This is a genomic window from Streptomyces sp. NPDC020780, assembly GCF_044334475.1.
Classification (GTDB): domain Bacteria; phylum Actinomycetota; class Actinomycetes; order Streptomycetales; family Streptomycetaceae; genus Streptomyces.
Map to the genome: position 1 here is coordinate 57,672 of NZ_JBIRTB010000006.1, position 57,452 is coordinate 115,123.

General features: G+C 70.2%; 48 protein-coding genes, 1 tRNA gene, 1 pseudogene and 1 riboswitch (2 of these 51 cut by a window edge). Of the genes and pseudogenes, 28 read left to right on the forward strand and 22 right to left on the reverse strand.

Going from position 1 to position 57,452, the window contains the following annotated elements; translation table 11 throughout:
* Positions 1-958 carry the 3' portion of a DUF5926 family protein gene (locus tag ACH4VO_RS13095; protein ID WP_360994298.1) on the forward strand. It extends 8 nt beyond the left edge of the window, so 958 of the gene's 966 nt are visible here — the last part of the coding sequence; the start codon falls outside the window, past its left edge; it ends in the stop codon at positions 956-958.
* A 423-nt stretch (positions 959-1,381) separates the two neighbouring features.
* Here ACH4VO_RS13095 and ACH4VO_RS13100 read toward each other — a convergent pair whose 3' ends face one another.
* Positions 1,382-2,059 carry a bifunctional DNA primase/polymerase gene (locus ACH4VO_RS13100; RefSeq protein WP_360994301.1) on the reverse strand — a complete coding sequence of 226 codons (678 nt, stop codon included), beginning with the start codon at positions 2,057-2,059 and terminating at the stop codon, positions 1,382-1,384.
* Positions 2,060-2,702: 643 nt separating this feature from the next.
* Between ACH4VO_RS13100 and ACH4VO_RS13105 the strand changes: the two genes are divergently transcribed.
* Together ACH4VO_RS13105 and ACH4VO_RS13110 are read left to right on the forward strand one after the other, a co-directional pair.
* Positions 2,703-4,073 carry a PP2C family protein-serine/threonine phosphatase gene (locus ACH4VO_RS13105; protein WP_360994304.1) on the forward strand — a complete coding sequence of 457 codons (1,371 nt, stop codon included), beginning with the start codon at positions 2,703-2,705 and terminating at the stop codon, positions 4,071-4,073.
* A gap of 99 nt (positions 4,074-4,172) precedes the next feature.
* Entirely contained in the window at positions 4,173-5,648 is a 1,476-nt protein-coding gene (locus ACH4VO_RS13110; protein WP_360994307.1) for an aminopeptidase P family protein, read from the forward strand.
* 39 nt (positions 5,649-5,687) lie between these two features.
* Here the strand turns inward: ACH4VO_RS13110 and ACH4VO_RS13115 are convergent, their stop codons facing one another.
* Entirely contained in the window at positions 5,688-6,278 is a 591-nt protein-coding gene (locus ACH4VO_RS13115; protein WP_360994310.1) for an ATP-binding protein, read from the reverse strand.
* A 256-nt stretch (positions 6,279-6,534) separates the two neighbouring features.
* On the opposite strand from ACH4VO_RS13115, the gene ACH4VO_RS13120 reads away from it, so the two are divergent.
* The 9 genes from ACH4VO_RS13120 (at position 6,535) to ACH4VO_RS13160 (ending at position 16,507) form a co-directional block, all read left to right on the forward strand.
* Positions 6,535-7,365, forward strand: a complete 831-nt coding sequence (locus tag ACH4VO_RS13120) for a hypothetical protein (RefSeq protein ID WP_360994313.1) — start codon at positions 6,535-6,537, stop codon at positions 7,363-7,365.
* A gap of 101 nt (positions 7,366-7,466) precedes the next feature.
* Complete coding sequence (locus ACH4VO_RS13125; RefSeq protein ID WP_360994316.1) at positions 7,467-8,201, forward strand: YcnI family protein; 735 nt, start codon at positions 7,467-7,469, stop codon at positions 8,199-8,201.
* A 46-nt stretch (positions 8,202-8,247) separates the two neighbouring features.
* Complete coding sequence (locus tag ACH4VO_RS13130; RefSeq protein ID WP_360994319.1) at positions 8,248-8,901, forward strand: SCO family protein; 654 nt, start codon at positions 8,248-8,250, stop codon at positions 8,899-8,901.
* Positions 8,898-9,344: a copper chaperone PCu(A)C gene (locus ACH4VO_RS13135; protein ID WP_360994322.1), complete on the forward strand. Its 447-nt coding sequence runs from the start codon at positions 8,898-8,900 to the stop codon at positions 9,342-9,344. Before ACH4VO_RS13130 ends, ACH4VO_RS13135 begins: the two co-directional genes overlap by 4 nt.
* A 14-nt stretch (positions 9,345-9,358) precedes the next feature.
* Positions 9,359-11,332 (forward strand): copper resistance protein CopC, encoded by a 1,974-nt coding sequence (locus tag ACH4VO_RS13140; protein WP_360994324.1) that lies wholly within the window; start codon positions 9,359-9,361, stop codon positions 11,330-11,332.
* Positions 11,333-11,358: 26 nt separating this feature from the next.
* Positions 11,359-12,639, forward strand: coding sequence for an iron uptake transporter deferrochelatase/peroxidase subunit (gene efeB, locus ACH4VO_RS13145; RefSeq protein ID WP_360994326.1), 1,281 nt, complete (start codon positions 11,359-11,361; stop codon positions 12,637-12,639).
* Between the two features lie 40 nt (positions 12,640-12,679).
* A complete protein-coding gene (gene pheA, locus ACH4VO_RS13150) occupies positions 12,680-13,615 on the forward strand; it encodes a prephenate dehydratase (RefSeq protein ID WP_360994329.1) in 936 nt (311 codons plus the stop codon).
* Between the two features lie 802 nt (positions 13,616-14,417).
* Entirely contained in the window at positions 14,418-15,695 is a 1,278-nt protein-coding gene (serS, locus tag ACH4VO_RS13155; RefSeq protein ID WP_360994332.1) for a serine--tRNA ligase, read from the forward strand.
* A complete protein-coding gene (locus tag ACH4VO_RS13160) occupies positions 15,692-16,507 on the forward strand; it encodes an HAD family hydrolase (protein ID WP_360994335.1) in 816 nt (271 codons plus the stop codon). Before serS ends, ACH4VO_RS13160 begins: the two co-directional genes overlap by 4 nt.
* Before the next feature lie 199 nt (positions 16,508-16,706).
* Here the strand turns inward: ACH4VO_RS13160 and ACH4VO_RS13165 are convergent.
* The 6 genes from ACH4VO_RS13165 to ACH4VO_RS13190 form a co-directional block, all read right to left on the reverse strand.
* A tRNA-Ser gene (locus ACH4VO_RS13165) sits at positions 16,707-16,792 on the reverse strand.
* A 294-nt stretch (positions 16,793-17,086) separates the two neighbouring features.
* Positions 17,087-17,779: a hypothetical protein gene (locus ACH4VO_RS13170; protein WP_360994337.1), complete on the reverse strand. Its 693-nt coding sequence runs from the start codon at positions 17,777-17,779 to the stop codon at positions 17,087-17,089.
* A 280-nt stretch (positions 17,780-18,059) separates the two neighbouring features.
* Positions 18,060-18,779 carry an ABC transporter permease gene (locus tag ACH4VO_RS13175; RefSeq protein WP_360994340.1) on the reverse strand — a complete coding sequence of 240 codons (720 nt, stop codon included), beginning with the start codon at positions 18,777-18,779 and terminating at the stop codon, positions 18,060-18,062.
* A gap of 28 nt (positions 18,780-18,807) precedes the next feature.
* Positions 18,808-19,719, reverse strand: a complete 912-nt coding sequence (locus tag ACH4VO_RS13180; protein WP_360994342.1) for an ABC transporter ATP-binding protein — start codon at positions 19,717-19,719, stop codon at positions 18,808-18,810.
* Positions 19,716-20,624 (reverse strand): ABC transporter permease, encoded by a 909-nt coding sequence (locus tag ACH4VO_RS13185; protein WP_360994345.1) that lies wholly within the window; start codon positions 20,622-20,624, stop codon positions 19,716-19,718. The genes ACH4VO_RS13180 and ACH4VO_RS13185 overlap by 4 nt, the downstream gene beginning before the upstream one ends.
* Positions 20,614-21,627: an ABC transporter ATP-binding protein gene (locus tag ACH4VO_RS13190; protein ID WP_360994460.1), complete on the reverse strand. Its 1,014-nt coding sequence runs from the start codon at positions 21,625-21,627 to the stop codon at positions 20,614-20,616. Before ACH4VO_RS13190 ends, ACH4VO_RS13185 begins: the two co-directional genes overlap by 11 nt.
* A gap of 359 nt (positions 21,628-21,986) precedes the next feature.
* Here ACH4VO_RS13190 and ACH4VO_RS13195 point away from each other — a divergent pair, with 359 nt between their 5' ends.
* The 4 genes from ACH4VO_RS13195 (at position 21,987) to ACH4VO_RS13210 (ending at position 27,201) form a co-directional block, all read left to right on the forward strand.
* A complete protein-coding gene (locus ACH4VO_RS13195; protein WP_360994348.1) occupies positions 21,987-23,759 on the forward strand; it encodes an SDR family oxidoreductase in 1,773 nt (590 codons plus the stop codon).
* 409 nt (positions 23,760-24,168) lie between these two features.
* Positions 24,169-24,711, forward strand: a complete 543-nt coding sequence (locus tag ACH4VO_RS13200) for an RNA 2'-phosphotransferase (RefSeq protein ID WP_360994351.1) — start codon at positions 24,169-24,171, stop codon at positions 24,709-24,711.
* A gap of 360 nt (positions 24,712-25,071) precedes the next feature.
* A complete protein-coding gene (locus ACH4VO_RS13205; RefSeq protein WP_360994354.1) occupies positions 25,072-25,971 on the forward strand; it encodes an LLM class flavin-dependent oxidoreductase in 900 nt (299 codons plus the stop codon).
* 384 nt (positions 25,972-26,355) lie between these two features.
* Entirely contained in the window at positions 26,356-27,201 is an 846-nt protein-coding gene (locus ACH4VO_RS13210; RefSeq protein ID WP_360994356.1) for a Cof-type HAD-IIB family hydrolase, read from the forward strand.
* Between the two features lie 294 nt (positions 27,202-27,495).
* On the opposite strand, the gene ACH4VO_RS13215 is transcribed toward ACH4VO_RS13210, so the two are convergent.
* The 5 genes from ACH4VO_RS13215 to hisC form a co-directional block, all read right to left on the reverse strand.
* Positions 27,496-29,193 carry a GAF domain-containing protein gene (locus ACH4VO_RS13215; RefSeq protein ID WP_360994359.1) on the reverse strand — a complete coding sequence of 566 codons (1,698 nt, stop codon included), beginning with the start codon at positions 29,191-29,193 and terminating at the stop codon, positions 27,496-27,498.
* 51 nt (positions 29,194-29,244) lie between these two features.
* On the reverse strand, positions 29,245-32,829 hold the full coding sequence (gene cydD, locus ACH4VO_RS13220; RefSeq protein WP_360994362.1) for a thiol reductant ABC exporter subunit CydD: 3,585 nt from the start codon (positions 32,827-32,829) through the stop codon (positions 29,245-29,247).
* Between the two features lie 48 nt (positions 32,830-32,877).
* Positions 32,878-33,888, reverse strand: coding sequence for a cytochrome d ubiquinol oxidase subunit II (gene cydB / locus ACH4VO_RS13225; protein ID WP_360994365.1), 1,011 nt, complete (start codon positions 33,886-33,888; stop codon positions 32,878-32,880).
* An 18-nt stretch (positions 33,889-33,906) separates the two neighbouring features.
* A complete protein-coding gene (locus ACH4VO_RS13230; RefSeq protein ID WP_360994367.1) occupies positions 33,907-35,415 on the reverse strand; it encodes a cytochrome ubiquinol oxidase subunit I in 1,509 nt (502 codons plus the stop codon).
* Between the two features lie 409 nt (positions 35,416-35,824).
* A complete protein-coding gene (gene hisC / locus ACH4VO_RS13235) occupies positions 35,825-36,904 on the reverse strand; it encodes a histidinol-phosphate transaminase (protein WP_360994369.1) in 1,080 nt (359 codons plus the stop codon).
* A gap of 423 nt (positions 36,905-37,327) precedes the next feature.
* Between hisC and ACH4VO_RS13240 the strand changes: the two genes are divergently transcribed.
* The 3 genes from ACH4VO_RS13240 (at position 37,328) to ACH4VO_RS13250 (ending at position 40,678) form a co-directional block, all read left to right on the forward strand.
* A complete protein-coding gene (locus ACH4VO_RS13240; RefSeq protein WP_360994372.1) occupies positions 37,328-38,440 on the forward strand; it encodes a LacI family DNA-binding transcriptional regulator in 1,113 nt (370 codons plus the stop codon).
* 174 nt (positions 38,441-38,614) lie between these two features.
* Positions 38,615-39,673 carry a metallophosphoesterase gene (locus tag ACH4VO_RS13245; RefSeq protein WP_360994374.1) on the forward strand — a complete coding sequence of 353 codons (1,059 nt, stop codon included), beginning with the start codon at positions 38,615-38,617 and terminating at the stop codon, positions 39,671-39,673.
* A 183-nt stretch (positions 39,674-39,856) separates the two neighbouring features.
* Positions 39,857-40,678 (forward strand): hypothetical protein, encoded by an 822-nt coding sequence (locus ACH4VO_RS13250; RefSeq protein WP_360994376.1) that lies wholly within the window; start codon positions 39,857-39,859, stop codon positions 40,676-40,678.
* A gap of 209 nt (positions 40,679-40,887) precedes the next feature.
* Here ACH4VO_RS13250 and ACH4VO_RS13255 read toward each other — a convergent pair whose 3' ends face one another.
* Both ACH4VO_RS13255 and thiC read right to left on the reverse strand, forming a co-directional pair.
* Positions 40,888-41,244, reverse strand: a complete 357-nt coding sequence (locus ACH4VO_RS13255; protein ID WP_360994379.1) for a DUF805 domain-containing protein — start codon at positions 41,242-41,244, stop codon at positions 40,888-40,890.
* A 385-nt stretch (positions 41,245-41,629) separates the two neighbouring features.
* Positions 41,630-43,423: a phosphomethylpyrimidine synthase ThiC gene (thiC, locus tag ACH4VO_RS13260; protein WP_360994381.1), complete on the reverse strand. Its 1,794-nt coding sequence runs from the start codon at positions 43,421-43,423 to the stop codon at positions 41,630-41,632.
* A riboswitch (TPP riboswitch) is annotated at positions 43,416-43,549 on the reverse strand. It overlaps the preceding gene by 8 nt.
* A gap of 71 nt (positions 43,550-43,620) precedes the next feature.
* Here thiC and ACH4VO_RS13265 point away from each other — a divergent pair.
* On the forward strand, positions 43,621-44,976 hold the full coding sequence (locus tag ACH4VO_RS13265; RefSeq protein WP_360994383.1) for a YibE/F family protein: 1,356 nt from the start codon (positions 43,621-43,623) through the stop codon (positions 44,974-44,976).
* A gap of 72 nt (positions 44,977-45,048) precedes the next feature.
* Here ACH4VO_RS13265 and ACH4VO_RS13270 read toward each other — a convergent pair whose 3' ends face one another.
* From ACH4VO_RS13270 to ACH4VO_RS13285, 4 genes are all read right to left on the reverse strand, one after another.
* Positions 45,049-45,486, reverse strand: a complete 438-nt coding sequence (locus ACH4VO_RS13270) for an SsgA family sporulation/cell division regulator (RefSeq protein WP_069171588.1) — start codon at positions 45,484-45,486, stop codon at positions 45,049-45,051.
* A gap of 101 nt (positions 45,487-45,587) precedes the next feature.
* Complete coding sequence (locus ACH4VO_RS13275; RefSeq protein ID WP_360994386.1) at positions 45,588-46,358, reverse strand: helix-turn-helix domain-containing protein; 771 nt, start codon at positions 46,356-46,358, stop codon at positions 45,588-45,590.
* 318 nt (positions 46,359-46,676) lie between these two features.
* On the reverse strand, positions 46,677-46,886 hold the full coding sequence (locus tag ACH4VO_RS13280) for a DUF5326 family protein (protein ID WP_069172110.1): 210 nt from the start codon (positions 46,884-46,886) through the stop codon (positions 46,677-46,679).
* Between the two features lie 126 nt (positions 46,887-47,012).
* On the reverse strand, positions 47,013-47,330 hold the full coding sequence (locus ACH4VO_RS13285) for a cupin domain-containing protein (RefSeq protein ID WP_360994389.1): 318 nt from the start codon (positions 47,328-47,330) through the stop codon (positions 47,013-47,015).
* A gap of 76 nt (positions 47,331-47,406) precedes the next feature.
* Here ACH4VO_RS13285 and ACH4VO_RS13290 point away from each other — a divergent pair, with 76 nt between their 5' ends.
* From ACH4VO_RS13290 to ACH4VO_RS13305, 4 genes and pseudogenes are all read left to right on the forward strand, one after another.
* On the forward strand, positions 47,407-47,784 hold the full coding sequence (locus ACH4VO_RS13290) for a phage holin family protein (RefSeq protein ID WP_360994391.1): 378 nt from the start codon (positions 47,407-47,409) through the stop codon (positions 47,782-47,784).
* A 65-nt stretch (positions 47,785-47,849) separates the two neighbouring features.
* Positions 47,850-48,974 (forward strand): cystathionine gamma-lyase, encoded by a 1,125-nt coding sequence (locus tag ACH4VO_RS13295; RefSeq protein WP_360994393.1) that lies wholly within the window; start codon positions 47,850-47,852, stop codon positions 48,972-48,974.
* 294 nt (positions 48,975-49,268) lie between these two features.
* Positions 49,269-49,416: pseudogene (locus tag ACH4VO_RS13300) on the forward strand (LysR family transcriptional regulator); the annotation flags it as partial.
* A gap of 272 nt (positions 49,417-49,688) precedes the next feature.
* On the forward strand, positions 49,689-50,168 hold the full coding sequence (locus tag ACH4VO_RS13305) for an NUDIX hydrolase (RefSeq protein ID WP_360994396.1): 480 nt from the start codon (positions 49,689-49,691) through the stop codon (positions 50,166-50,168).
* A 264-nt stretch (positions 50,169-50,432) separates the two neighbouring features.
* Here ACH4VO_RS13305 and ACH4VO_RS13310 read toward each other — a convergent pair whose 3' ends face one another.
* A complete protein-coding gene (locus ACH4VO_RS13310) occupies positions 50,433-51,644 on the reverse strand; it encodes an MFS transporter (protein ID WP_360994399.1) in 1,212 nt (403 codons plus the stop codon).
* Between the two features lie 146 nt (positions 51,645-51,790).
* Between ACH4VO_RS13310 and ACH4VO_RS13315 the strand changes: the two genes are divergently transcribed.
* Genes ACH4VO_RS13315 through ACH4VO_RS13325 form a run of 3 tightly spaced genes read left to right on the forward strand, consistent with a single transcriptional unit; the run spans position 51,791 to position 53,937 of the window.
* Positions 51,791-52,249 (forward strand): MarR family transcriptional regulator, encoded by a 459-nt coding sequence (locus tag ACH4VO_RS13315; RefSeq protein ID WP_360994401.1) that lies wholly within the window; start codon positions 51,791-51,793, stop codon positions 52,247-52,249.
* Between the two features lie 27 nt (positions 52,250-52,276).
* Positions 52,277-52,729 carry a GNAT family N-acetyltransferase gene (locus tag ACH4VO_RS13320; RefSeq protein ID WP_360994404.1) on the forward strand — a complete coding sequence of 151 codons (453 nt, stop codon included), beginning with the start codon at positions 52,277-52,279 and terminating at the stop codon, positions 52,727-52,729.
* A 44-nt stretch (positions 52,730-52,773) separates the two neighbouring features.
* Positions 52,774-53,937 carry a winged helix DNA-binding domain-containing protein gene (locus tag ACH4VO_RS13325; RefSeq protein ID WP_360994407.1) on the forward strand — a complete coding sequence of 388 codons (1,164 nt, stop codon included), beginning with the start codon at positions 52,774-52,776 and terminating at the stop codon, positions 53,935-53,937.
* Between the two features lie 75 nt (positions 53,938-54,012).
* Here ACH4VO_RS13325 and ACH4VO_RS13330 read toward each other — a convergent pair whose 3' ends face one another.
* The gene (locus ACH4VO_RS13330) at positions 54,013-55,392 is read right to left on the reverse strand and encodes a serine hydrolase domain-containing protein (RefSeq protein ID WP_360994409.1); all 1,380 of its coding nucleotides are present in this window, start codon (positions 55,390-55,392) and stop codon (positions 54,013-54,015) included.
* Between the two features lie 1,178 nt (positions 55,393-56,570).
* On the opposite strand from ACH4VO_RS13330, the gene ACH4VO_RS13335 reads away from it, so the two are divergent.
* Positions 56,571-57,137: a dihydrofolate reductase family protein gene (locus ACH4VO_RS13335; RefSeq protein WP_360994411.1), complete on the forward strand. Its 567-nt coding sequence runs from the start codon at positions 56,571-56,573 to the stop codon at positions 57,135-57,137.
* Between the two features lie 111 nt (positions 57,138-57,248).
* Here ACH4VO_RS13335 and dnaB read toward each other — a convergent pair whose 3' ends face one another.
* A protein-coding gene (gene dnaB / locus ACH4VO_RS13340; RefSeq protein WP_360994414.1) for a replicative DNA helicase crosses the window boundary here: on the reverse strand, positions 57,249-57,452 show its end. 1,275 nt of this gene lie beyond the right edge of the window; the window shows 204 of its 1,479 coding nt (coding positions 1,276-1,479); its start codon lies off the right edge, out of view; the stop codon is at positions 57,249-57,251.

A 57,452-nucleotide genomic window follows, 5' to 3' on the forward strand; every position in this document is an offset into this window, starting at 1 on the left:
GAAGCGCCCTCAGTCCAAGGCCGGGAAGCCGCAGCTCAAGGACGGTGAGATTCCGGTCGTCGGGGCCCGCGAAACCTGCCCGTGCGGATCGGGCCGCCGCTACAAGGCCTGTCACGGGCGCGCCGCCGCCCATGCGGTGACCGAGCTGGTCCAGCGCCCGTTCGAGGGACTGGCCGGGGAGTGCGACTGGGTCGCGCTGCGCGAGCTCGTCCCCGCGGCCACGGTCGAACTGACCCTGAAGGGCGGCCTGCCCGAGGGCGTACCTTCGGTGTCGCTCGCGACCGTCCTGCCGATGGCCTGGCCCGCGCTGCGCCGTGACGACGGCTCCGTCCTGCTGGCCCTGCAGAACGACACCTCGTCCGGCGACCTCAGCCGCGACCTCGCGGACACCCTGCAGCGCGCGCTCGAGGCGGAGCCCGGCTCGCCGGTCGCCGCACGCCGAGTAGCCGGCGACGGCCCGCGCCTGCAGGACCTCCTCGACCCCGACGCCGCCTTCGAACCGGTCGTGCACTCGGGATTCGAGTTCTGGGTCCCGGATGCGGAGAACGCATCCACCGAGGTGTCCGCCTCCCTCGAGCGTGCCAACGCGGCGGCCATCCCGACCACGCTGCTCTCCGGTGTGGACGCCGCCTACTGGTGCGAGACCCCGGAGAAGAACCACCTCCGCTGGGTCATGCCGCACCCCGAGGAACAGCTTCTGGACGCCCTCGCCCGGCTGCACGCGGCAGGCACGTCCTCGCTCGGCGAGGGAACCCGTCTCGTCGGTTCGTTCCGGGCGCACGGACTCATGGTCCCGGTCTGGGACCTGCCGAGCGCGATGGGCGCCGAGGAGTGCGAGAAGCCGGCGGCGCAGTTCGCGGAGCGGCTCGCCGGGGCGCTCGCGTCGGACGCCCCGCTCTCGGGCGAGGAGCGTCGGGCACGGGGCGGGCTCACCAACCGCCAGGTGACGCTCAGCTGACAGTGACAAGAGCCGGGGCGGTCCCGTGACTCCTGTCACAACAGCCTGTACTCACCGGTAAATCGCTGCCCTGACAGGCGAGATCGAATTTGCTCAGGGCAGATCTCTTGTTACCGTTCTGGAAGCCCGGTCGCTGGTGCATCCCCCGTCGCCAGCGATCGGGCGTCCTCATTTCCGGGCATGAGCAGCCGGGCACGAGCAGCCGGGCACGGCCAGCTGGACATGAACGGCCGGCATGACCAGCCGAGCCCGGCCGGCTGGGCGCACGCCGGAGCACCGGCGGCTCGACGCCCCCGTCGCCCGGCCCTCCGGCGCTCTCCCTGACCGGCATCACGGATCCCGCCCTGTCCCCCGCGTTCCGTACGCGGGACGGCCCCGCGCGTCCAGCACGCGAGGCGGCCCCCGCAGGCGCCCCGCCGGCGCTCAGAACGCGAGCCGACTACCGCCGTCCGGAGCGCTGTTGCTCGCTTCCACCAGTGCGTCCAGGACCGTTCCCACATCCGGGAGCCACGGCGCCACGGTGTCGGACGACGGCGGTCGCACCCAGCGCACCTGCCCCGTACCGATCTCCGAAGGGGGCAGGACCAGGTAGCCGCCCTCGCCGTGGAACCGCAGCGAGCTGGGCACCCGGTCCTGGGCGTGCAGCAGTTCGCCGAGCCGCTCCAGTGTGTACGGAGCCACCAGCACCGACCACCGGGTGGGGGTGGCCACCACAGGACCGAGCCGCAGTCCCATGCCGTCGAGCGCGGTCAGCGCCCGGACACCCGCCACGGCCGGCAGGCTCAGTGCGCAGGGCGCCCTGCCACCGGTGGCCAGGACGACGGGGGCCGCGGGCCGGCTCGTCCACCACCAGCGCACCATGCGGACATCGGTGGTCGCCGCGAGGAGACCGGGGTCGAGGGGATGCGCGCCGGGTACGGCGCACTCGGGGTCGGGACAGGCACAGCCGCGGCCGCCGTGCACACCGGACGCCCCAAGCCCCGCTCCGGGGAGTACGGGCCATTTCCAGGCGGTGGCACAGGTGAGCGCCGCGTCGAGCTGGGCGGAACTCCGCTTGCGCCGGGGCCGGTGCCTGCGTCGCCTTCCGAGGATCTCGCGCATGAGCGCTCGTTCCTTTCCGTTGAACGCCGAGGTTCACATCACTCCACGCGACCGTCACTTCACGCGTGGGACTGTTCACTGTGCGTACGTGCTCATCGGGTCTGCGGTACGGACGTCAGTCGGTGCCGAGCGTGAGCCGAGCCGAACAGAGTGGAACCGAACTGATGGAGCTGAACCGAGTTGAATTGAGCCGTGCCCGGTCAGGACATCGCGCGGACGGCGTGCGCTTCGCGCGTGCCGCCCCTGGTGCGGACCCCGCCGCTCGCGGGTCGGGGTGCGGTCGTCACGGGTGGGGACGTCCGGGCACACTGTCGGGTTCCGGGGCGTTGGCAACCGCCCCTGGCCATCAACGATTACGTACCCAGCATGACCGGGATGACGCGCTCCCCGGCACTTCACCCCGGGAGCGCCCCTTGTCGGGCACGCCCAGTCGATCGCAAATAGGCGCGCGGGGGTGCATTTTCTGGCCAAGTTACCTGACTTGCGGACCGCCCGAATACCCCGAGGACAATGCTGGACATCCCCTTCCTTGTGCGTGTACATGTGGGTGCGTGTACCTGTGGACGCACTGATAGCGGCGCAGATCGACATGGGGGTTTGCGATGCTACTCACCGAAACGCACCGCTCGGAAAGCCGACTGCCATGAGCGCCCCACACCTGCCAAAAGTGGCTGGAATCGATCCCACGGTTCCTGTTTCAACGCACACTGCCGCTCCGCCGAAGGGCCTACCGCCCGCGCCCGCAGCCTTCCTCCAGGACCGGCTGGCGAGCTGGATCTCCGATCTCACGACGCTGCACGAACTCACCGAGCGGCTGGCCGGTACCAGCACCCTCGACAGCGCCCTGGACGAACTGCTCGGCGCCGGAGCCGCCCTGGTAGGAGCCCGCCGCGGCCTCCTCGTGCTCGAACCGGCGGACGGGGCCGTGCCGTCCCGGACCGTCGGACTCGGCCTCGCCCACGCGGAACTCGGACACATCGAGACGCTCCCCCGCGGCACCACCCCCTACGGCCGGTTCCTCGAAGGCCTTCCGGACACGGACGACCCGCTGGCCACCCCCGACATCCTCGGCGACACGAGCCTCGACCCCCGCTGCCGCGAGGTCGCCGCACGGCTCGGATACGCCGCCAGTTACACCGTCCCCCTGTTCACCGAGGCCACCGGGCGGCTCGGCGCCGCCGTATGGCTCTACGACGAGCCCGCCGAACCCCTGGAACGCCAGTGCCACGTGACCGGGCTGTACACCCGGTACGCCGCGGCACACCTGGCCCGTCTGGTGGAACTCGAGCACGCCAGGGCGGATGCCGCCGTCATCGCCGAGGAACTCCTCCCCAGCAGGCTGCCCCGCCTGCCCGGAGTGCGGCTGGCGGTACGCCACCGGGACTCGCCCCGGGGCGGTGGCGACTGGTACGACGCGCTGCCCCTGCCGGGCAACACCCTCGGCCTGGCCGTCGGCTCCGTCGGCGGATCCGGACCGGCCGCCCTGGCCTCCATGGGCCGGCTCCGCGCCGGTCTGCGGGCCTACGCCGTCATGGAGGGCGAGGACCCCGTCGCCGTACTCTCCGATCTCGAACTCCTGCTGCGGATGACCGAACCGGCGACCGCCGCCACGGCCCTCTACGCGTACTGCGAACCCGACCGGCGCACGGTCCTGCTCGCGGGAGCGGGGCACACCCCACCGCTGGTGACGGGGGACCGGCGGACCGCGTTCGTGGAGACCTCCCTCTCCGCGCCGCTCGGCATGCTCTCCTGCTGGGAGGCGCCGAGCGTCGAGTTCTCCCCCGGCCCGGGAGAAACGGTGCTGCTGTACACCGACGGGCTGCTGCGCCGCACCGCGGACTCCATGGACCGCGCGTTCGCACGGCTGCACGCGGCGGCGGCCGGTGTGCCGCAGGGGTTGCGGCAGGATCCGGGGGCCGTCGCGGACCACGTGCTGCGGACCGTCCTGCCGGACGGCCTCGACCGGGGCGGCGAGGGCGAGGACGTCGTCGTCCTGGCAGCACGCTTCGACTGACGGCCGCTCCCGGCAGGTAAGAGGTCTTCCGGCCCTGTGCCCCCTTCCGTACGCCCGTACGATGGACGGGGCCCAGTGTCGTATAAGGAGAGACAAATCGTGTCTGAGGAGCTCACCCCGGAGACCCCGGAAGCCGCAGAAGCAGAGCCGATCAAGCAGCGGAAGAACGGCCTGTACCCGGGCATTTCCGATGAGCTCGCCGAGAACATGAAGTCCGGCTGGGCCGACACCGAACTGCACGGTCTGGAGCCGATCCCTCAGGCCGCGTACACCGCCGCGCGCCGCGCCGCACTCTCCGCCCGCTTTCCCGGCGAGCGGCTCGTCGTTCCCGCGGGCAACCTGAAGACCCGCTCCAACGACACCGAGTACGCCTTCCGCGCCTCCACCGAGTACGCCTACCTCACCGGCGACCGCACCCAGGACAGCGTCCTGGTGCTCGAGCCGGCCGGATCCGGGGGCCGGGCCGGTCACGAGGCGACGCTCTACCTGCTGCCCCGCTCCGACCGCGAGAACGGCGAGTTCTGGCTCGACGGGCAGGGCGAGCTCTGGGTCGGCCGCCGCAACTCCCTGTCCGAGGCCGGCCAGTTGCTGGGCATCCCGGCGAAGGACGTCCGCGAGCTCCCGGCCGCGCTCGCCGAGGCCACGGGTCCGGTGCGCGTCGTCCGCGGTCACGACGCGGGGATCGAGAGCGCCCTGACCGACAAGGTCACGGCGGAGCGCGACGAGGAACTGCGCGTCTTCCTCTCCGAGGCCCGGCTGGTCAAGGACGCCTTCGAGGTGGCCGAGCTCCAGAAGGCCTGCGACGCCACGGCGCGCGGCTTCGAGGACGTCGTGAAGGTGCTCGACAAGGCCGAGGCGACGAGCGAGCGCTACATCGAGGGCACGTTCTTCCTCCGCGCCCGCGTCGAGGGCAACGACATCGGCTACGGATCGATCTGCGCCGCCGGCCCGCACGCCACCACCCTCCACTGGGTCCGCAACGACGGCGCCGTCCGTCCCGGCGAACTCCTGCTGCTCGACGCGGGCGTGGAGACGGACGAGCTCTACACCGCGGACGTGACCCGCACGCTGCCGATCAACGGCCACTTCAGCCCGCTGCAGCGCAAGATCTACGACGCGGTCTACGAGGCGCAGGAAGCCGGCATCGCGGCCGTCAAGCCCGGCGCCGCCTTCCGCGACTTCCACGACGCCGCACAGCGCGTCCTCGCCGAGAAGCTCGTCGAGTGGGGCCTGCTGGGCGACCTGTCCGTGGAGAAGGTCCTGGAGCTGGGACTCCAGCGCCGCTGGACCCTGCACGGCACCGGCCACATGCTCGGCATGGACGTCCACGACTGCGCGGCCGCCCGCACCGAGTCCTACGTCAACGGCATCCTGGAGCCGGGTGTCTGCCTCACGGTCGAGCCCGGACTGTACTTCCAGGCCGACGACCTGACCGTGCCGGAGGAGTACCGCGGTATCGGTGTCCGGATCGAGGACGACATCCTGGTCACCGAGGACGGCAACCGGAACCTCTCCGACGCGCTGCCGCGCCGGGCCGAGGACGTCGAGGCGTGGATGGCCGGGCTCAAGGGCTGACGCCACCGGCGCTGCCCGGCGCACCCGGGGGCGCGCTGCTCAGGACACCATGAGCAGCGCGCCCTCGCGCCACTTCAGGACCTTGTCGAAGCTGACGACCGCGCCGTGGCCCGGACGGTTCGCGAAGTGGACGTGATCGGCGAGCTCCTCGATCAGGCAGAGCCCCCGGCCGCTCTCGGCCATGGCAGGGGGGTGTTCCACCGGCCGGCCGGCGTACCCATGGAAGGACGGCGGGTGCTCCGCCGTCGGCTGCGGGTCCGGGGTAAGTCCCGCGGACGGATGTGCTGCGGTGCGAAGCGTGCGCCGGGCGGGGAAACCGGGTCCCGAGTCGGCGACTTCGATACGGCACTTCTCGCCGTCCAGATAGGCGGTGACCCGGTACTGCTCGCCACCGTGTCCGGGCTGCCCGTCCTCCCGGGGACCGGCGTCGTCGGTACCTGCGGCCCCGTTGCCGTCCCGGCGGCCGCCGTGTTCCACGGCGTTCGCGCAGGCTTCGCCGAGCGCGACCGACAGGTCGTAGGAGATGTCCGGGTCCACCCCCGCGGTCTCCATGGTGCCGATCAGAAAACGACGGGCGAGCGGAACGCTCGCAGCTTCGCGCCGCAAATGGAGTGACCACCACATGCTCATGCTCCAGCCTCCTGGCTGCGGCTCGACTACGGTTACGTATTGCCGCAGGGGGCGCACCGTAAGCACGAATCGTCCGTGACAGCGCTCATTCGGCGGATGCGAATGTTCCGTATACCGGTGTATGCCCGGTCCGCGTTCTCCCGCCGAGCCTCCGTGAACAGGTACAAGCCTCCACGATCGACCCGATGGGGATGGATACCGACCTTCCGGACCTGCCGTACGGAGACCCTGGGCACAGTGCGATGATGACCCCGCCATGTCTATGCCTGTCGCACGCGCCGGAGCCGGTCTGCGGCTCCTGAGGACCGCGGTGTTCACCGCGGTCTGTGTCGTGCTGGCCGCGGCAGGACACGGGCTGGCCGCAGGCGCGGCCGTACCCGGACGGACCCTGCTCGCCGCGTTCCTCGGAGTCTTCGTCGTCACGGCGGCGCTCGCCGGACGCGAACGGTCCCTCCCCGCGATCGCCGCCGCGCTGGCCACCGGGCAGCTCGCCCTGCACACCGTTTTCGGGCTGGGACGTCACGCACCGCACCCGGCGATGCCGTCCGCGGACGACTCGCTGATCAGGTTCGCCTCCGGGCTGGTGTGCGGCGAGGGGCCTTCGCAGATCAGTGCCGGGCAGGCCCACCGCATCGTCTCGGCCGCGGGCATCGACCCCGCGACCGTGGCGGGGGCGCACACGCACCTCACGACCGCGGTGACGCCGGACACAGCTTCCGCGGCCGACCCCGGCACGCTGGCCGCGCTGCTGTCCGGACTGATGCCGAGCCTGCCCATGTTCCTCGGGCACCTCATCGCAGCCCTCGCCACCGGCTGGCTGCTGCGCCGCGGCGAGATCGCGCTGTTCCGGCTGGTGCGGCTCTCGGTGCACGGCGCCCGGGAGCTCGCGGCCGGGGCCAGGCTCCGGGCACTGCGCGCCGCCATGGCCCTCGTACGCGCCCTGCGTGCCGGCCTTCCCGGGCTGCCCGCCACCGGGCCGCGCCGTCCCCGCAGCGCCGCCGATGTACCGGCGCCCGCCGCCGGGGAACTCCTCCAGCACATGGTGATCAGGCGGGGCCCACCGCCCGTATTCGTACGCGCAGCCTGACGCGGCCCCTCCGCCGGAAACCGGGACGAGGTGGCCGTGATGCCGTCGCGCACCCGCGCGCTGGACCACCTTCCCTCGTGCCCCGTGGAGTGACCCCTGCCATGAACGTTTCACGTATCGCCCTCGCGGGCGGCATCGCCGCTTCCACCGTCCTGCTGCTCTCCGGCCCGGCCTTCGCGCACGTCAGCGTGCAGCCGCAGGGCGAGGCCGCCAAGGGCGGTTACGCCACCGTCAACTTCAAGGTTCCCAACGAGCGTGACGACGCCTCGACGGTGAAGGTCGAGGTGAACTTCCCGTCCGACCACCCGCTGGCCTCCGTCAGCCCGCAGGCGGTGCCCGGCTGGAAGGTCGTCGTCACGAAGAGCAAGCTCGCCGAGCCCATCGATGTACACGGCAAGAAGATCGGCGAGGCCGTCTCCAAGGTCACCTGGACCGCTGACGGCAGCGGCATCCGGCCGGGCTACTTCCAGCAGTTCCCGCTCTCCGTCGGCCAGCTTCCCGAGGACGCCGACCAGTTGGTCTTCAAGACGCTGCAGACCTACAACACCAAGGAAGTCGTCCGATGGATCGAGGAGCCCACCGCCGGCGGTGAGGAGCCCGAGAGCCCCGCGCCCGTCCTGGCGCTGACCGCCGCGGCGGCCGACGCCCACGGCGGTGCCGCGGCCGACAAGGACGGCGAGGACGACCACGCGAAGGAGACGACGGCTTCCACCGAGGAGGCGTCCTCGTCGTCGGCCGACGACACCACCGCCCGGGTCCTGGGCATCGTCGGCATCGCCGTCGGGATCGCGGGGGTCGCCTTCGGCGTCCTCGCGGGCCGTCGCCGCTCCGCCTGACCGCACGACTCCACCACCCGCACCACAGACCAGGAACCAGCTCTCCATGCACAGCAAGAAGAAGGTGCTGGCCGCGGCGTTCGCCGCCGTGGCCGCACTGACCCTGTCCGCCTGCGGCAGCGACACCCCGAAGGACACGTCCGTCGCGGATGTCTCCGGCGGCACGCCGTCGAGGCCGGCGACCGTACTCGACCAGCCCTTCACCAAGCCCGATCTCGTCCTCACCGACACGCACGGCAAGGCGTACGACCTGCGCGAGCGGACCAAGGGCAAGCCGACGCTCATCTACTTCGGCTACACCAACTGCCCCGACGTCTGCCCGCTGACCATGAGCAACATCGCGCTCGCCAAGCGGGCCCTGCCCCAGGCCGACAAGGACAAGCTCCAGGTCGTCTTCGTCACGACCGACCCGGAGCGGGACACCCCTGCGTCCCTGGGCAGCTGGCTCAAGGCCCAGGATCCCGACTTCACCGGCCTCACCGGCGACTTCGCGGCCATCCAGGCGGGCGCCCGGCAGATCGGCATCGGCATCGACGCGCCGAAGAAGGAGAAGGACGGCACGATCGTCTCGATGCACGGGGCCCAGGTCATCGCGTTCTCCCCGAAGACCGACAAGGGGTACGTGCTCTACAGCGAGGACACCACGGCCGAGGACTACACCAAGGACCTCCCCGCGCTCGTCGAGGGGAAGAACCCGTGAACCGCGGTACCGCCCTCGCCGGTGCGGCTGTCCTCACCGCCGGGCTGGCACTCACGGGCTGCTCCTCGGCCGACGGCCCCGAGCTCGAGGTGACCGGCGCCTTCATGCCGCAGCCCGTCAGCGACATGGCTGCCGGGTTCCTCGTCGTGAGGAACAGCGGGGGCGACACCGACCGGCTCACCTCGGTGACCTCCTCCCTCTCGGACAGCGTCACCATCCACGAGACGAAGAACCAGGCGATGCGCATGGTCACCTCGTTCGAGATCCCTGCCGGCGGTGAGCTCGACCTCGAGCGCGGTGGGAACCACATCATGTTCATGGACCTCAAGGAGCGGCCCAAGCAGGGGGAGACGGTCGCCCTGCAGTTGCACTTCGAGAAGGCCGACCCCATCACGGTCGACGTGCCCGTGAAGGAGACCACCTACAACCCGAAGAAGCAGTGAGGTACTGACACCCCATGACGGTCACCGCCCCGCACCTCGGGCACTCTCCGGCACGACGGCCGCTCGCGGCGGCCGCGCTCCTCACCACGCTGTTCAGCCTGCTGTTCGGCCTGGTGCTGGCCGGCGCGGGCCCCGCGTCCGCGCATGCCGCGCTCACCGGGAGCGACCCGCAGGACGGGGCGGTGATCGCCACGGCTCCCGAGGAGGTCACGCTCACCTTCTCGGAACAGGTCGCCATGGGGGACGGCTCGATCCGGATCCTCGACCCGAGCGGTGAACGGGCCGACGACGGGGCCCCTCGCGACCTGACGAGCGGGGGCACCGTCCGGTACGGAGTCGCGCTCCACAGCGGTCTGCCCGACGGTACCTACACCGTCGCCTGGCAGGCCGTCTCCGCGGACTCCCACCCGGTGTCCGGAGCCTTCACCTTCTCCGTCGGCGCCCCCTCGGAAACGACGGTCACGCTGCCCTCGCAGGAGGCGGGCGGCGGCCTCGTGGGGGGCCTCTACGGCGTCGCGCGCTACGCCGCGTACGCCGGCTTCATCCTGCTCGCCGGCGGGTCGGCGTTCGTACTCGCCTGCTGGCGGCGCGGGGCGGGCGCGCGGGCACTGCAGCGTCTGGTCGTGCGTGGGTGGGTCACGCTCACCGCGGCCACCCTGGCCATGCTGCTCCTGCGCACCCCGTACACCGGGTCCGGGAAACTCGCCGACGCCTTCGACCTCGACGGGCTCCAGGCCGTCCTGGACACCAGGCCGGGGGCCGCGCTGGTCTCCCGGCTCCTCCTGCTGGGTGCCTCCGCCCTCTTCATCGCCGTGCTCTTCGGGACGTACGCCCGGCGCGAGGACGAGAAGGAGAAACAGGACCTCACCTTCGGGCTGGCGGTCGGCGGTGCGGTCATCGCGATCGGCATCGCCGGCACATGGGCCCTGGCCGAGCACGCCTCCACCGGCATCCAGCCGGGCATCGCCATGCCGGTCGACATCCTGCACCTGCTCGCCGTGGCCACGTGGCTGGGCGGACTGGCCGCGTTGCTGGTCGCTCTGTACCGCACCCCGGACATCACGGCGGGTGCCGTACGGCGGTTCTCCCGGCTGGCGTTCGGCAGCGTGCTCGTACTCACCGCGACCGGCCTCTACCAGTCCTGGCGGCAGGTCGGATCCTGGTCCGCCCTGACCGGTACCCGTTACGGGCAGTTGCTGATCGTCAAGGTGGCGCTGATCGCCGTGCTCGTCGGCGTCGCGTGGATCTCACGGCAGTGGACGGCACGGCTGGCGGGGGGCGGGGACGATACGGAGCAGGGGGATGCCGGGACGGGGGCCGATACGGGCTCGGCTTCGGCTTCGGCTTCGGAAGCGCCGGTCGCCGACAGCGGGCAGGCGCCGGCGGAAGCGGCCGACGAGAGCCGGGTGGGCCCGGAGCGGGCTGCCCAACTCGCCCGGCAACGCGCCGCCCTGACGGCAACCGAGAAGAAGCGGGCGCGCGACGCCGATCCTGACCGCTCCGGGCTGCGCCGGTCCGTGCTGGTCGAAGCGTGCGTCGCCGTCGTGCTTCTCGCGGTCACGACGGTCCTGACGTCCACCGAGCCCGGACGTACCGAGGAAGAGGCCACCCGCGGCACGACGGCCGCCGCCGCGCCGGTGAGCGGTGGGCAGGTGAACCTGAGCGTGCCCTTCGACACCGGCGGCACGAACGGCAAGGGCACCGTACGGCTGGACATCAGCCCGGGCCTGACCGGCTCGAACGATGTGCATCTCTGGGTGGACGGCGCCGACGACCGCCCGATGGACGTCCCCGAAGTGAAACTGGCCTTCACCCTGGAGTCCAAGGACATCGGTCCGCTGCCGGTCGTCCCCGAGCGTCTCACCACCGGACACTGGACGGCGAGGTCCGTACGGATCCCCCTGGCGGGCGACTGGAAGATCACGGTGACCGTACGGACCTCGGACATCGACCAGACGACCATCGACAAGAACGTGAAGATCGGCTGAGCAGGTTGAGCAGGTTGAGCAAAAAGATGGACGATCACAGCGCGCCCACCGCCGACGGGTCCCGTGGGCCGGGCGTCTCCCGACGGCGGCTGATCGGCGGCGCGGGAGCCGCCGGGGCAGCCGGCCTGGTGCTCGGTGCGGCGGGGGGCGCGGGCGGGTACGCCGTGGCGCGCGACGACACTCCGACCGCGCTGACCACGATCGGCGCGACCGAGGTGATGTTTCACGGGAAACATCAACCGGGGATCACCACCCCGCTTCAGGCACGCGGGCACCTGGTCGCTTTCGACCTGGCGGCCGGGGCGGGCCGCAGGGAAGCCGCCGCGCTGATGCGCAGATGGTCGGCCGTGGCGCAACGGTTGATGGCCGGAGAACCGGCGGAAGGCGGCCGGGAACACGACACGGGAGTGGCCCTCGACGCCGGGCCGTCCTCCCTGACCGTCACCTTCGGATTCGGGCGCACCTTCTTCGACCGTACGGGTCTGATCCCGCACCGGCCGCCCGCGCTGGATCCGCTGCCGCCGTTCTCCTCCGACCACCTCGACCCCAAGCGGTCCGGCGGCGACCTCTGGGTCCAGGTCGGTGCCGACGACGCACTCGTCGCCTTCCACGCGCTGCGCGCCCTGCAGAAGGAGGCCGGTCCGACGGCCCGGGTGCGGTGGCAGATGAACGGCTTCAACCGCACCCCGGGTGCCACGGACCGCCCGATGACCGCACGCAACCTGATGGGCCAGGTAGACGGCACCAACAATCCGAAGCCGACCGAGGACGACTTCGACGGGCGGATCTTCGTACCGTCCGGGGGGCATGCGGCGCACGCCTGGATGGCGAACGGCTCGTACGCCGTCGTCCGTCGGATCCGGATGCTCATGGACGACTGGGAGGCGCTCACGGTCGAGCGTCAGGAACAGGTCATCGGACGGCGCAAGGCGGACGGCGCCCCGCTGAGCGGCGGCTCCGAGAGCACCCCCATGGACCTGGACAAGGCAGGTCCGGACGGGAAGCTGCTGATCCCGGAGAACGCCCACTCCCGGGTCGCCTCCCCAGGGAAGAACGGTGGCGCCGCGATGCTGCGTCGCCCGTTCTCGTACCACGACGGCATCTCCGAGGACGGCACGCCGGATGCCGGGCTGCTCTTCGTCTGCTGGCAGGCCGATCCGTTCAAGGGCTTCATCCCGGTGCAGCGCAAGCTCGACCGCGGGGACGCACTGTCGCGGTTCGTCCGGCACGAGGCGAGCGCTCTCTTCGCTGTTCCGGGCGGTGCCGCTGCCGGGGAGTACGTGGGGCAGCGGCTGCTGGAGGCGTGAGACCGCACGGTCGCCTCCGGCAGCCCATTAGGGTGACCGTATGTCAGCCACGCGCTACGCCTATCTCGGCCCCGAAGGCACCTTCACCGAGGTTGCCCTCCGTACTCTCCCGGAAGCCGCCACACGCGAGCTCGCTCCGATGCTCTCGGTGCCGGCGGCTCTGGACGCGGTGCGCAACGGGGAGGCGGCAGCAGCGCTCGTCCCGATCGAGAACTCCGTCGAGGGCGGGATCACGGCGACGCTGGACGAGCTGGCCACCGGCGCACCGCTGATGATCTACCGCGAGGTGCTGCTCTCCATCACGTTCGCGTTGCTGGTGCGCCCGGGTACGAAGCTGTCGGACGTCAAGACCGTCACCGCGCACCCGGCCGCACAACCGCAGGTACGCAACTGGATGGCGGCCAATCTCCCCAACGCGGTATGGGAGTCCGCCGCGTCGAACGCCGACGGCGCACGGCTGGTGCAGGAGGGACGGTACGACGCCGCCTTCGCCGGTGAGTTCGCCGCGGCGACCTACGGACTCGAGCCCCTGGTGACGGAGATCCACGACGCGGAGAACGCGCAGACCCGCTTCGTACTGGTGGGTCGTCCCGCCAGGCCGTCCGCGCCGACCGGGGCCGACAAGACGTCCGTGGTCATCTGGCTCGGCGACGACCACCCGGGTGCCCTGCTCGAACTGCTGCAGGAGTTCGCCGTTCGTGGGGTGAACCTGATGCTCATCCAGTCGCGGCCCACCGGCGAAGGCATCGGCAACTACTGCTTCGCCGTGGACGCGGAGGGGCACATCGCCGACCGCCGGGTGGGCGAGGCACTGATGGGTCTGAAGCGGATCTGCCCGAAGGTGCGCTTCCTGGGTTCCTATCCGCGGGCCGGGGTGTCTCCGGAAGAGGTGGGCGCCCTGCGGCCCGGGACGTCGGACCAGGACTTCACGGAGGCGTCCGACTGGCTGGCGCGGAGCCAGGACGGACGGGTCTGACGGTCGCGGGGCCTTTCGGGGACGGGAGTGTCGCGGGGTGGTGAGGGCGTCGGAGTCGGTGACGTTGTCCGGATGGGTGACGGCGCCGGAGGCGGTGACGGCATCGGGGAACGGCCGGCCGCTGCGGAAGCTGACGCCTGCTGCGGTGGACCCGGCCGGGCCGCTCTCGAGGGGACTGATCGGGACGGGCGGTTCCGGGCTTCCCGGACGAAGCCGGTCTTCCCGGGCAGGCTCGGCAGCCTACGACCGGTCCTACCTGCGGATGTCTCCTCACCCCCAGAGTTATCCACAGGCGCGCGTCTTCACCTGGGGACAAGTCGACACCTCCGGGCAGCACGGTCGACGCATGACCTCGTGGCGGCGGCCCCTCGAAAGGAGTGAGGGCGGGTCGGTGCCACTCGAATTCCGCTGATCAACTCCCCAGGGCGCAGAATTCCCACTCGAATGAGTGCATGGGCCAGGTTTGAGGCGTGAATCCGCGCCTCGTGCAGTCTCGTGGAACGATCACTTCCGATGTCCACAGATCTTCCACACAGCCTGTGGATAACTGAATCGACCCGAGGGCCCCTGTGGACAAGATGACCGGCCCTGCGCCCCCAACTCCCCTGCCCCGCACTGCTGATGCGTCACCCGGAGGGGCACTTGCCCCCTTTTCGAGGTAATGGGCAGCCTTTATCGACCGCCTCCACCCCCGGGCCCGACCGATTCGCTACACGATTCCCGATTCCGGCAATTAGGGCAAAATGCTGCGCTTGGCGATATCGGTTCGAGTGGTGGATCGCCGCACCGGTAGCCTTGGGGGGTGATTGACCTTCGCCTGCTCCGTGAGGACCCCGACCGTGTTCGCGCCTCCCAGCGCGCCCGTGGAGAGGACGTCGCCCTCGTCGACGCCCTGCTCTCCGCCGACGAGCTGCGCAGGTCGTCCGGCGTCCGTTTCGACGAACTCCGTTCCGAGCAGAAAGCGCTCGGAAAGCTGATCCCCAAGGCCGGCCCCGAAGAGCGCGCCGAGCTCCTCAGGAAGGCCGATCAGCTGAAGACCGAGGTCAGGGCGGCGGATGCCGCTCAGGACGCGGCCGACGCCGAGGCCAAGCGGCTGCTCCTGCTCCTCGGCAACATCGTCCACGAGGACGTTCCTGTCGGCGGTGAGGAGGACTTCGTCGTCCTCGAGACGCACGGCACCATCCGCGACTTCGGCGCGGAGGGCTTCGAGCCCAAGGACCACCTGGAGCTCGGCGAGGCGCTGGGCGCCATCGACATGGAGCGGGGCGCCAAGGTCTCCGGATCGCGCTTCTACTACCTCACGGGCGTCGGCGCGCTCCTCGAACTGGCCCTCGTCAACGCGGCGATCGCGCAAGCCACGGAGGCCGGGTTCGTCCCGATGCTCACCCCAGCACTGGTACGCCCGCGCGCCATGGAGGGGACGGGCTTCCTCGGCCAGGCCGCGGAGAACGTCTACCACCTGGAGAAGGACGACTACTACCTGGTCGGCACCTCCGAGGTGCCGCTCGCGGCGTACCACATGGACGAGATCATCGACGCCGAGAAGCTGCCGCTGCGCTACGCCGGGTTCTCGCCGTGCTTCCGCCGCGAGGCAGGCACGTACGGCAAGGACACCCGCGGCATCTTCCGCGTCCACCAGTTCGACAAGGTGGAGATGTTCTCGTACGTCGACCCGGCCGACGCGGAGGCCGAGCACCGCCGGCTGCTGGACTGGGAGAAGCAGTGGCTCACCGCCCTGGAGCTGCCGTTCCAGGTGATCGATGTCGCCACGGGCGACCTCGGTGCGTCCGCCTCCCGGAAGTTCGACTGCGAGGCGTGGATCCCCACTCAGGGCAAGTACCGCGAACTGACGTCCGCGTCCAACTGCGACGGCTTCCAGGCCCGCCGGCTCTCCGTGCGCATGCGGGACGGTAAGAAGGTGCAGCCGCTGGCCACGCTGAACGGCACGCTCTGCGCCGTACCCCGCACCATCGTGGCCATCCTGGAGAACCACCAGCTCGCCGACGGCTCCGTACGGGTGCCGGAAGTACTGCGTCCGTATCTCGGCGGGCGCGAGGTCCTGGAGCCGGTCGCCACGTGACCTTCCCCTACAAGCTCGTCGCGACCGACCTCGACGGCACGCTGCTGCGCGGGGACGACACGGTCTCCGCTCGCACGCGTGAGGCGCTGGCCGCGGTCACCGCGGCCGGCGCGGCCCACATCGTCGTCACCGGGCGCGCTGTGCCGTGGACCCGGCACATACTGGACGATCTGGGCTACGACGGCCTGGCGGTGTGCGGCCAGGGCGCGCAGGTGTACCACGCCGGCGAGCACAGGCTGCTGACCTCTCTGACCCTGGACCGGCAGCTCGCGGGCCTCGCCCTGTCCAAGATCGAGGCGGAGATCGGTCCGCTCGCGCTGGCCGCGAGCCGTGACGGGCTCGACGGCGAGGTGCTCGTCGGGCCCGGCTACAGGGTGCAGGAAGGGCCGCTGCCCGCCCTCCTGGTCGACGACCCCGCCGAGATGTGGGCCGCTCCCCTGAACAAGGTCTACATCCAGCATCCCGAGCTCGGCGACGACGCGCTGGCGAAGGCCGCACGGCAGGCCGTCGGCAGCCTGGTCGACATCGTGATGGCGGGCCCGGGCATCGTGGAGATCCTCCCCCTCGGACTGAGCAAGGCGACCGGCCTGTCCCTGGCCGCCCGCCGTCTCGGGCTGAAGGCGGCGGACACGCTGGCTTTCGGCGACATGCCCAACGACATTCCCATGTTCGGCTGGGCTCAGCACGGCGTGGCCATGGCCAACGCGCACGACGACCTGAAGGCCGTAGCGCACGAGATCACCGCGTCGAACGATCAGGACGGCATCGCGGTGGTTCTGGAGGAACTGCTCCGGTCGCCTCTGCGGGCGTAAGGCGGAGGGCCGCGCCCGACCCGCTGCCGGTCCTGGCGCCGACGAGCGGGGCGTAGGACGGCAGCGGGTCCCAGCACGCGGTTGCTCCACGTGCGGTGTGCCGAGTGCGTTCCAGGGTTCTGCGGTCTGCGGTCTGCGGTCTGCGGTCTGCGGTCTGCGGTCTGCGGTCTGCGGTCTGCGGTCTGCGGTCTGCGGTCTGCGGAGGATGCGCGGATCGAACGCGCGCGGGGGTGCGCCCCGACGACGGCTTAGCAAGCCGCTGCCTTACCACTCGGCCAATCCTCCGGGAGGTGGCCGCGCGATGCGCGCCGAAGGCCACCCGGGGTCCTGCTGCGGGCAGTTCCGCGTGGCTGATGTAGCTACCGCGGTGCCTGCTGCGGACCACCTTGCAGGGAACTCGACGGACTCCTACCGGTCATCGCCGCGCTCCTCTCCCGGTTCTCGTGAACGCTGGGTCTCCGAGCCGGCTCCTTACGCCGGTCCCCTGCGCCGACGCACACTGTGCCCCAGGACGCAGCCCGGGAGCCACCGGTTTTCCGATGGCCCCGGAACGGCGTTCCTCTGCGGCCGGCCGAACGGTCAGCCGTGCGTGCGGCGGCTCAGTTCCTTGAGCCGCCGGGCGAGTTCGTCCATGCGTGTGTCGAGCCGGACGATGTCCTGCGAGACGTCGGTGAGCCGGAGGCTGATGGCGCCGACGATCTGGTGGGTGACCTCCAGCTTCCGGTCGAGGGAGTCGAGGCGATGCGACATCCGGCCGAGCACGGGGCCGAGCTCCTGGAGCGCGCTTCCCACTCCGGCGAGGCAGCCTTCGATGCGGGTGACCCGTTTGTCGAGCGACACGTAGGACGCCCGGAGGTCCTCCTCGGCGTCGAGCAGGTGGGTCCGGACGCTGCGCGCGATGTCGCTGTCGCGAAGAAGCATGGCGACGTTGAGCACGGTTCTGCGGGTGTAGAGCGTGAGCTGCGTGACCGCCTGTGGATAACTTTCCCTCCCTTCCGGGCCCCATAGGGACATCATGTCCCCATGGAAGAGTCGCAGCTCAGAGCCCCGCAGCAGCCTGAGACCGTTCTCCTCCACCTCCGTACGATGACGCTGGGTCACCTTCTTGATGACCTCGGTGGATACTTCGAAGTACCTAGCCACGTCTTCTGTGCGTAGGTGAATGCCATCGGGGAGCATGACAAGGCTCTTGACCTTGTCCAGTGCTTCGACGCGCTCCATCTGCTCGACACGCAGGGCGTGGGATTCGAGCAGGGCGACTTCAGTGGGCATGGGCATGCCTTTCGTGCGCGGGTACGGCAAGGGACCGCCCTGACCCCGGGCTGCGAGGGCGGAGGACGCTCACGGTTGCCACTCACTCGATGACCGGCCCGGCGGGCACCGCCTCACCGCTGCCGGCATTCCCCTCGTTCACGAAAGCTCGACGCCACAGATTCCAGTTGCCTCCACGCACTTCACCCAACGAGCCGATAACCCTACCGTTACGCGTTTCAGGGCCGGCTCATGGAACAGCCCCCACCCGAACGGGCAGGGGCTGCGAGTGGGTCCGGTCTCACTCCTCACCGGCGAGCTTCAGCCCCCGTAGCTTCTGACCGGCGTACCACGTGGCCGCGATCGTGACGCCGATCAGGAGCACGGTGGCCAGCGGCAGACCGACGTCCGAGGTGACCTGGCCCTCCCCGGCGACCTTCTCGGCGACCGAGAGGGACCACTGCTGCACACTGAGCGTCCTGGCGCCCGGCACCAGGCTGCCGAAGAGCGCTTCCCAGACCAGCGCGTAGACCAGACCGAAGACCACGGCGTGCCGGCTGACCGTACCGAGCAGGAGGAACAGCGCGCTGTACGCGATCGAGGCGACCAGCGCCGCGATCGTGTAGGCCACGGCGATCTGCCCGCCGTTGCCGTTGAGGATCAGTCCCGCGACGAACGTCGGCAGCGCCGAGAAGAGCATCGTCACCGACACGGCCACGATCAGCTTGGTGAAGATGATCGTCGGCCGCTTCACCGGTTTGGCCAGCAGATAGACGATGGAGCCGTCGTCGATCTCCGGACCGATGGCCCCCGTTCCCGCGATGACGCCGATGAGCGGCACCATCGTGGCGATGGCGAATCCGCCGAGCACACCGGAGGCCACACCGTCATCGGCTCCGGCGAACGCGCGTACGGCGACGGCGATGGCCACCAGGAGGACGGGCAGGACGAACAGGATGGCGGCCCGGCGCCGGCCGAGCAGGGCCCGGTAGGTGAGCCGGGCGACTGTGGGGTCGTACATGACGTCACAGCTCCTTTCAGGCCACTACTCAGGCCGCTACGAGATAGGAAAAGACCGATTCGAGGGATTCGTCGGAAGGCGAAACGGTCAGCAGCCGAATGCCGTTCTCGCGTGCCACCCGCGGGAGCAGCGTCGTGAAGCGCCCGAAGTCGACGGCCTGGATGCGCAGGGCCCCTTCGGCCACGTCGACCTCGATCCCCGCGGTCGAGGGGTCCGCGATGAGCGCCGCGGCGAGCGCCCGGTCGTCGCTGGACCGTACGAGGTAGCGGTGCGGCCGGTCCGTCATCAGCCGGCGGATCTTCCGGAAGTCGCCGGACGCGGCGTGGCGGCCTGCCACGATCACCTCGATGTGCGAGGCGAGCTGCTCGACCTCCTCCAGGATGTGCGAGGAGAAGAGGACCGTGCGGCCCTCCGCGCCCATCCGCCGCAGCAGTTCCATCAGCTGCATCCGCTGACGCGGGTCCATGCCGTTGAACGGCTCGTCGAGGAGCAGCACCGAGGGGTCGTGGACCAGGGCGGAGGCCATCTTCACCCGCTGGCGCATGCCCTTGCTGTACGTGGAGATCTTGCGGTCCTGCGCGTACTGCATCTCGACGGTGGCCAGTGCCTTGTGCGCTGCCGCGTCACCCAGCCCGTGCAGTTCCGCGTTGGCGACGACGAACTCGCGACCGGTCAGGAAGTCGTACATCCCCTCCCGCTCCGGGACGATCCCGATCGACTTGTAGACCGCCTCGTTGCGCCAGATCTGGGTACCGTCGAGCGTGACCTTGCCGGTCGAGGGGGCGAGGAAGCCGGCCATCATGTTGATCAGCGTGGACTTGCCGGCACCGTTGGGCCCGAGCAGCCCGGTGACTCCCGGGCCCACGGTCATGCTCACGTCGTTGACGGCGACCACGTTGCCGAACCAGCGGGAGGTGTGGTCGATCTCGATGGTGGTCACAGCCCGACCCTCCGGTAGCGGCGCATCAGGACGGCGTACGAGCCGGCGACGAGCGCGAGGACAACGATCAGATAGACGACACCGGCGGCGGCTCCGGGACCCTCGCCGCCGGGGAAGGCGGAGGACGCGCCGAGGAACGCCGTCTGCACCCCGTCGATCAGTGTGATGGGCGAGAACAGTCCCAGCCAGGTGATGGCACCGGCGGAGTCCGTCTCCCAGGCGATGGCCTGGACCGTGGAGACCGCGCCGTAGGTGATGGTCAGTACGGCGATGACCGCGGCGACGCCGAAGCCCCGGCGCGGTGTCAGCGCGGCGACGACCAGCCCGAGTCCGGCGAACAGTACGGAGAGCAGTGCCACCGAGACCATCCCCTGCCCGAAGCCCTTGGTCTGGACACCGAAGTCGAACTTCGCGAGCAGCGCGCCCACGTAGAGGATGACGAGAGGCAGCCCGGTGAGGAGCAGCAGGGCCGACGCCATGGCGGCGAACTTCGCGAGGACGTAGTCGACCCGCTCGATCGGCCGGGAGAAGTACAGGGGGACGCTCTTGAAACGCAGGTCCCTGGAGACGGACTGCGGAGCCTGGGAGGCGACGAAGAGCCCGATCACGGCCTGCAGGTAGATCGCGAAGTCCGTGTACTTGATGGGGAGCTTCGTCATGCCGGGCGTGGCCATGGCCACCGCGACGAGGATCAGCGCCACCAGGCACATCACCCCGCACAGGAGCATCGGCAGCACCTTGGACTTGGCGGATCGGCCCAGTCCGAAGGAGCCTCGCAGGGACTGCGAGTACAGCGAGCGGCGGGCGTAGGCCCGGCCCAGGCGTACGCCGTCGTAGGAGCGGTAGCCGATGTTGTGGATCCGGGAGGTGTCGCTCCCGGTCGCGGTCCCGGTCTCAGTGCTCATCCCGACCGCTCCCCTTCTGCTGTCCGGCGCCGGCTGCCACGGTCATGGCCGCCTCTGCTGTCCCCGTGGTGCGGAAGACTTCGGCGATGTGGTGGCGCCGCTGTTCCATCCGGACGAGACCGAGTCCGAGCTCGGCGACACTGTCCCGTACCAGGTCGTACGTCTCGTCACCCGTCGCCTCCACGAGGAGGATGTGTCCCGCACCGGGCAGCCCCTCGGCGTCGACACCGTCGTGTCCGACCAGCTTGATACCGGCGCCCGTGAGGATGCGGCGCAGCGCGTCCGTGCCGTCCGGGTGGGTGTCGCTGTCGGTGACCTCGACCGCCAGCGTCGTGGTGGTCTGCGTGAAGTCGCTGGTGGAGCTGGACCGCAGCAGCGTTCCGCCGTCGATGACGACGACGTGGTCGCACGTCCGCTCCAGTTCCCCCAGCAGGTGGGAGGTGACGAGGACGGAGATCCCGAAGTCGGTGTGGACGCGGCGGATCAGGCTGAGCATCTCGTCGCGGCCGACGGGGTCGAGCCCGTTGGTCGGCTCGTCCAGCAGAACCAGCTGGGGGTCGTGGACCAGCGCCTGAGCCAGCTTCACCCGTTGTTTCATGCCGGTCGAGTAGCCACCGATGGGGCGGTAGCGCTCCTCGTACAGCCCCACATGGCGCAGGGTGTCGGCGGTGCGCTCGCGCGCGGCCGTCGGCGGCAGCCCGGACATCCGAGCCATGTGGACGACGAACTCGGTCGCCGACACGTCCGGCGGCAGGCAGTCGTGCTCGGGCATGTACCCGACCCGCTCCCGGATCGCGGCGCCCTCCGTGGCGACGTCGAGCCCGAGCACCGCGGCCCGGCCCTCGGTGGCGGGGGACAGACCCAGCAGGATCTTGATCAAGGTGGACTTGCCGGCCCCGTTGGAACCCACCAGGCCGGTGACGCCCGGTCCGATGTCCAAGGAGAGCCGGTCAAGCGCGGTCACCCGGGGGAACCGCTTGCTCAGGCTTTCGGTTGCGATCACAGTCACGTGGACGACGCTAGTGGCGCGCGCCACACGAGTCGTCAGACCAGGCGGTTGTATCCGGGTCCGACTCCAGGCGTACGAACCCGTAAGGGGACCGCACAGGGGAGGAGCCGGCCACGGGGCCCTCCGCGCGCGAGGGGGCCGGCGGCGGGTTGCGCCAGGCGCGCCTCGGCGGCCGTGTCTGTGCGCGATGCCGTGCCGGCCTTGTCCACAGGGCGTTGTCCACAGGGGCTTGTCCACAGGTCCCGGCCCTCCCTTGACGCAGGCTCCCCCGGATTGCCACATTCATCGATGTCACGTTACGAGCACGTACCGCGACGGCCGCACAACGGCCGCACATCGGACGAGGAGGCTGCGTGAATCTGCGGGGTGCGAGTGAGCGCTGGATCCGTACGGGTGGGATCGGGCTCTGCGTGGCCGAGCTGGGCGATCCGGCGCAGCCGACCATCGTGCTGGTGCACGGCTATCCGGACAGCAAGGAGGTCTGGTCCGACGTCGCGCACCGGCTGGCGGACCGATGGCACGTGGTGCTGTACGACGTGCGGGGACACGGACGCTCGACGGCGCCCAGACCGCTGCGCGGGGGCTTCACGCTGGAGAAGCTGACCGACGACTTCCTGGCCGTCGCGGACGCGGTGAGCCCTGACCGCCCTGTCCATGTCGTCGGGCACGACTGGGGCTCCGTCCAGTCCTGGGAGTTCGCCACGGTGGAGAGGACCAAGGGCCGTATCGCGTCGTTCACCTCGATGTCCGGTCCGTCCCTTGACCACTTCGGCCACTGGATCAAGCAGCGGCTGTCTCGGCCGAGCCCCCGCCGCGTCGCCCAGGTGATCGGCCAGGGCACCAAGTCCTGGTACGTGTACGCGTTGCACACGCCGGTGCTGCCCGAAATGGCCTGGCGCGGGGTGCTCGGCAGGCAGTGGCCGCGCATCCTGGAGCGGATGGAGAAGGTGTCTTCGCGGGACTATCCGACTGCCTCGCTCCCCCGGGACGCCGCGCACGGGACATGGCTCTACCGTGACAACGTCAGGGCCCGCATGCGCAGGCCGCGTACGGACGCGTACGCCCATGTGCCGGTCCAGTTGATCACCCCGACCCGTGATGCCTTCCTGTCGCCCACGCTCTACGACGATCTGGACTTCTGGGTCCCTCAGCTGCTGCGGCGCTCGCTGCCTGCCACACACTGGGTGCCCCGCACCAGGCCGGACCAGTTGTCGGCCTGGATCAGCGAGTTCGTCAGCACCGTCGAGGCAGCGGGCGAGGAGGGTCCGGACGTGCGGGGAGACAGCCCCGCCGGAGTGCATGCGGACCGCTTCGGTGGCCAGTTGGTGGTGGTCACAGGGGCGGCCGGGGGCATCGGACGGGCCACCGCGCTCGCTTTCGCCGCGGCGGGAGCGCGGGTGGTGGCTGCGGACCGGGACGGGGAGGGCGCGGCGCGGACGGCCGAAGCGGCTCGTCTGCGGGGCGCGGCGGCCGCGTGGAGCGAGACGGTCGACGTCGGCGACGAGCAGGCCATGGAGAAGTTCGGCCAGAGGGTCGCCGAGGCGTACGGCATCGCGGACGTCCTGGTGAACAACGCCGGTGCGGGGCTTTCCGGTTCGTTCCTGGACACCACGGCTGAGGACTGGCGTGAGGTCCTCGACGTCAACCTGTGGGGCGTGATCCATGGCTGCAGGATCTTCGGCAGGCAGATGGCCGGCCGCGGACAGGGCGGCCACATCGTCAACGTCGCTTCTGCAGCCGCCTATCAGCCGTCGCGCGCGCTGTCGGCCTACAGCACGTCCAAGGCCGCGGTGTTGATGCTCAGCGAATGCCTGCGTGCCGAACTGGCCGCGCGATCCATCGGGGTGACCGCGGTATGCCCGGGCATCGTCGACACGGGCATCACCGGGTCGGCACACTTCGCCGGAGTGGACGAGGCGGAGGAGCGGAACCTCCGCCGGCGGGCCGGCCGCTTGTACGCGCTCCGCAACTACCCACCGGAGAAGGTGGCTCACGAGATCCTCACGGCGGTGGTGGACAACAGGGCGGTCGTACCCGTCACACCGGAAGCCCGCGCTTCCCGACTGCTGGCCCGGTTCAGCCCGCGGGGACTGCGCGCGGTCGCGCGGCTGCGCCCCCCGCTGTGACGAAGACGGGCGGCTGGTCGCCGACTGCGTGCACGCTGCCCAAATGCCGCTTCGTTCAGACGCCCTGCGGCACATGACGCCAGCAGAAGACTGCAGAAGACTGCGGAGGAGGCTATGCGAGAGACCACCGAGAGGCAGGTCGATGCCGCCACACCCCACCACGCAAAGGCCGCATGGGTTCTCGCCACTCCGTGGCGCCGCAACAACCCTGTTGCCGGTCGAACGTGTTGTGGTCTTCGAGCGTGGTACCGGTCATGGACAGGGCAGTTGCTTAACTTATCTGCCTGTATGGGAGGTTACTTGCACGTACGCGAACCTCCTTTTTTGAAGATCGACTTGCCCCGTGAAGCCCGCAGCGGTGCTCCGAAATTGGGGTACACCGGGTTTCGGTGTGCGGCATTCTCTCGAAATGAACGAAGAACGCACCGTGAAGGTGTCCGCGTACCTTTCGAGGCATCTGCGTCACCAGCCGGACAGAATCGGGATCACTCTCGACGCGAACGGCTGGGTTGCCATCGAAGAACTGCTCCAGGCGTGTGCCCGGCACGGTTTCGCGGTCAGCCGGGCCGAGATCGAACACGTGGTGGCGTCCAACGACAAGAGGCGGTTCGCCGTGGCCGACGGCCGCATCAGGGCGAGCCAGGGCCACACCGTACCGGTCGATCTCGGCCTGTCACCCGTCGATCCACCGCCCTACCTCTACCACGGCACAGTGGCCCGGGTACTCGGCGACATCCGCACGGAGGGGCTGCGGCCCATGGCCCGCCACCACGTCCACCTCTCACCCGACCGTGAGACGGCCACCCGCGTCGGCGCCCGGCGTGGGGTCCCTGTGGTGCTGTCCGTGGACGCCGGCGCCATGCACCGGGCAGGCCACTCGTTCTACGTCAGCGCGAACGGCGTATGGCTCACCGACTCCGTGCCCCCGCGCTTCCTGCGCCTGCGCGATTGACGCCCGGTTCGCCCTGGCCTCGCCGTTTGACTGGGGTACGGCCGGCTTTCGGCCGGAAAGGCGACAGCAGCCGCCGCCTGCGCTTGCGCCTATCGGCGACCTGGCGCTGAGACACGAACCGGCCACGGCCTTCCACCGCCTTGCCGCACTGTGCCGTCCTGCCGACTGACCGGCAAACCCCGACCGCCCACGTCCCCACAGACCCTGGAGAACCCGACCACCGCGCCGGGTCTCCACCATGCCCGGACACCGAGCCCACGACGCCTCGGTAGCGGCCCCCATGGCGGCATCGGCGTGGCTTCCCGAATCTGCGCCGCCGGCACATCCACGGCAGCGAGAAGCCCGCGTATCGTCGGGGGCATGCGTCTGAGCACCGTGATCCTGCCCGTTCACCGCTGGAAAGACGGCGGCCGAGACCGCTGGCTGCGCGCCGAGGAGTTGGGCTTCCACGCCGCGTACACCTACGACCACCTGTCCTGGCGGTCGTTCCGCGACGGACCGTGGTTCGGCGCGATCCCCACGCTCACGGCTGCGGCCGCGGTGACGCAGAGTCTCCGCCTGGGTACCCTCGTCACCTCTCCCAACTTCCGTCACCCGGTGACCCTCGCCAAGGACCTCATCACGCTGGACGACATGTCCGGCGGGCGGATCACGCTCGGCATCGGTGCCGGGGGGAACGGGTTCGACGCCACGACGCTCCGCAGGGCCGGTGAGGAACCGTGGACCCCCCGCGAACGCGCCGACCACTTCGAGGAGTTCGTGCCGTTGCTCGACCGGCTGCTCAGGGAGCCGACGGTCACCCACGAGGGGCGGCTCTACGCGGCGAACGAAGCCCGCAACATCCCCGGCTGTGTCCAGCGCCCGCGGCTGCCCTTCGCCGTTGCGGCGACCGGACCGCGCGGTCTGAAGCTCGCCGCACAGTACGGGCAGGCGTGGGTCACCACGGGCGATCCGAAGCTGTACGAAGCCGGGACCCCCGAGCAGTCCGTAGCAGCCATCCGCGGCCAGGTCTCCCGGCTCGGCGCGGCAGGCGAGGCGGTCGGCCGGGACGTGTCAGGGATGGACAAGATTCTGCTCACCGGCTTCACTCCCGACCGGCCGCTGCAGTCCTTCGACGCCTTCGTGGACTTCGCGGGAACGCACTACGAGCTCGGCTTCACCGAGATCGTCCTCCACTGGCCGGTACCGGACTCCGACTTCGCCGCGGACACGAAGGTGTTCGAGCGCATCGCCACCGAGGGCCTCGCCCAGCTCGGCTGACCGCCCTCGTGGCCTGACCGACCCTGCCGGCGCGGACGGCCGGGTTCGGTCACCAGCAGCCGTGCGCACGGCCCGGCGTCCAGACCCCGGGCAGCCGCTCAGGGCGGCGCGAGCCACCGAGGGCGCGGCGGGCCGGCGACAGGGCGGTCGGGGACGCGGTGCGCCCAGCCCGGCCCGCTCCGAGGCGATGCGCGCGGCCGAGCCCCGCCCGCTCTGCCGCGGGCGCACACCCGGGCCCTGCCCGCTCGGCCGCAGGCGCACAGCCGAGCCCCCGACGCAAAGCTTTTGGCATATGCCTATGGCATGTACGGAGTTCAGAGGCTCGCGCTCTCATATGTGCGCCCCCCTGCACTCCCGTGCGGCTTCGTACAGGAGAATGGCGAGGTGACCTCAGCGACCGACACGCCTCTGCCTGCCGTAACCCGGCTGATCGCCACCGATCTGGACGGCACCCTGCTGCGCGACGACAAGACCCTGTCGGACCGCACGATCGCCGCCCTCGCAGCGGCCGAAGAGGCGGGCATCGACGTCTTCTTCGTCACGGGCCGGCCGGCACGCTGGATGGACGTCGTCAGCACCCACGTCCACGGCCACGGCATGGCGATCTGCGCCAACGGCGCGGCCGTGGCCGATCTGCACGCGGACGGCCGACTGATCGAGGTCCGCCCCCTGGACCGTGCCGCAGCCCTCGAGGTGGTCGGCCTTCTGCGCGAGGTCGCTCCCGGCACGTCGTTCGCCGTCGAACTCACCACGGGTATCCACTACGAGCCGGCCTACCCGCCGTTCCACCTGGACCCGGGTGCCACCGTGGCAGTAGCGGAGAAGCTGCTCCACGAAGAGGCGCCCGGCATCGGCGCTCCGGTGCTCAAAGTCCTCGCCCACCACCCCGAACTGGCTCCGGACACCTTCCTCTCCGCTGCCCGCGAGGCCGCCGCGGAACTGGCCTCGTTCACCCGCTCCAGCCCCACTGCCCTGCTGGAGATCAGCGGGCACGGTGTTTCGAAGGCCGGCACGCTCGCCGCCTGCTGCGCGGAGCGCGGCATCACCCCGGCAGAGGTGGTGGCCTTCGGGGACATGCCCAACGACGTGGAGATGCTGAGCTGGGCCGGCGCCTCGTTCGCCATGGGCAACGCCCACCCGGCCGCCATCGCCGCCGCTTCGGGTGTCACGCTCACCAACAACGAGGACGGTGTGGCGGTCGTCATCGAACGCATACTCGCCACCGGCTGAACCACCGGCTGAACCACCGGCAGAAACCACCGGCTGAAGCACCAGCAGGTACCACCGGTAGAACCACCGGCCTGAACCACCGCCAGGCGCCCTCAGCCGAACGGCCCGCCGGGACGTCTGCAGGACAGCCTTCCGCGGGTGCCTACCGCCGGCGTCAGCCGGGGCGATAGGCCGGCCTGCCGGGCGCGGACCCACGCACCACTGCCGCACACCGGTACCGCCCACCGGTCCCACCCGCCCGGGGACCGCCCCCTGCGCCGCCCGCCCGGGGCGGTGCCCCAAGACCGCAGAGCCTCAGAGCGGGACCTGCCAGACCAGTGTCGTACCGCCGCCGTCGTCGCCCGCCCCGGGCCCGAACCAGCTGGATCCGCCCAGCGCCTCCGCACGGCGCGCCAGGTTACGCAGGCCGCTGCGCCTCCCGCTGTCCGGGATGCCCACTCCGTCGTCCACGACCGACAGCCGTACCGCCTCCCGGCCGTCCGGCAGGACGGCCGTCGCGTCCACGGTCACCTCGACCCGCGAGGCCGCGGCGTGCCGGAAGGTATTGGACAGTGCCTCGCGCAACGCCGCGATGAGGTTCTTGCCCGCGAGCTCCCCCACGAGCGATTCGACGGGACCGACGAACCGGTGCGCCGGCCGGAAGCCCAGAGGGACCGCGGCCAGGTTGATCTCCCGCAGCACCCGGGTCCGCAGCCCCGGCGGTGCCTCGGCCGGCTCCGGCTGCAGGGCGAAGACGGCCGTGCGGATCTCCTGGATGGTGACGTCGAGTTCGTCGACGGCCCTGCCGACGCCCGCCCGTACCTCGGGGGCCACCGCGCGGCGCTGGGCACGTTCCAGCATCATCCCCGTGGCGAAGAGCCGCTGGATGACGAGGTCGTGGAGGTCACGGGCGATCCGGTCCCGGTCCTCGAACACGGCGAGCCGCTCCCTGTCCCGCTGGGACTCGGCCATCTTGAGCGCCAGGGCGGCCTGCGCGGCGAACTGGGTGGCCAGGGTCCGCTCCGCCCCCGTGAACGGGCGGTCGCCCCGCGCGCGAGCCACGGCGAGGGCGCCGAGCACCCGGCCTCCGCTGCGCAGGGGCAGCAGCATGTGCGGGCCGAACCTGCCGGCCAGCCTGGTGATCACGCGGGTGTCGGTGGCCGCGCCGTCGACGAAGACCGCTTCGCCCGCGAGAAGCGCCGCCGCCGTGGGACTGCCCGGCGGAATGATCACCCCCAGGGAGGCGGACGGTGTCTCCCCGGCGACGGCGACGACCTCCAGACCACCGCTCTCGGCAGGCAGCAGCACGATCCCGGTGGCGGCCTCGGCCAGCCGGCGGGCCTGCTCGGCGACGACGGTGAGTGACTCGTCGGCGTCCCCGCCGGACAGGAGTGCCGTGGTGACGGCCACGGAGCCGTCGATCCACCGTTCGCGCTGCCGCGCGGCCTCGTACAGCCGTGCGTGACCGATGGCGATTCCGGCCTCCGTGGCGAGCACCCGCAGCACGTGCAGGTCGTCCTCGCCGAAGGCTTCTCCGCCGCGCTTCTCCGCCACCCGCAGCTGGCCGAAGACCTCCCGCTGGACCCGCATGGGGACCTCGAGGACCGTCCGCGTCTCCGGGTGGATGGGCGGGAGCCCCTCGCGGCGCGGCCCGGCTGGCGGGCCGGCCGGCTGGGCCCGGGCGGACTCGTGGGTCGCGCCCACGAGACCCGTGCCGCCGCCGGACAGGCCGGTCGCACGGACGTCATCCTCGGGGACTCCGTACGTCACGAGATCGGCCTGCCCCTCACCGGACGCGTCGTCGACGACGATGGCGGCACGGCGAGCCCCGGTGAGGTCGGCCGCCGTTTCGCAGATGCGGGCAAGCGTCGAGTGGAGAGCCCCCGGACCGGCGGACGTGGTAGCTTCCACCAGTCCCGGCACGCGCGCGGTCAGTCCCGCCGAGGGCCCCCGCAGGCCTCCCGGTGCCGCGTTCCGCGCTTCGGCCGAGTCCTTCGCGTCCTGCTCGGGCATACATCGAGCCTAGAGGCTGTCCCGCGGTTCCCGGTGGATCCGCGCACGGCGTCAGATGCGGGGGCGGCGCACGGCGGACGGGCTCAGCGCACCTGGCGCAGAAGGGGACTGTGCGGCGCTTCGGCCACCCACCAGGGACCCGGGTTCCCGTTCGCGGTCCAGCATGCGCCGCAGTGGCCCGTCCTGAGAGGCCAGCGCGGCGTACGTACCCCGCTGTGCCACGCCGCCCGCGTCCAGCACCAGGACCTCGTCCACGGCCTCCAGTCCGGCCAGCCGGTGCGTGATCAGTACGGTGGTCCGCCCCCTGGTGGCGTCCAGCAGGTCCGCGGTGAGGGCATCGGCCGTCGCCAGGTCGAGGTGTTCCGCGGGCTCGTCGAGGACGAGCACGGGGAAGTCGGCCAGGAGCGCGCGGGCCAGCGCGAGCCGCTGACGCTGCCCGCCGGAGAGCCGGGCGCCGTGTTCGCCCACCAGGGTGTCGAGCCCGTGCGGCAGGGACCTGACCCAGTCCTCCAGCCGGGCCCCTGCGAGGGCGGCCCACAGTTCCTCGTCCGTCGCCCCGGTGCGGGCCAGGCGAAGATTCTCGCGGACGGAACTGTCGAAGACATGGGCGTCCTGGGCGCACAGCCCCACGAAGCTCCGTACGGCGTCCCCGTCCAGTGCCGCCGCCTCGACGCCCCCGAGGCGGTAACTCCCCTCCCGGGCGTCCAGGAAGCGGAGCAGGACCTGGGCGAGCGTCGTCTTTCCCGAACCGGACGGCCCGACGACGGCAACCCGCCTTCCGGGGAGCAGCGTCAGGTCGACGGAGTGCAGGGCGTCGCGGTCCGCACCGTCGTACCGGGCCGACAGCCCTCGCACGACGAGCGGGAACGGTGACGCGGGCACGTCGGCCGGTGCCGCAGGTTCCCGCACGGGAACGGGAGCGTCCAGCACCTCGTGGACCCGTTCCGCGCTGCGCCTGACCCGTTGGCGGTACTGGACCGCAAGCGGCAGGCCTGTCACGGCCTCGAAGGCCGCGAGCGGGGTGAGGACCACGACGGCGAGTTCCACGCCCGCCAGCCGCCCGTCGTGCACCGCGGGCAGGGCAACGATCGCCGCGCCCACCACGGTGAGCCCGCAGATCAGGGCGGAGAGTCCGCCTCCGAGCGCGGTCGCCGTCGCGGCTCGCGAGGCGATCCGGGTCAGGAGCGCGTCGGCCGCGCGTACCCGTTCCTTCAGTGCGGGCAGCGCGCCCGCGACCGTCAGTTCGGCAGTCCCGCCGAGGAGGTCGGCGACCCGGACCGCCAGCGCGGCCCGGGCGGGGGACAGCCGGCGTTCCGCGTGCCGCGCGCAGGCCCCGCTCACCAGGGGCACGCAGACGCCTGCGAGAAGCAGCCCGGCGGCGAGGACGGCACCTGTTTGGGGAAGCAGCCAGCCGGTGAACCCGACGGCCCCCGCTCCGACCAGGACGGCGGTGCCCGCGGGCAGGAGCCAGCGCAGCCAGTAGTCCTGCAGCGCGTCCACGTCCGAGACGATCCGGGACAGCAGGTCGCCGCGTCGTGCCGTCCGCAGGCCGGCGGGCGCGATGCGCTCGAGCCCGCGGTACACGGCGACCCTGAGTTCGGCGAGCATCCTGAGCACCGCGTCATGGGACACCAGGCGCTCCGCGTAGCGGAAGACCGCCCGGCCCATGCCGAAGGCGCGGGTCGCCGTGACGGCCACCATCAGGTAGAGCACCGGCGGCTGCTCGGAGGCCCGGGAGATCAGCCATCCGGAGACGGCCATGAGGCCGACGGACGATCCCACGGCCAGGCTGCCCAGCAGCAGTGCCAGGCCCAGCTGCCCCTGCCGGCCACCGGCCGCCCGCCGCACCCGCGCGAACACCCGGCGCCCGGTTCCCGGAGGGGCGTCCACGAGCGCCCCGTACTCCCCCGTGCCGGCCGGGTCGTCCGGAGCCTGGGCCGGGGCGGGGCTCCGGCGCTCCGGCTCGGTCGCCGCGGGCGCGACGGTCACCGTGGGCGCCGGCTCCCGGGGCTCCAGCGCCACCACCCGGTCCGCGACCGCCAGCAGCGCCGGACGGTGTACGACCAGCAGGACGGTGCGTCCCGCCGCCAGCCGCCGTACCGCGTTGACGATGCCCGCCTCCGTCTCGCCGTCGAGGCCGGCCGTCGGCTCGTCGAGCAGCAGCAACGGCCGGTCGGCGAGGAAGGCCCTGGCCAGCGCCAGTCGTTGCCGCTGGCCGGCGGAGAGCCCGGCGCCGTCCTCGCCGAGCACCGTTCCCGTCCCGTCCGGAAGGGAGGCCACGAAGTCGTGGGCGCCCGCCTGCCGCAGTGCTGCCGTGACCGCGTCGTCGTCCGCCTCGGGGCGGGCCAGCCGTACGTTCTCGGCGATCGTTCCCGCGAAGAGGTGGGGGCGCTGCGGCACCCAGGCGATGTTCTCGCGCCAGCGCTCGGGGGAGAGGGCGGAGAGATCGGTCCCGCCGACACGTACGTGTCCCTCGTCCGGTACCGCGAACCCGAGGATCACATCGAGCAGCGTGGACTTGCCGATGCCGCTGGGGCCGACCAGTGCCACGGTCTCGCCCGGCTCCACCACCAGGGAGGCCGTGTCCAGCGACGGTGCGACACGGCCCGGACGCCTGACGGTCACGCCCTCCAGCTCGAGCCGCAGCGAGGACGGCACCTCCTCGGCGCCGGCCGCCCGGGGCTGCGTCTCCAGTACGGCGAAGATCTCCTCGGCCGCCGAGAGCCCCTCCGCCGCCGCGTGGTACTGCGCTCCGACCTGGCGGATCGGCAGGTACGCCTCGGGCGCCAGGATGAGGACGACGAGTCCCGTGTAGAGGTCGAGTTCGCCGTGGACGAGCCGCATGCCGATCGTCACGGCGACCAGCGCGACGGAGAGGGTGGCGAGCAGCTCCAGGGCGAAGGACGACAGGAACGCGATGCGGAGGGTCTTCAGTGTGGCCCTGCGGTACTGCGCCGTGATCGTGCGGATGGACTCGGCCTGCGCCTTGGCCCGGCCGAAGACCTTCAGGGTGGGGAGCCCGGCGACCACGTCGAGGAAGTGACCGGACAACCGCGACAGGAGCTGCCACTGGCGGTCCATCCGGGACTGGGTGGCCCAGCCGATCAGGATCATGAAGAGCGGGATCAGCGGCAGCGTCACCACGATGATCGCTGCCGAGACCCAGTCCTCGGTGACGATCCTGGCCAGGACCGCCACGGGCACCACGACGGCGAGCCCGAGCTGGGGGAGGTAGCGGGAGAAGTAGTCGTCGAGGGCGTCGACACCCCGGGTGGCCAGCGCCACCAAGGACCCGGTGCGCTGCCCGCTCAGCCAGTCGGGCCCGAGCTCTGCGGCCCGCTCGATGAGCCGGCCGCGCAGCTCGGACTTGACCGCGGCACTCGCCCGGTGAGCGGCGAGTTCGGTCAGCCAGGCCACGAGGGCCCGCCCCAGTGCCACCGCGGCGAGCAGCACCAAGGGCGTACGGAGCCCGACAGCGGTCAGCCCCTCCTCGAATCCGCCGACCACCACTTCGGCCACGAGCATGGCCTGAGCGATCACCAGCGCCGCTCCGGCCATCCCGAGGGCCACCACGGCCGCCAGGAAGAAGCGGGTGGTGCGCGCGTACCGGAGCAGGCGCGGGTCGATCGGTTTCACGTGAAACAGCTCCCCAGGGTGCTCATGGCGTTCGTCCGCCCGATGGGTTCAGTGGGTGGGGTGAGCATCGGCTAGGTGCTGGGTACCGATGCGCTTGCGGAACACCCAGTAGGTCCACCCCTGGTAGAGCAGCACCACCGGGGTGGCGACACCCGCACACCAGGTCATGATCTTGAGGGTGTAGGGGCTGGACGAGGCGTTGGTGACCGTGAGGTTCCAGGCGTCGTTCAGCGAGGACGGCATGACGTTCGGGAAGAGCGTGAGGAAGAGCATCGCGACCGCCGCCGCGATGGTCAGGCCGGACAGTGCGAACGACCACCCCTCGCGGCCGCGTGCGATGGCACCGATCGCCGCCACCAGCGACACAGCGGCGATGACCAGGGCCAGCAGGCTCCACCGGTTGCCGTTTCCGGCCTGGGTCAGGATCAGGAAGGCCAGCGCGAGCACGGCCGTCACCGGCCCGGTCCTCAGGGCCAGCCTGCGCGCCCGCTGCCGGATGTCCCCGACGGTCTTGAGCGCGGCGAAGACCGTGCCGTGGAAGGTGAACAGGAACAGCGTGACCAGCCCGCCCAGGAGGGCATACGGGTTGAGCAGGTCCGTCAGGCTGCCGACGTACTCCATGTCGGCGTCGATCTTCACGCCGCGGACGATGTTGCCGAAGGCCACCCCCCAGAGCACGGCCGGAATCAGCGAGGTCCAGAAGATCGCGTGCTCCCAGTTGGTCTGCCAGCGCTCCTCGGGTCGCTTGGCGCGGTACTCGAAGGCCACTCCGCGCACGATCAGACAGATCAGGATGACCAGCAGCGGCAGGTAGAAACCGGAGAAGAGCGTGGCGTACCACTCCGGGAAGGCGGCGAAGGTCGCACCGCCGGCGCTGAGCAGCCACACCTCGTTCCCGTCCCAGACCGGACCGATCGTGTTGATCAGGACCCGTCGCTCCTTGCGGTCACGGGCGAGCAGTTTGGTGAGGACACCGATTCCGAAGTCGAATCCCTCCAGGAAGAAGTAGCCGGTCCACAGGACGGCGATGAGCACGAACCAGACGTCGTGGAGTTCCATCTCTCAGCTCCGCTGCTCTCAGTAGGAGAAGGCCATCGGCCGGTCGGCGTCCTGGTCGTGACCGCCGATCCTGGTGGGCGGATTCAGGTCGGCCTCGGTGAGCTCCGGCGGTCCGGCCTTGACGTACTTCAGGAGCAGCCTCACCTCGATCACGGCGAGCACCGCGTACAGGGCGGTGAAGACGATCAACGACGTGATGACCTCGCCCTGCGATACGCCGGGGGACACCGCGTCCCGGGTCTGGAACACGCCGTAGACCACCCAGGGCTGACGGCCCATCTCCGTGAAGATCCAGCCCCACGAGTTGGCGATCAGCGGGAAGAGCATGGTCCAGAGGGCAGTGATCCAGTAGAGCTTGGTGAGCTTCGGGCTCAGTACCTTGTTCCCGAAGAGCACCAGGTGCGGCACTTCGTCCTCACCGGTGCGCAACGCCTGCGGCAGCATGAACCTCTTGCGCGTCAACCACAGGCCCAGCAGGCCGAGCGTGAGGGAAGCCATCCCGAAGCCGATCATCCAGCGGAAGCTCCAGAAGGCCACCGGGATGTTAGGCCGGTAGTCCCCCGGGCCGTACTTCTCCTGCTCCGCCTTGTTGATGTCGTTGATGCCGGGCACGTAGGAGGTGAAGCTGTCGTCCGCGAGGAAGGACAGGACTCCCGGGACCGAGATCTCGACGGTGTTGTGTCCCTCGGCCACGTCACCGACCGCGAAGAGCGAGAAGGGTGCTCCGTGCTCGCCCTCCCACAGGGCTTCGGCCGCCGCCATCTTCATGGGCTGCTGCTTGAACATCACCTTGCCGAGCACGTCACCGCTGACGGCGGTGAGCAGGCCGGCGACCACCACGGTGACCAGTCCGAGCCGGAGAGAGGTCCGCATCACCCGGATGTGCTTCTTGCGCGCCAGGTGGAAGGCGGCGATACCCACCATGAAGGCGCCACCGACGAGGAAGGCGGCCGTGATCGTGTGGAAGAACTGGGCGAGCGCGGTGTTCTGCGTGAGCACGTGCCAGAAGTCCGTGAGTTCCGCACGGCCGCGTTCCTTGTTGATGCGGTAGCCGACCGGGTGCTGCATCCAGGAGTTGGCCGCCAGGATGAAGAAGGTCGAGAGGATGGTGCCGATGGAGACCATCCATATACAGGCCAGATGGATCTTCTTCGGCAGCTTGTCCCAGCCGAAGATCCACAGCCCGATGAAAGTGGACTCGAAGAAGAAGGCGATCAGCGCCTCGAAGGCGAGCGGGGCGCCGAAGACGTCACCGACGAACCGTGAGTAGTCGGACCAGTTCATGCCGAACTGGAACTCCTGCACGATGCCCGTGACCACGCCCATGGCGATGTTGATCAGGAACAGCTTGCCCCAGAACTTCGTGGCCCTGAGGTACTTCTCGTTGTCCGTGCGCACCCAGGCGGTCTGCAGGCCGGCAGTGAGCGCGGCGAGGGAAATCGTCAGAGGGACGAACAGGAAGTGGTAGACGGTGGTGATGCCGAACTGCCATCGCGCCAGAGTCTCTGGTGCCAGAGCTAGGTTCACGCCCTTTTCTCCTTGCGTCGCCGCGATCACAGCCGCAGCCCGCCTGCCCAGACCCATCGATCATGGGAGAAACGGGACGCGCTTGTGAACGCGTTCACATTCACAAGCAATTATGGCGCACGTACTTTCGATCTCATCGGCGGGGGGTGGTTTTCGGCCGACCGACCGCGGAACCAGGTCGTCGGCGGGCGGGGCTCCCCCGGCTCCGCCGACGGGAGGGGCGAGGGGACGGGCACCCGTACCGAGAGCGGTAAGCACGGCACCGGCCCGCACCGCCCCGGCACCGGGGCACGGGAACGCCGATGGCCCCCGGCCCTCATCTCCGAGGTCCGGGGGCCACCGGTGGACGTGCGGGCAGAAGCCGTACGCATCCTGCCCGTGGCGCGATCGCGCCGTGGCGAGATCGCGGCTACATGTCCTGCCGGTACGCCTCCGCCACCTTGAGGAACACGTCGTTCGCCTCCGACTCCCCGACGGTGACCCGCACGCCCTCTCCGGCGAACGGCCGGATCACCACACCCGCCCGCTCGCACACCGCGGCGAAATCGGACGTCCGGTCCCCGAGCCGCAGCCAGACGAAGTTGGCCTGGGACTCGGGAACGGTCCAGCCCTGCCGTACCAGCCCCTCGTGGACCCGGACGCGCTCGCAGACCAGCGAGCCGACCCGGCCCAGCAGCTCGTCCTCGGACCGGAGCGAGGCGACCGCGGCGTCCTGGGCGACCTGGCTGACACCGAAGGGCACCGCCGTCTTGCGCAGCGCCGCCGCGACCGGTTCGTGCGCCACCGCGAAGCCGACCCGCAGACCCGCCAGCCCGTACGCCTTGGAGAAGGTCCGGAGCACCGCCACGTTGGGCCGGTCCCGGTAGATCTCGATGCCGTCCGGCACCTCGGGGTCCCGGACGAACTCCTTGTACGCCTCGTCGAGCACCACCAGCACGTCCGCCGGCACCCGGTCGAGGAACCGCTCCAGCTCCGCCCTGCGCACCACCGTGCCGGTCGGGTTGTTCGGGTTGCAGACGAAGATCAGCCGCGTACGGTCGGTGATCGCGTCGGCCATCGCGTCGAGGTCGTGCACATCTCCGCCGGTCAGGGGCACCTTGACCGACGTGGCACCGCTGACCTGGGTGATGATCGGGTACGCCTCGAAGGAGCGCCAGGCGTAGATGACCTCGTCACCGGGGCCCGAGGTGGCCTGGAGCAGCTGCTGTGCGACCCCGACCGAGCCGGTGCCGGTGGCCAGATGGGAGAGCGGCACGCCGAAGCGGTCGGCCAGCTCGTTCATCAGGCCGGTGCAGGCCATGTCGGGGTACCTGTTGAAGTGGGCGGCGGCGGCGAGCGCCGACTCCATCACCCCCGGCAGCGGCGGATACGGGTTCTCGTTGGAGGACAGCTTGAAGGCAACCGGTCCGTCGGCGGCCGCCGGCTTCCCCGGTACGTACGCAGGGACGCCGTCCAGCTCGGCACGCAGCTTGGGGCTCGTCTCGCTCACCGCAGGTCCTCCTCGACCATCTGTTCACATCAATACTGCTCACCTTATGAGGATTGACCGCCCCTGCGAATGGCCCGGCCCGAATCGTCACGGAGCCGCGCCCCGGACCGGCAGCCGGCGGGAGGATCCACCTCCCCTGGCGGGCTCAGCCCGGGCGGGGAGGGGGAGCGCCGGGCTTTTCGACGTGCGCCGGTGGCTCACGCCCTGGCGCGCATCCCTCGAAGAGGTGAGTTGAGACCTCTTCGAGACATGGGCCATACGACAGGTATGCACACACCGACACCTGCCTTATCGATGCCAGATCTCGTAAGTGCCTTTCTTCACAAGGCACTTACCCCCTCGCAACCTTGCAAAAACGTGCCTGCTGACGCATGCCTATGCGTCCGGCCCGACCCACCGTCTGAGCCCTACTATCGGCTCGCCATGACAGCAGCAGGAAAGCACCAGGTGAGCCGGACAGAAACGCCCCGGCGCAGCGGTCGGCCGGGACGGGCGGGCATCCGGGACGTAGCCGCGGCGGCCGGGGTCTCCATCACGACCGTGTCCGACGCGCTCAACGGCAAGGGCAGGCTCCCGGACGCCACCCGCCGCCATGTCCGCGAGGTCGCCGAACGACTGGGCTACCGCCCTTCGGCCGCGGCCAGAACCCTCCGTACCGGGAAGTCGGGGCTCATCGGCCTGACTGTGACCACGTACGGGGATGAACCTTTCACCTTCACCGAGTTCGCTTACTTCGCGGAGATGGCGAGAGCCGCCACCTCGGCGGCGCTCGCCCGGGGATACGCCCTCGTCATCCTGCCCGCCACCTCACGGCACGACGTCTGGTCCAACGTGGCCCTCGACGGCACCGTGGTCATCGACCCCTCGGACCAGGACCCCGTGGTCACCGAGCTCGTGCGCCAGGGCCTGCCCGTCGTCTCGGACGGCCGGCCGGCCGGGACCCTTCCGGTGACGGCCTGGGTGGACAACGACCACCGGGCTGCCGTGCTCGACCTCCTCGACCATCTGGCGGCCGCCGGCGCCCGCCGCATCGGCCTGCTCACGGGCACCACCACCGACACGTACACCCGTCTCTCCACCACCGCCTACCTCCACTGGTGCGAGCGGGTCGGCCAGGACCCGGTGTACGAGTCCTACCCGGCCCACGACCCCTGCGCGGGCGCCGTGGCCGCCGACCGTCTCCTCGCCCGGCCCGACCGCCCCGACGCGGTGTACGGCCTCTTCGACCCCAACGGGACCGATCTGCTCGCCGCAGCCCGCCGCTACGGCTTACGGGTCCCCGAGGACCTGCTGCTGGTCTGCTGCAGCGAGTCCACCGTCTACGCGGCGACGGAACCACCCATCACGACGCTCTCGCTCAAGCCCCGCAGGATCGGCACGGCGGTCGTCCAGCTCCTCATCGACGCCATCGAGGGAGTCGAACACGACGGCACCGTCGAGCAGGTGATACCGACGGAACTCATCGTCCGGACGTCCTCGCAGCGGCGTCCGCCCCGCACCACGGTCAGCGCTCCCCGCTCACCGGCCGGGGACTGATCGCCGTAATCCGGACCAAACGGCCGGTGAACCACGTGTGCGCCCGGATTCACCACCCCTGGTGCGTCACACAGCACGATCCGCATTCCTATGATGGGCGCACGACACCGCGGACCACCTCTACCAGGCACGGCCCGTCAGGTGTACGGCGGCGCGACGGTGGTGGAGGGGTCGATGACTCAGGGGGCCGGTCAGGAACCCGTAGTGCGGACTGCGACGTTGCGTGACTTCCGCGTACCGCCGTATGCGCAGGCACCGATGCCCCCGCCCCTGCCGCATCCAGGGAACGTCATGGCGGGCGACGAGCCGCCGCAGGGGTACACCCCCACCGAGCGCGACCTTCCCGTCATCAACCGCGGCGACACCGTCCAGGTGCGGGCCGCGGGCGAGCCGGGACCGGTGGCCGACGCGGGCCGCGGACCCCTGTACGTGGTCGGAGACGTCCACGGATACCTCGACGAACTGCTCGCCGCCCTCGGCGAGCAGGGACTCGTCGACGCCGACGGCCACTGGGCCGCGGGCAACGCACGTCTGTGGTTCCTCGGGGACTTCACGGACCGTGGACCTGACGGCATCGGCGTCATCGACCTCGTGATGCGGCTCTCCGCCGAGGCGGCGGCGGCGGGCGGGTACTGCAAGGCGCTCATGGGCAACCACGAGCTCCTGCTCATCGGCGCCAAGAGATTCGGTGACACCCCGGTCAACTCCGGGGCCGGCACCGCCACCTTCCAGGCCGCCTGGCTGCTCAACGGCGGGCAGAAGACCGACATGGAGCGCCTCCAGGACGTCCACCTGCAGTGGATGGCCCGTCTCGACGCGGTCGTGGAGGAGGACGGGCACCTGCTCATGCACTCCGACACCACGGCCTACCTCGATTACGGATCCACCATCGAGGACGTCAACGACACGGTGCACGCCATCCTGACGCGGCATGACGCCGACGAGTGCTGGGACCTCTTCCGCAAGCTCACCAAGAGGTTCGCCTTCCGGGACGAGGGCGGGGCGCAGGCCGTACGGGAACTGATGTCGACGTACGGCGGCCGACGGATCGTCCACGGTCACAGCCCCATCCCGTACCTGCTCGGCGAGGTCGGGTCGGAAGACGGCGAGGACAGCGAGCGCACCGTTGTCGACGGCCCGCACGTCTACGCGGACGGGCTGGCCATCGCCATGGACGGTGGGGTGACCATGGCCGGAAAGCTCCTGGTCGTCCAACTCCCCCTACGCGACTGACCGGTCGCCGGGGCGGACGCATCACGGCCTGACTCCGCAGCCGGCTGGGCCTATTTCCGGAAACCCCCTGTCACCTCGTGCCGTAGTCGCTCTACCATTCGGCGTATCCGTAGCAGGCTCTCCTCCGTTCCGCCCGGTCGCCCGGCCCCACGCGGTCGATCAGGCCCTACGGAGCATCGGGGGATGCACATGAACAGCGCTCCGCACCTGCTGGCCGAGGACCGCCCCGAGTACGAGCGGATCCTGGCCGACGCCCTGCGCCATGCCCGCGAACGCCCCGAGCTGGACGGCGTCGGGGACCGGCTGAACGCGGAACAACTACGGACGAGGGCGCTCGACGCGACCGCGTTCATCACGTCCGCGGCGACCACGGAGTACGAGCACTACGTGAAGGCCCGCGCCGAGCTCCGTGCCTCGGCGGCCGGAGCGTCGGAGGACGCTCCCGGGACGGCCGACGCCGAAGCGGACCGTACGGGCGCCGGGACAGTGGCCGTGATCACCGCGCTGGCCCCCGTGCTCGCCGGAACGGCGGCCCTCATATTCCTGCTGATCGGCTACGGCCTGAAGGCCGTGAACCCCTCACTGGCCTTCGCCACCACGATGGTCACCGCCGGATGGTTCTTCGCGTCGGTCACCGCCGCGGCCATACTGATCGCCGCGACAGGGCTCCTCGTCACCGCCCTGCGCAACGGTGCCACGGCACTGCCGGCGGTCGACGAGGGGGACGGACTGCCCGAGGAGGTCGCGCGCGCCCGGGAGGCCTGGCGTCACGCCCTGCTGGAGCGCGGCATCCTGCCCTTCCTGCGGGACTCCCTGGCCGACCCGACGGCGGGTCCCGCCGCCCGGATCCCGCACCCGTCCGCCGACCGCATCCCGAAGATCGGCTACAGCCGGCCCGCTTTCTCCGGCCCGCAGGACGGCCCGTCCGCCGGACCGCGGCCCACCTTCACCAGCCCTGACTTCACCGGACCTGGCTTCGGCGGCCCCGAGCACCAGCCGGAGTGATCCGCGGCGTCCGCGGTGCGGGCCGTCGTATCCCGTGTCCCTTCCCGGGCCGCCGGATCCCCTGCCCCTTCCCGGGCCGTGGGATTCCCTGTCCCGTCCCAGCACCTCGCGCCCGGCTCCCGGCTCCCGGCATGGCAGAGGCCGGGACGGTTCGCTGCCGTCCCGGCCTCTGCCTCACTGCGCGGCGAAGCCCCTGCCGGGGCACGCCATCAGATCCCCTGCGGAGCCAGCTTCGGGTCGGCGCCGTACTCGTTCGGCCCCCGTACACCCTCGAGGCACATGAAGACGAGCAGGATGATGCCGCCCACCAGGGGCACGAACGTGATCAGGAACCACCAGCCGGAGCGGCCGGTGTCGTGCAGCCGGCGGAAGACGACGGCCAGCGTCGGGATCAGCACCGCGGCCAGGTAGATCATGTACGGGATCTGGGTGTCGATGGCTGCGCCGATGGCCAGCAGCACCAGGGCCACGAGGAAGTTGAAGAGTACGAACATCCAGTACTCCTTGCGGCGCGCACGCCCGCTGAAGCCCGCGTAGTTCTTGAGTACGGCCAGGTACCAGTTCACTGTGCTTCCCTCCCCAGGCGCCCCCCGTCGGGGCGCACACATTTTCGGCCAAGCACAGCGGAACATAAAGCACAGATAAGTGTGCGTCAACTGCCTTTGACTCGTTACGGGAACGTACATCTACCTGCTGCAATACCGTGTCCATACCGTCGCCGAACTGCCGCTGTGGCGCTCGCCGGAGAGTTCTTCCCGGCCGAAGCCGGCCGGGCCGGGTCGCTCCCCACCTATCCGGACGGGACAGCCGGACGGGAGGTAACTGCGGCGGAGCTGCCCGAGGCCGATGACGGCCCCGGGCAGCTCCGCCGGAGACGAACACGCCCGCCGGTCGAACACCGGCCGACGTCCCCCCCAGTTCGATCCGCGCCCGCTCCGGTCCGTGCCCGGTTCAGTCAGCGATCGGGAGGTAGACCCTGTTCCCCGCTGCCGCGAACTCCCTGGACTTCTCGGCCATGCCCGCCTCGATCTCGTCCTGAGCGGTGCCGTGTGCACGGCGGATGTCGTGCGAGATCTTCATCGAGCAGAACTTCGGGCCGCACATCGAGCAGAAGTGGGCCGTCTTGGCCGGCTCGGCGGGCAGCGTCTCGTCGTGGAACTCCCTTGCCGTGTCCGGATCGAGCGCCAGGTTGAACTGGTCCTCCCACCGGAACTCGAAACGGGCGTCCGACAGCGCGTCGTCCCACTCCTGAGCCCCCGGATGCCCCTTGGCCAGATCGGCCGCGTGCGCGGCGATCTTGTACGTGATGACGCCGGTCTTCACGTCATCCCGGTTCGGCAGCCCCAGGTGCTCCTTGGGGGTGACGTAACAGAGCATCGCCGTCCCCCACCAGGCGATCATCGCCGCTCCGATGCCCGACGTGATGTGGTCGTACGCGGGTGCCACGTCGGTGGTCAGCGGACCCAGCGTGTAGAACGGCGCCTCCTCGCAGATCTCCTGCTGGAGGTCGATGTTCTCCTTGATCTTGTGCATCGGGACGTGGCCCGGGCCTTCGATCATCGTCTGGACACCGAAGCGCTTGGCCACGGAGTTGAGTTCACCGAGGGTGCGGAGTTCGGCGAACTGCGCCTCGTCGTTGGCATCGGCGATGGAGCCCGGCCGGAGCCCGTCCCCCAGCGAGTACGTGACGTCAAAGGCCGCGAGAATCTCGCAGAGCTCCTCGAAGTGCTCGTAGAGGAACGACTCCTTGTGGTGTGCGAGACACCACGCCGCCATGATGGAGCCCCCGCGGGAGACGATGCCGGTCTTGCGGCGGGCCGTCAGCGGGACGTACGGCAGCCGGACTCCGGCGTGCACCGTCATGTAGTCGACGCCCTGCTCGGCCTGCTCGATGACGGTGTCCTTGTAGATCTCCCACGTCAGCTCCTCGGCCCTGCCGTCCACCTTCTCCAGGGCCTGGTACAGGGGCACGGTCCCGATCGGCACGGGGGAGTTGCGCAGGACCCATTCGCGGGTGGTGTGGATGTTGCGGCCGGTGGAGAGGTCCATGACGGTGTCCGCGCCCCACTTGGTGGCCCAGGTCATCTTGTCCACCTCCTCCTCGATGGAGGAGGTGACGGCGGAGTTGCCGATGTTGGCGTTGACCTTCACCAGGAACCGCTTGCCGATGATCATCGGCTCGATCTCGGGGTGGTTGACGTTGGCCGGCAGAACGGCCCGGCCCGCCGCGATCTCCTCGCGCACCACCTCGGGGGCGACGTTCTCCCGGATCGCGACGTACTCCATCTCCGGGGTGATGTCGCCCCGGCGGGCGTACGCGAGCTGGGTGACCGGCCGGCCGTCCCGGCCGCGTCGCGGCCGGCGGGAGCGGCCGGGGAAGACCGCGTCGAGGTTGCGCAGTCCGCCCCGGGGCGAGGTGTGCCTGACCCCGTCGTCCTCGGGACGCGTGGGGCGGCCCGCGTACTCCTCGGTGTCCCCGCGGGCCGCGATCCAGTTCTCCCGCAGGGGCGCGAGCCCCCGTCGGACATCGGTTTCGGTGGTGGGGTCCGTGTACGGCCCCGACGTGTCGTACAGCGTCACGTCCTTGCCGTTGGTGAGGTGCACCTGACGGACAGGCACCCGGAGGTCCGGGCGCGAGCCCTGGAGGTACCCCTTGTGCCAGCCGATGGACTTCCCGGCCTCGGTGTTCTGCGCGTTCTGCGCGTTCTGCGCCGAGGCAGGCGTGCGTGCGTCCGCTGTGGTCATGAGACCTACTCCCTACGCCGGCATTACCCGGTAACAGGTTCGTCGGTCGGCGCAGCGTGTCCCGTAAGGAAATACGGAGGTCAGCGCCCTCTCAGCCCGGTGCTCCGAGCTCCCGCGTGTGCAAAGGTGGCTCCACGCTAGCCCTCCTCCTGGCGTGCTGGCCAGAGGGCCTCCCCGGTTCTTGGGATGATCGCCGGGTGACGTTCCCCGGAAACGCCCCCGAATCCCCTGACCACACAGCAGGCAGCAGCCAGTCCCATGCGCACGGCCACACGCACAGCCACGGGCCCGCGGCACCCGTGTCCACGCATCTGCGCAAGGTCATCGCCGCGGTTCTCATCCCCTTCGCAACGGCCGTCCTGGTCGGTCTCGTCGCGCTCTGGCCCGGCGGTGCTCCCGCGCACGAGCGCACGGGCGTCGGTTTCGACCGGCAGACCCAGGACGGCAGGGTGGTGCGGGTCGACAAGGTGGACTGCGCGGAGGTGAACGCCGCTCAGGTGCCCCCGACCGGGGACACGTCCACGCCTTCGGGACGCGAGGCGGTCGCCGAACAGTCGGGGCTGTGCAAGAAGGCCACGGTCGAAGTGACGAACGGCAAGGACAAGGGCCGCACGTTCGTCGAGGTCATCCAGCCCGACGCCCCCCGGCAACTGCGCGAAGGCCAGGGGGTGGTCGTGGCGTACGCTCCCGACGCTCCCCGCGATCTGCAGTACTCGGTGACGGACGTCGACCGTTCGTTCCCGATGGCCCTGCTGGCCGGGATCTTCGCGCTCGCGGTGGTCGTCGTGGGCAGGCTGCGCGGGCTGATGGCCCTGATCGCGCTGGCGATTTCGTTCGCCGTGCTGACGCTGTTCATCCTGCCGGCGATCCTGCAGGGCTCGAACCCGCTGGTCGTCGCCGTGATCGGGGCCAGCGCGATCATGCTGATCGCCCTCTACACCTGCCATGGACTGACGGCTCGCACCTCCGTGGCCGTCATCGGCACGCTCATCTCGCTGCTGCTGATCGGGCTGCTGGGCTCCCTCTTCATCGGCTGGGCGAGCCTGACCGGCAACACCGATGACAACACGGGGCTCATCCACGGGCTGTACCCGAAGATCGACATGAGTGGTCTGCTGCTGGCCGGTGTGATCATCGGCTCACTGGGTGTGCTCGACGACGTGACGGTCACCCAGACCTCGGCGGTCTGGGAACTGCGCCGGGCGGATCCGACCATGGGCGTGCGGCAGCTGTACCGCGCGGGCATCAGGATCGGGCGCGACCACATCGCGTCGGTGGTCAACACGCTCGTACTGGCCTACGCGGGCGCGGCGCTGCCCCTTCTCCTGCTCTTCTCCATCGCCCAGAGCAGCGTGGGGGCGGTCGCCAACAGCGAACTGGTCGCCGAGGAGATCGTCCGGACCCTCGTCGGATCGATCGGCCTGGTCGCCTCGGTGCCGGTGACGACGGTACTCGCGGCCCTGGTGGTCTCCGCGGACCGCACGGGGCTCGGCGCGGAAGCCGGAGCTCCTGCACCCGTACGGACCGGGAAGGGGCGGCGCCGTAGGGCCTGACCGGAAGCGCCGGGTCACCGCCCCGCGTCCTCGTGCTCCGCGGTCGTGCGGCGTCCGGGCGTCCTTCCCTGGTCAGCCGGCGTTCTGCTCCTTGGCGAGGATGCGGCCCAGCGCCTCCTCCAGATTGCCGTCGAAATCACCCAGCGTGTGCTCCTGTCCCAATGGCACCAGCTTGTCCGTACGGTCGAGGAACGCCACAAGAGGTGCGGTGCCGGCGCGGAAGAGAGCGCGGTCCGCGCCGACCTGAAGACGGATATGGACGTCCGAGAGGCCCTCCGGCTCGGTGGGAGCGATGTGCACATCACCGTCGCCGCTCGGGCTGTTGAGGCCGTCGAGCAACAGCTCGCGGCCGAACGCCCAGGTGACGGGGGCGTCGCCGGGCAGGTGGAAGGTCATCCGGATCGCGTACGGATCACCCACCTCGTACCGGAGCTCCACCGGGATACGGAATGAAAGTTCCTCGGAGACGAGGAAGCTCATCATGACCTCTGCTTGAACCGACTCGCGCATCGTTCAACCCCGCAGTAGATGAATCTGGCCAGGAATGATCCCCCATGGCCCTATTGACGCCATCGTGGTGCACGCGATAGCGGATCACAAGGAGTGATTTTTCAGATACTGATAGAGAACACGAACGAGCGCAAGAGAGTGGTTACTTCGCAGCGTAGTTGTTCGATCGCAGCGAGCAACCGTTCCTCTTGTTCCAGAGGAAGAGAAACAGCCATCGCCGCCACGGCTGACCCGACGGTGATCGGAATGGCGGCGCAGACCGTCCCCAGTGCGTATTCCTGTCGCTCGATGACGGGTTCCGTCCGGTTCATGGCTCCCAGCCGGTCGAGGAGCGCTCGTCGGTCCCGTACGGAGCAGCGGGTGAGCTGCCGGACCGGGTGCCGGTCCAGGTGGTCCTCGAGCGCCCGCTCGTCGAGCTGACCCAGCAGGCACTGGCCGAGGGCATGGGCGTGGCCGGTCTCCGTGAACGCGGCCCACTCGCGCACGGCCGGGAACGCTGGAGTGTCGGCCACCGCGACCAGATCGATCTCGCCGTCGCGGTACAGGGCGCAGTACACAGGGGCCCGGATGACGTCCGCCCACCGTGCGAGCGATTCGACGATCACGCCCGGCCGCGGGGTGGCCGGGCCGCCTCCGAGACGCTCAGCAGCGGCGCCGAACAGGAAGACGCCGTTCTCCCTGCGCAGATAGCCCTCATATGTCAGCGTGCGCAGGAGATGGTAGGCGGTGGGAAGGGGCAGCCCCGCCTCACGCGCGAGCTGCTTCGCCGGCGCCCCGTCCCGATGGGCGCCCACAGCCTCCAGCAGTCTCAACGCCCGCTGAACCGAACCGATCAACGTCGGGACAGCGGTGGTACTCGATGCCGTGGTCATAGGTCACCCCCGGACATGGTGACGGGCACTCAGCCCTCCCGCGGGGGCCGCCCCCACGGGCCCGCCGCGAGCCTGGGTCCGGGAGACCGGACGGTCGCACAAACCACTGAGCAGGATGGTGACGGTCTGTCATATCCCAGCTGCGGCAGCGTTGTGCAACTGTATCGGCACGCTCCGCCACCGACGGAGGTTTGCGGCGTACTTAGCTCAGCTGGGCTAATCACCGAGCCGGCCGACGGATGAGCCGCACCTTCCGGGCGGCCCGCCGTCCCCGACCCCCCGGCCGCCGCCTCGCACTCCGGCCGGCGTCCGCCCGCCCTACCAGTCGCTGCGCGAGGAGGAGGCCATGAACTTGCGTACGACGAAGATCAGACCGCCGACCAGGACGACGAAGACGAGCGCCTTGAACAGCAGGCCGATGACGAACCCGACCACACTGGCGATCAGACCGCCGAAGACCACGATCGCGATGAGAGGCACCGCGACCCACTTCACCCACCAGGGCATCCCCGCGAAAAGCTCCCGCATCGCCATCGTCCTCACCTCGTGTCCGTCAGTTCCTGCTCCGATGCTAGAGGCGCGGAAGTGCCTCCCGGGGGGCCGGGAGCCCTTGAAGTCCCCTGAACGATCCCCTAGGGAGACCCGGGGTACGGCTCAGCTCTCCGGCGGAGAGAAGACGACCATCACCCTGAGGTCCTCGGTGATGTGGTGGAACTTGTGGGCGGTTCCCGCGGGTACGTACACGACGCTTCCCCGGCCCACCTGGGTGGTCTCCAGCCCGACGGTGATCGAGGCCCGGCCGCTGACGACGAGGTAGACCTCGTCCTGCTTGTGCGGTTGCTGGGGGTCGAGCTCACCGGCATCCAGCGCGTAGAGCCCGACGGACATGTTGCGCTCCCGGACGAACTGCAGATAAGCGCCGTCGTTGGCCGCGCGTTCCGCCTCGAGCTCGTCCAGTCTGAATGCCCTCATCGTCCGTCCGCCCCTCGCGCCGTTCTCGTCCTTCAGTCGGTGTCGACCACCGATCGTGTCTGCCACGATCAGACACATGAAGAATTTCGTAGTCAAGACGATCGCCAACGCGGGTGCATTGGCCGTAGCCATCTGGCTGCTCCAGGACGTGACGCTGACCGGTGACGACACGGGCCGCAAGATATTCACGCTGATCGTGGTGGCGCTGCTGTTCGGCCTGGTCAACTTCGTGGTCAAGCCCGTGGTGAAGCTGCTCACCCTCCCGTTGTTCATCCTGACGCTCGGGCTGATCACCCTGGTCGTCAACGCCCTGATGCTGATGCTGACCTCATGGCTGGCCGGCGTCCTCGACCTGAACTTCCATGTCGACGGTTTCTGGACCGCGGTGCTGGGCGGGCTGATCATCTCGGTCGTGTCCTGGGCCCTCAACGTGGTGCTCCCCGACGAGGACTGATCCTTCCCCTCCTGGCACAGTGCAGAGCGGACCGGTGACCACCGGGGAGAGACGAGGAAACAGCAATGAGCACCACTGGCGACGGGACACGGGCCGTACGGGCGGGGCTGCCCGAACCGGAGCAGTACGGACCCACGCTGCCCGGTCCGGTTTTCGCCGCACACTTCCATCTGTCCGGCGAACCCGTGGGCCCGTACACCTACGGCCGTGAGACCAACCCGACGTGGACCCATCTGGAACGGGCCATCGGTGAGCTGGAGGCACCGGGGGAGGAGGTCGAGACGACGGTCTTCGCCTCCGGGATGGCAGCCGTCTCGGCGGTGCTGCTGTCCCAGGCACGCGTCGGCGACATCGTGGTCCTGCCCGCCGACGGCTACCAGGCACTGCCCCTGGTCAGGGAGCAACTGGAGGCGTACGGGGTCGAGGTACGCACCGCGCCGACCGGTGGGGACGCCCAGCTGAAGGCCCTCGACGGCGCCAAGCTGCTGTGGATCGAGACCCCGTCCAACCCCGGGCTCGATGTCTGTGACGTGCGCAGGCTCGTCGCCGCCGCGCATGCGGCTGGTGCACTGGTCGCCGTCGACAACACGCTGGCCACCCCTCTCGGTCAGCGCCCTCTGGAGCTGGGCGCTGACTTCTCGGTGGCCAGCGACACCAAGGGGATGACCGGCCACGGTGACATCCTGCTCGGCCATGTGACCTGCCGGGACCCACGGCTCTCGGCCGGCGTACGGCGCTGGCGCAAGGTGGTCGGCGCGATCCCCGGTCCCATGGAGGCCTGGCTCGCTCACCGCTCCCTGTCCACGCTCCAGCTGAGGATCGACCGGCAGTGCACCACCGCGCTCGCGCTCGCGGAGGCGCTCTCCGAGCGCACCGAGGTGACGGGGCTTCGCTACCCGGGTCTGCCGGGCGACCCTTCGCACCGGATCGCCGTGCGGCAGATGCGGCGCTTCGGTTCCGTGGTCTCCTTCGTGCTGGCGGACAAGGAGACCGCCGAGCGCTTCCTGGCGGGGCTTCGGCTGGTCGACGACGCGACGAGCTTCGGCGGCGTTCGCTCCACGGCCGAACGCCGGGCCCGATGGGGAGGCGACGCTGTTCCGGAAGGTTTCGTCCGCTTCTCGGTCGGCGCCGAGGACCCCGCCGACCTGCTGGCGGACGTGGCACACGCCTTGGACGAAGCGGTGCGCTGAACAGCCGGAGAAACGGTGCGCTGAGCGCGGCCGGCGGGCGGCGCCGGTCGGCGGGCGGCCCGGGCGGGACCGGCCCGTGACGGAATGGGCGTCCCTGTCGATCAGCCGGTCCTGCTGCGGACGGGAGGTCCGAGTGCCCCTCGCGAGTCGGGCCTCCCCGGTTCTCCGCGTCGACGACCCCTGTCAAGAAACGCTGTGCGTGAGCGTGTACTCGCACGAGCGACTGCCACCTTCGACATATTCGTGGTTGCGGGTGCGCAGGCGACGCGAGGTGGGGCGAACCCATGGACCTGCTTGCTGCGCACGTTCGTCACGGTCCACGAGGCCGGACCTTCACGAGGGCAGCCACCGTGCTCGGGCTTCCCGGTCGGCCGTCACCTCACAGATCCGCACACTGGAGCGGCACCTCGGACGCCCGTCCCTCCTCCCCAAGGCCCGGGGCAGGCACGCCCACCGGGAGAGCGCGGTGGGGCGCGCCGGTCTCGCCGCCCTGCCCGGCATCTCTGCCGGCACGCCTCGGAGCGCGATGAGCTCATGGCCGTGCTCGGCCTTCGGATGCCACCGCTACGGACGTGCTCTTTCGTCGCGGGAGGACCGTCACCCTCGTCCTGCACAATCGCGCGGGCGAACGAGTGGCTGGTGCGTACTGCCGTCGCCTGGTGACCGTGGGCCCGGATGCGTTTCAAGCCGGGTTTCCTGGGCCACTCTCTTGCCATGACCGAACGCCCTGTGGTCAAGCGCACCGCACGCGCCGTCCTGCTCGACGGCGACGACCTGATCCTCATCAAGCGCACCAAGCCCGGGGTCGACCCCTACTGGGTCACGCCAGGTGGCGGGGTCGAGCCGGAGGACGCCACCGTCATCGACGCTCTGCACCGCGAGGTCGACGAGGAGCTCGGAGCCAAGATCGTCGACGTTGTACCGTGCTTCGTGGATACCGTCGAACACATCGAGCGTGATGGCATCACAGGCGTGAAGGTCCAGCACTTCTTCGTCTGCCGCCTGGAGTCGATGGACCCCTCACGCCGCCACGGCCCCGAGGTCGACCAGCCGTGCGGGGAGTACGAGATCGTGCGCGTGCCCTTCAGCAGGGTCGGGATCGCGGCCGTGCATCTGGTGCCGCTGTCCCTGCGCCACTACCTCGACGGCAACATCGAGGGCGTCCGGGCGCTGCAAGCACCTGACCTGCGCTGAGACCGGCCTCCCCCACTCGCCTTGGGCCCAGGCCGTCCGTCCGGGGATTCGCTCGTACACCGAGGCCAGTACGTGCGGACAGCGCTGGCCGTCGGCCGACCGGTGCCGTGCTGCTGGGCACCATGATTCCCTGACACCGCGTGTTTCACGTGAAACCAATGACGCGGCCGTGGCTACCAAGGCCGGTGGCCAACTGGCGGACGGCTGCACGCCCACCGCGTTCCCCGCGCGGCAGTCACCGTCGGGGGGCCGGGCCTGCATGGGTCAGCTCTGCCCGGGAGCGGCCGGAACCGGCTCGGGGCTGCGCTCGGCGACCACCCGGCTGCGCGTTCCCGTACGGCGCTCCAGGGCGCCGGAGACGAAAGCGAGGACAAGGGCCGCGGCAGCGAGAGCGGCACCCACCCAGTTGGGAGCGGTGTAGCCGAAGCCGGCCGCGATGACGACGCCTCCGAGCCAGGCCGAGAGCGCGTTACCGAGATTGAAGGCACCGATGTTGACGGCCGACGCAAGGGTGGGAGCACCCGCCGCCTGGTCCAGGACGCGCTTCTGCAGCGGGGGGACCGTCGCGAAGCCCAGGCCTCCGATGAGGAAGATCGTGACCGCAGCGGCGAACTTGTCGTGAGCGGTGAGAGTGAACAGGGCCAGGACGACGGCGAGGGCTCCGAGCGATACGTACAGCATTGGCATCAGACGGCGGTCGGCGAACATGCCACCGATCAGGTTGCCGCCGACCATACCCAGCCCGAAGAGGACCAACAGCCACGTGACGGAGGACGGTGCGTAGCCGGCGGTGTCGGTCATCATGGGGGTGATGTAGGTGACGGCCGCGAAAACCCCGCCGAAGCCCAGCACTGTCATCGCCATGGCGAGCAGCACCTGGACGTTGCGGAACGCTGCCAGCTCGGGCCGGATGCGTACACCCTCGGGCTTCGGCTGCTCGGGGACGAGCTTCGCCACCCCGACCAGGCCCAGGACGCCCAGCCCCGCGACCACGAGGAAGGTGACCCTCCAGCCGGCGCTCTGGCCGACGAAGGTGCCGAGCGGGACGCCGACGACGTTGGCCACGGTGAGTCCGGTGAACATCATGGCGATGGCACCGGCCTTCTTCTCCGGAGCCACCAGGTCCGCCGCCACGACCGACCCGATGCCGAAGAAGGCGCCGTGGGCCAGCGAGGCGATCACCCGTCCGGCGAGCATCACCCCGAAGACGGGGGCGAGCGCGGACACCACGTTGCCCACGATGAACAGCCCCATGAGAAGCATCAGCATGTGCTTGCGGGTGAACCGGGTGCCCAGCAACGTCATCAGCGGTGCGCCGAGGACCACGCCGAGGGCATAACCCGTGACCAGAAACCCTGCGGTCGGGATCGACACCTGGAAGTCTGCCGCGACATCGGGAAGCAACCCCATGATCACGAACTCGGTGGTTCCGATACCGAATGCCCCGATGGCGAGGGCGAGGAGCGCGAGCGGCATGGGTGACACCTTCCTTGAAAGTTGCGCCTGCGTTTTACAAGCGTAAACAATAATTGCAAACGCTTATTAATTGCAAGCGCGGGCTATTGCGTTCTTGCCCTATCCTGGGAGTGCAAGGAGTTCCCGCGCGTTCGGAGGAGAGACACATGACCGCGACTGACCCCGCGCTGACCGCCCTCTCCCAGAGCTGGTGCGCCCTCTCCCTGCTCCACGGAAAGATCGAGGCCCGCATCGAGCGGGCGCTGCAGTCGCACCACGGCCTCAGCGTGCGCGAGTACTCGCTGCTCGACGTGTTGAGCCGCCAGCACAGCGGGACGGGCGGGCACCTCCAGATGAAGCAGGTGGCCGACGCGGTGGTTCTCAGCCAGAGCGCCACCACCCGGCTGGTCACCCGGCTTGAGGACCGCGGTCTGCTCACCCGCTATCTGTGCGACACGGACCGGCGGGGCATCTACACCGATGTCACCGAAGCCGGCCTCGCCCTGCTCGACGCCGCCAGACCGACCAACGACACCGCCCTGCGCGCTGCCCTGGACGAAGCGGCACAGAATCCGGAGCTGGCCCCGCTCGTACGGACGGTCGAGGCGCTCAACGTCCCCGCTTGACCGTGCGGGTTGCGTAGTCTGCCGATCATGAGCGATCTCGAGATACGTCCTGCCTCACTCCACGACATCCCGGCCATCGTGGCCATGCTCGCCGACGATCCCCTAGGTGCTCGGCGCGAGTCGCCGGACGACCTCACGCCGTACCACGCGGCCTTCCGCCGGCTCGCCGACGACCCCCACCAGCACCTGGTCGTCGCCGTGCGCGAGAAGCGGGTCGTGGGCACCTTGCAGCTCACCGTCGTACCAGGGCTCTCCCGCCGCGGATCGACCCGCTCCATCGTCGAAGCCGTCCGCATTCACGCCGACGAACGGGGCAGTGGCCTCGGCACCCAGCTGATCCAGTGGGCAGTGGACGAATCCCGGCGCCAGGGGTGCCAGTTGGTCCAGCTGACGTCCGACGCCTCCCGTACCGACGCCCACCGCTTCTACGAGCGGCTCGGATTCACCGCGAGTCACGTGGGCTTCAAACTCACCCTCTGAGTCCCAGCAGCGCGCCGACCGGATCCGGAGAACGAGAGGGCAGCATGCATCGCATCGACGACGAACAGCGCCGTACCAGGCTCGGTAGACGGCATCTGCTGGCCCCGTCGGTGCGTACCGCCTCCGTCGTGACGGTGGCGGACGCACTCGTGGCCCTGCATGCCACCGACGCCGCCACGCTCCACCTCTCCGCATGTGCCAGGCTGTCGCGGCCCCAGGTGGACGCGGTGGAACGCGCCCTGTACGAGGACGTCTCGCTCGTACGGCTCCTCTCGATGCGGAACACCTTGTTCACCGTGTCCAGGGACCTGGCGCCGTTCGTCGACGCGGCGAACGCGCGGGCGGTGGCGGCGAAGGAGCGCCGTGCCCTCCTCAAGCGCCTGCGGGACGACGGCAACGGCCTCGACGAGCACTGGCTCGCCGAGGTCGAACAGGCCACCGTCACCGAGCTGACCGCCCGTGGTCAGGCGACGGGAAGCGAGCTGTCCGCAGCGGTCCCCGCGCTGCGTACGAAGATCACGGTCTTCCCCGGTACCAAGCAGGAGACGGTGCAGGGCGTCGCCTCCAGGGTCATCCGCCTGCTGGCCGCCGACGGCCGCATCCGACGCGACCGGCCGCGCGGTTCCTGGACCTCCAGCCAGTTCCGCTGGACGGCCGCCGAGGCGTGGGCGGCTTCAGGGACGGCCGAGGCACAGGCAGAACTGACACGGCGCTGGCTCCGCTCATACGGCCCCGCCACCGAGGCCGACCTGAAGTGGTGGACCGGATGGAGCCTCCGAGAGACGCGAAAGGCCCTGGCTGTCTCAGGCGGGCAGGAAGTACTGCTCGACAACGGGGCCACCGGCTGGGTCGCCCCCTGCGACCTGGCCCCCGAACCGCCCCTGGGACCCTGGGCCGCTCTGCTCCCCAGCCTCGATCCGAGCGCCATGGGCTGGGCGGACCGCGGCTTCCACCTGCCTTCGGCCCACCGGGCCGCGCTCTTCGATCGCGCCGGAAACATCGGACCCACAGTGTGGTGGAACGGCACCGTCGTGGGCGGCTGGGCGCAGCGCCCGGACGGCGAGATCGTGTGGCGGCTCCTGTCCGACGTGGGGCGGGACGCCTCGCACCTCATCGAAGCCGAGGCGTCGCGGCTCTCCTCATGGGTGGGTGAGGCCCGGGTCACCCCTCGCTTCCGTACCCCTCTGGAACGCGAACTGACGTCCTGAGCAGTGCCGACCGGCCGGGTTGCACATGAACGCTGCTGTTTCACGTGAAACAGCGGCGTTGCCGTCCGATCGGACTCAGGGAGCGAGCCCCTGCCAGCCGGCCCCGTCGACACCACCGGGAATGGCGGCCGACGGGTCGTAGGGCTCCCGTGTGAAGACGAACGATCCCAGGTCGAGATGGTCCACCGTGCCGCCCTCGGTCCGCCTCACGCGCAGCGTCTCGCCCCTGTAGTACCCGTCAAGACCTACCCAGGTCCCGTCCGGGCGTGCCTCGAAACGAGCGCCCCGGCCGGCACCCCGCAATGGCCGCAGTTCGAGCCCCCGGTCCGCAAGGAGCTCCAGGGTGTGCACATGGGTGCCCCAGTACCAGGGACCGGTCAGAGCGAGCAGTTCGTCGTCGACCTGGGGCAGGGGCCGCCAGGGTTCGGGGATCCTCGGCTCCGCGTCGGCGACGATGCCCACAAGATCCGCGGCGACCGTCGTGACCAGCGGGCCGGACGTGGCGTTGGTGAGCACCACCGCGGCGACGTCGTCCTCGACGCTGAACCACAGGGCAGCCAGGAACCCCGGCAGCGACCCCGAGTGGCCGAGGAGCGTGCGCCCTGCCCCTCGTACGACCTGGAGGCCGAGACCGTACGAGCCGTCTCGGTCGCCCGCTTCGGACGGGGCCGCAGGAGCACGCATCTCCTGCACCGACGAGGCGCTCAGCACGCGGTCGTCTCCTCGTTCGAGGAACGACGCGAAGCGGAGAAGGTCCGTGGTCGTGGACCAGAGCTGGCCGGCGGGCGCCATCAGTCCGAGGTCCTCGGCCGGCTCGGACAGCATGACGTCGGCCCACGGGTGTACGGCCCAGCCGCCCGCGTGCGGGGCCTGGGGCTGCGGAGTCGTACGGTCCATCCTCAGGGGCTCAAGAATCTCGCGGCGTAGCACCTCGGCCCAGGAATCACCGCGCAGCCTCTCGACGAGGGCTCCGAGCAGCGTGTAACCGGGGTTCGAGTAGTGATGCAGCCGGCCGGGTGGATGCATCCGCGGCTGCTCACCGAGAACATCGGCGAGCGTCGGCCGGGTCGTCCCGGGTGTCCTTTCCCACCACGGCGCGGGCGTCTCCGCCCCCAGACCCGCGCTGTGGCCCAGCAGTTGGTGGATGGTCACCTCACCGGCTCCGGCATCAGGGAGGTGCTTCTCCAGCGGGTCGCCCAGATCGAGCAGCCCTTCGTCGCGTAGGCGCAGCACCAGCACGGCTGTAAACGTCTTGGTGATCGAGCCGATCCTGAACTGCGTGTCGCCGTCGGGCGCGTGGCCGTCCACGCACGTACGCGAACCGCTCCAGACGATCCGGCCGCCCCGCTGCACCGCAGCGACGAGCGAGGGGGTACGGCCTTCGGCCTGGGCGGTGGCGATGCGGTGCAGCAGGGCCCGGCCGGTAGTGGGCAGCAGTTCTTCGGAAGAGGTCATGGTCAAGGACTACCCCCGCGGCAGTCACCTGGCGAGCACTTTTCGCCGGCGGAGACGACCGCACCCGGTGGGCGCGGGAATACGGCATGGCGGCGTCCCGGCCGGGCACCGCCTGCCCCTCGCGGCCGCACAGCGCTGCGGGGTCGCGCGGCCCGTATCGTAGATCGCGCTCGTGGCCTGCGGAGTCTTCCGCAGTCTCCTGTCGTGCGGGACGTCGGAGTCTCAGCCTCGTGCCGTGTTCCCGGTCGTCCATCTGGTCGCGGCCCACCGCCGGCCCTGTGCCCTTGGCTGTTCCGCATCTGCTGGGTCGGCAGTCGGCAGGGCTGCTCCGGTCGCCGCTGGTCGGCGGCCTCACCGGATGTCTACTGACGGCGTTCGGTGAACAGGTCCTGACCGCGCCCTTCCCCAGGTAGCCGACCGGTGTCCAGCGCGGGCGCCGCCGAGGTGGGCGCTCCGCGGAAGAGCCTGACCCCCGGGGCCGCCGCTGGGCCGGGCCTGTCGCTGGTACCGGACCGGCCTCGTGGGTGAGGTGCGCGGAGCGGTCATCATCGCCACGGCGCCGCATGCTGGGGGAAGTCGGAGCGGTGCGTCGTCGCCCGCCTCGGTGGCGCCGGCTTCGTGCGCTGTCACGATGGCCGAGGGGTTTCACACCCTCGGCCGGAGCCGACCGCGACCTCGGCGACTGTGCTCGCAGAAGGTCAGGTGACTTCCCAGGCCGCCTCGGCCGAGGCAGCGGCGGCGCACTTCGACAGCCAGGCCGGTCACACACGCGGACGCCGGGTCGTAGTCGTCTGAACCGTTTCCTGCTCGGCAGGGCTTCGGCCTCGTCGGCCGGGGTCCGGGTAGCAAATCCGAGGTCCGTCCGGCACCGAGGGCCGCCCCGACAGGGAGCTCGGGGACCCACCACAAGGCGCGCGTGAGGTCTCGCTGCTCGTGACATGTCGATCTTGTGTGCCCTGGGCGCTCTTGGGTGTCTCACGGCCGTATCGCCCCTGACGGGGTCTTCGGCGGCATCCCTCGTGAGGGCGCGGTCGAGATCGGGCGGCTTGCCCGTGCCGGCCGAGTACACCAAGCTGAGCCCCGAGCACGGGATTACCGGCGAGCCCGGTTCCCGCACCGATGAGTTCCCCGCGCCGCGCTCGTCTGTACGCCCGGCACCCACGGACGGAAGGCTGGTCATGCGGAAACTGATCTACGGCATGAACCTGACCCTGGACGGCTACATCGCCGCGGCCGGCGACGACATCGGCTGGAGCGGACCGCCGAGCCACGAGCTGTTCCGGTGGTGGCTCGCCCACGAGCAGGCGAACAGCCTGTCGCTGTACGGGCGCAAGCTCTGGGAGACGATGAGCTCCTACTGGCCGACCGGCGACCAGCAGCCCGACGCCACCCCGGCGGAGAGGGACTTCGCGCGGAACTGGCGGGACACGCCGAAGGTGGTGTTCTCCTCGACGATCGACAAGGTCGAGTGGAACACCCGCCTGGTCACCGGCGACGCGATCGCCGAGATCACCCGGCTCAAGGCCGAGGACGGCGGCCCGATGAGCATCGGCGGCGCGACCCTTGCCGGGGCGGCCATGCGGGCCGGGCTGATCGACGAGTACGTGATCGTCGCCCATCCGGTCCTGGTGGGCGGCGGCACGCCGTTCTTCACCGCGCTGGACAGCTGGGTGAACCTCGACCTGGTGGAGAGCCGGACGTTTCCCGGCGGCGTGGTCCTGACCAGGTACGGGACGAGGCACTGAACAGCCTCCCGCTCTCGCACGGCGTGGACGGGTGCCCGCTCCCACCGTCATGGCCTTTCCGCAGCCGGAAGAGATGCGGCCACGAGTTCTGAGACCCCACAGCGCGAAGGGTCAGGTCTGGGCCATGTCCACGAAGCGGGAGTAGTGGCCCTGGAAGGCCACCGTGATCGTCGCCGTCGGGCCGTTACGGTGCTTGGCCACGATCAGGTCCGCCTCTCCCGCACGCGGTGACTCCTTCTCGTACGCGTCCTCCCGGTGCAGCAGGATCACCATGTCGGCGTCCTGCTCGATGGATCCGGACTCACGCAGATCGGA

Excerpts from the sequence above, each read along its gene's own strand:
- ACH4VO_RS13100 (WP_360994301.1), bottom strand. The coding sequence starts at position 2,059 with ATGCGCGAGATCCTCGGAAGGCGACGCAGGCACCGGCCCCGGCGCAAG.
- ACH4VO_RS13105 (WP_360994304.1), top strand. The coding sequence starts at position 2,703 with ATGAGCGCCCCACACCTGCCAAAAGTGGCTGGAATCGATCCCACGGTT.
- ACH4VO_RS13115 (WP_360994310.1), bottom strand. The coding sequence starts at position 6,278 with ATGAGCATGTGGTGGTCACTCCATTTGCGGCGCGAAGCTGCGAGCGTT.
- ACH4VO_RS13120 (WP_360994313.1), top strand. The coding sequence starts at position 6,535 with ATGTCTATGCCTGTCGCACGCGCCGGAGCCGGTCTGCGGCTCCTGAGG.
- ACH4VO_RS13125 (WP_360994316.1), top strand. The coding sequence starts at position 7,467 with ATGAACGTTTCACGTATCGCCCTCGCGGGCGGCATCGCCGCTTCCACC.
- ACH4VO_RS13130 (WP_360994319.1), top strand. The coding sequence starts at position 8,248 with ATGCACAGCAAGAAGAAGGTGCTGGCCGCGGCGTTCGCCGCCGTGGCC.
- ACH4VO_RS13140 (WP_360994324.1), top strand. The coding sequence starts at position 9,359 with ATGACGGTCACCGCCCCGCACCTCGGGCACTCTCCGGCACGACGGCCG.
- efeB (WP_360994326.1), top strand. The coding sequence starts at position 11,359 with ATGGACGATCACAGCGCGCCCACCGCCGACGGGTCCCGTGGGCCGGGC.
- pheA (WP_360994329.1), top strand. The coding sequence starts at position 12,680 with ATGTCAGCCACGCGCTACGCCTATCTCGGCCCCGAAGGCACCTTCACC.
- ACH4VO_RS13170 (WP_360994337.1), bottom strand. The coding sequence starts at position 17,779 with ATGCCCACTGAAGTCGCCCTGCTCGAATCCCACGCCCTGCGTGTCGAG.
- ACH4VO_RS13175 (WP_360994340.1), bottom strand. The coding sequence starts at position 18,779 with ATGTACGACCCCACAGTCGCCCGGCTCACCTACCGGGCCCTGCTCGGC.
- ACH4VO_RS13185 (WP_360994345.1), bottom strand. The coding sequence starts at position 20,624 with ATGAGCACTGAGACCGGGACCGCGACCGGGAGCGACACCTCCCGGATC.
- ACH4VO_RS13200 (WP_360994351.1), top strand. The coding sequence starts at position 24,169 with ATGAACGAAGAACGCACCGTGAAGGTGTCCGCGTACCTTTCGAGGCAT.
- ACH4VO_RS13205 (WP_360994354.1), top strand. The coding sequence starts at position 25,072 with ATGCGTCTGAGCACCGTGATCCTGCCCGTTCACCGCTGGAAAGACGGC.
- ACH4VO_RS13215 (WP_360994359.1), bottom strand. The coding sequence starts at position 29,193 with ATGCCCGAGCAGGACGCGAAGGACTCGGCCGAAGCGCGGAACGCGGCA.
- cydB (WP_360994365.1), bottom strand. The coding sequence starts at position 33,888 with ATGGAACTCCACGACGTCTGGTTCGTGCTCATCGCCGTCCTGTGGACC.
- ACH4VO_RS13240 (WP_360994372.1), top strand. The coding sequence starts at position 37,328 with ATGACAGCAGCAGGAAAGCACCAGGTGAGCCGGACAGAAACGCCCCGG.
- ACH4VO_RS13245 (WP_360994374.1), top strand. The coding sequence starts at position 38,615 with ATGACTCAGGGGGCCGGTCAGGAACCCGTAGTGCGGACTGCGACGTTG.
- ACH4VO_RS13250 (WP_360994376.1), top strand. The coding sequence starts at position 39,857 with ATGCACATGAACAGCGCTCCGCACCTGCTGGCCGAGGACCGCCCCGAG.
- thiC (WP_360994381.1), bottom strand. The coding sequence starts at position 43,423 with ATGACCACAGCGGACGCACGCACGCCTGCCTCGGCGCAGAACGCGCAG.
- ACH4VO_RS13270 (WP_069171588.1), bottom strand. The coding sequence starts at position 45,486 with ATGCGCGAGTCGGTTCAAGCAGAGGTCATGATGAGCTTCCTCGTCTCC.
- ACH4VO_RS13275 (WP_360994386.1), bottom strand. The coding sequence starts at position 46,358 with ATGACCACGGCATCGAGTACCACCGCTGTCCCGACGTTGATCGGTTCG.
- ACH4VO_RS13280 (WP_069172110.1), bottom strand. The coding sequence starts at position 46,886 with ATGCGGGAGCTTTTCGCGGGGATGCCCTGGTGGGTGAAGTGGGTCGCG.
- ACH4VO_RS13285 (WP_360994389.1), bottom strand. The coding sequence starts at position 47,330 with ATGAGGGCATTCAGACTGGACGAGCTCGAGGCGGAACGCGCGGCCAAC.
- ACH4VO_RS13290 (WP_360994391.1), top strand. The coding sequence starts at position 47,407 with ATGAAGAATTTCGTAGTCAAGACGATCGCCAACGCGGGTGCATTGGCC.
- ACH4VO_RS13295 (WP_360994393.1), top strand. The coding sequence starts at position 47,850 with ATGAGCACCACTGGCGACGGGACACGGGCCGTACGGGCGGGGCTGCCC.
- ACH4VO_RS13305 (WP_360994396.1), top strand. The coding sequence starts at position 49,689 with ATGACCGAACGCCCTGTGGTCAAGCGCACCGCACGCGCCGTCCTGCTC.
- ACH4VO_RS13310 (WP_360994399.1), bottom strand. The coding sequence starts at position 51,644 with ATGCCGCTCGCGCTCCTCGCCCTCGCCATCGGGGCATTCGGTATCGGA.
- ACH4VO_RS13315 (WP_360994401.1), top strand. The coding sequence starts at position 51,791 with ATGACCGCGACTGACCCCGCGCTGACCGCCCTCTCCCAGAGCTGGTGC.
- ACH4VO_RS13320 (WP_360994404.1), top strand. The coding sequence starts at position 52,277 with ATGAGCGATCTCGAGATACGTCCTGCCTCACTCCACGACATCCCGGCC.
- ACH4VO_RS13325 (WP_360994407.1), top strand. The coding sequence starts at position 52,774 with ATGCATCGCATCGACGACGAACAGCGCCGTACCAGGCTCGGTAGACGG.
- ACH4VO_RS13330 (WP_360994409.1), bottom strand. The coding sequence starts at position 55,392 with ATGACCTCTTCCGAAGAACTGCTGCCCACTACCGGCCGGGCCCTGCTG.
- ACH4VO_RS13335 (WP_360994411.1), top strand. The coding sequence starts at position 56,571 with ATGCGGAAACTGATCTACGGCATGAACCTGACCCTGGACGGCTACATC.